At 72.1% G+C, this 56,578-nt stretch carries 51 protein-coding genes (2 of these 51 cut by a window edge); 25 read left to right on the forward strand and 26 right to left on the reverse strand.

What is annotated here, in order from left to right; all coding sequences use genetic code 11:
* From HCJ94_RS01390 to HCJ94_RS01415, 6 genes are all read right to left on the reverse strand, one after another.
* On the reverse strand, window positions 1-13 hold the beginning of the coding sequence (locus tag HCJ94_RS01390; protein WP_167999094.1) for a hypothetical protein. Its footprint begins 290 nt before the window's first position; the window shows 13 of its 303 coding nt (coding positions 1-13); it begins with the start codon at window positions 11-13; its stop codon lies off the left edge, out of view.
* Entirely contained in the window at window positions 13-450 is a 438-nt protein-coding gene (locus tag HCJ94_RS01395; protein WP_167999095.1) for a DUF6197 family protein, read from the reverse strand. The genes HCJ94_RS01390 and HCJ94_RS01395 overlap by 1 nt, the downstream gene beginning before the upstream one ends.
* 86 nt (window positions 451-536) lie before the next feature.
* A complete protein-coding gene (locus tag HCJ94_RS01400) occupies window positions 537-746 on the reverse strand; it encodes a hypothetical protein (RefSeq protein WP_167999096.1) in 210 nt (69 codons plus the stop codon).
* Window positions 743-1,594 carry an FtsK/SpoIIIE domain-containing protein gene (locus tag HCJ94_RS01405; RefSeq protein ID WP_167999097.1) on the reverse strand — a complete coding sequence of 284 codons (852 nt, stop codon included), beginning with the start codon at window positions 1,592-1,594 and terminating at the stop codon, window positions 743-745. The genes HCJ94_RS01400 and HCJ94_RS01405 overlap by 4 nt, the downstream gene beginning before the upstream one ends.
* Window positions 1,595-1,680: 86 nt before the next feature.
* Window positions 1,681-2,616, reverse strand: a complete 936-nt coding sequence (locus tag HCJ94_RS01410) for a hypothetical protein (protein ID WP_309227099.1) — start codon at window positions 2,614-2,616, stop codon at window positions 1,681-1,683.
* 246 nt (window positions 2,617-2,862) lie between these two features.
* Complete coding sequence (locus tag HCJ94_RS01415) at window positions 2,863-3,183, reverse strand: hypothetical protein (protein ID WP_167999098.1); 321 nt, start codon at window positions 3,181-3,183, stop codon at window positions 2,863-2,865.
* Window positions 3,184-3,338: 155 nt separating this feature from the next.
* Between HCJ94_RS01415 and HCJ94_RS01420 the strand changes: the two genes are divergently transcribed.
* Both HCJ94_RS01420 and HCJ94_RS01425 read left to right on the forward strand, forming a co-directional pair.
* Window positions 3,339-4,130, forward strand: a complete 792-nt coding sequence (locus HCJ94_RS01420) for a GntR family transcriptional regulator (protein WP_167999099.1) — start codon at window positions 3,339-3,341, stop codon at window positions 4,128-4,130.
* Window positions 4,127-4,876 (forward strand): glycosyltransferase family 2 protein, encoded by a 750-nt coding sequence (locus HCJ94_RS01425; protein WP_309227100.1) that lies wholly within the window; start codon window positions 4,127-4,129, stop codon window positions 4,874-4,876. The genes HCJ94_RS01420 and HCJ94_RS01425 overlap by 4 nt, the downstream gene beginning before the upstream one ends.
* 503 nt (window positions 4,877-5,379) lie before the next feature.
* Here the strand turns inward: HCJ94_RS01425 and HCJ94_RS01430 are convergent.
* A complete protein-coding gene (locus tag HCJ94_RS01430) occupies window positions 5,380-6,378 on the reverse strand; it encodes an AlbA family DNA-binding domain-containing protein (RefSeq protein ID WP_167999101.1) in 999 nt (332 codons plus the stop codon).
* A 1,670-nt stretch (window positions 6,379-8,048) separates the two neighbouring features.
* Here HCJ94_RS01430 and HCJ94_RS01435 point away from each other — a divergent pair.
* The 3 genes from HCJ94_RS01435 to HCJ94_RS01445 all read left to right on the forward strand — a co-directional run bounded on the left by HCJ94_RS01435 (window position 8,049) and on the right by HCJ94_RS01445 (window position 10,384).
* Window positions 8,049-8,630, forward strand: a complete 582-nt coding sequence (locus HCJ94_RS01435; RefSeq protein ID WP_167999102.1) for a dihydrofolate reductase family protein — start codon at window positions 8,049-8,051, stop codon at window positions 8,628-8,630.
* Between the two features lie 66 nt (window positions 8,631-8,696).
* Window positions 8,697-9,638, forward strand: coding sequence for an ATP-binding cassette domain-containing protein (locus tag HCJ94_RS01440; RefSeq protein WP_167999103.1), 942 nt, complete (start codon window positions 8,697-8,699; stop codon window positions 9,636-9,638).
* Window positions 9,635-10,384: an ABC transporter permease gene (locus HCJ94_RS01445; protein WP_167999104.1), complete on the forward strand. Its 750-nt coding sequence runs from the start codon at window positions 9,635-9,637 to the stop codon at window positions 10,382-10,384. The genes HCJ94_RS01440 and HCJ94_RS01445 overlap by 4 nt, the downstream gene beginning before the upstream one ends.
* Here the strand turns inward: HCJ94_RS01445 and HCJ94_RS01450 are convergent.
* Both HCJ94_RS01450 and HCJ94_RS01455 read right to left on the reverse strand, forming a co-directional pair.
* The gene (locus HCJ94_RS01450) at window positions 10,368-13,505 is read right to left on the reverse strand and encodes an ATP-binding protein (RefSeq protein ID WP_167999105.1); all 3,138 of its coding nucleotides are present in this window, start codon (window positions 13,503-13,505) and stop codon (window positions 10,368-10,370) included. The genes HCJ94_RS01445 and HCJ94_RS01450 overlap by 17 nt on opposite strands.
* 121 nt (window positions 13,506-13,626) lie before the next feature.
* Window positions 13,627-15,594: a cell wall-binding repeat-containing protein gene (locus HCJ94_RS01455; RefSeq protein ID WP_167999106.1), complete on the reverse strand. Its 1,968-nt coding sequence runs from the start codon at window positions 15,592-15,594 to the stop codon at window positions 13,627-13,629.
* 424 nt (window positions 15,595-16,018) lie between these two features.
* On the opposite strand from HCJ94_RS01455, the gene HCJ94_RS01460 reads away from it, so the two are divergent.
* The 3 genes from HCJ94_RS01460 (at window position 16,019) to HCJ94_RS01470 (ending at window position 20,798) form a co-directional block, all read left to right on the forward strand.
* Entirely contained in the window at window positions 16,019-17,974 is a 1,956-nt protein-coding gene (locus HCJ94_RS01460) for a cell wall-binding repeat-containing protein (RefSeq protein WP_167999107.1), read from the forward strand.
* A gap of 144 nt (window positions 17,975-18,118) precedes the next feature.
* Complete coding sequence (locus HCJ94_RS01465) at window positions 18,119-19,756, forward strand: D-glucuronyl C5-epimerase family protein (RefSeq protein WP_167999108.1); 1,638 nt, start codon at window positions 18,119-18,121, stop codon at window positions 19,754-19,756.
* 160 nt (window positions 19,757-19,916) lie between these two features.
* The gene (locus tag HCJ94_RS01470; RefSeq protein WP_167999109.1) at window positions 19,917-20,798 is read left to right on the forward strand and encodes an LLM class flavin-dependent oxidoreductase; all 882 of its coding nucleotides are present in this window, start codon (window positions 19,917-19,919) and stop codon (window positions 20,796-20,798) included.
* 104 nt (window positions 20,799-20,902) lie between these two features.
* Here the strand turns inward: HCJ94_RS01470 and HCJ94_RS01475 are convergent, their stop codons facing one another.
* Together HCJ94_RS01475 and HCJ94_RS01480 are read right to left on the reverse strand one after the other, a co-directional pair.
* On the reverse strand, window positions 20,903-21,334 hold the full coding sequence (locus HCJ94_RS01475; RefSeq protein WP_167999110.1) for an ASCH domain-containing protein: 432 nt from the start codon (window positions 21,332-21,334) through the stop codon (window positions 20,903-20,905).
* 65 nt (window positions 21,335-21,399) lie between these two features.
* Complete coding sequence (locus tag HCJ94_RS01480; protein ID WP_167999111.1) at window positions 21,400-21,951, reverse strand: phosphoribosyltransferase family protein; 552 nt, start codon at window positions 21,949-21,951, stop codon at window positions 21,400-21,402.
* Window positions 21,952-22,137: 186 nt separating this feature from the next.
* Between HCJ94_RS01480 and HCJ94_RS01485 the strand changes: the two genes are divergently transcribed.
* The 4 genes from HCJ94_RS01485 to HCJ94_RS01500 all read left to right on the forward strand — a co-directional run bounded on the left by HCJ94_RS01485 (window position 22,138) and on the right by HCJ94_RS01500 (window position 26,524).
* Window positions 22,138-22,764, forward strand: coding sequence for a septal ring lytic transglycosylase RlpA family protein (locus tag HCJ94_RS01485; protein WP_309227101.1), 627 nt, complete (start codon window positions 22,138-22,140; stop codon window positions 22,762-22,764).
* Window positions 22,765-22,864: 100 nt separating this feature from the next.
* Window positions 22,865-23,992 (forward strand): PP2C family protein-serine/threonine phosphatase, encoded by a 1,128-nt coding sequence (locus HCJ94_RS01490; protein ID WP_167999113.1) that lies wholly within the window; start codon window positions 22,865-22,867, stop codon window positions 23,990-23,992.
* A gap of 166 nt (window positions 23,993-24,158) precedes the next feature.
* Complete coding sequence (locus tag HCJ94_RS01495) at window positions 24,159-26,015, forward strand: acyl-CoA dehydrogenase (RefSeq protein WP_167999114.1); 1,857 nt, start codon at window positions 24,159-24,161, stop codon at window positions 26,013-26,015.
* Window positions 26,016-26,254: 239 nt separating this feature from the next.
* Complete coding sequence (locus HCJ94_RS01500) at window positions 26,255-26,524, forward strand: DUF6458 family protein (protein ID WP_155329506.1); 270 nt, start codon at window positions 26,255-26,257, stop codon at window positions 26,522-26,524.
* A 73-nt stretch (window positions 26,525-26,597) separates the two neighbouring features.
* Here the strand turns inward: HCJ94_RS01500 and HCJ94_RS01505 are convergent, their stop codons facing one another.
* Complete coding sequence (locus tag HCJ94_RS01505; protein ID WP_167999115.1) at window positions 26,598-27,134, reverse strand: SixA phosphatase family protein; 537 nt, start codon at window positions 27,132-27,134, stop codon at window positions 26,598-26,600.
* Between the two features lie 115 nt (window positions 27,135-27,249).
* Here HCJ94_RS01505 and HCJ94_RS01510 point away from each other — a divergent pair, with 115 nt between their 5' ends.
* The gene (locus tag HCJ94_RS01510; protein WP_167999116.1) at window positions 27,250-27,534 is read left to right on the forward strand and encodes a DUF6458 family protein; all 285 of its coding nucleotides are present in this window, start codon (window positions 27,250-27,252) and stop codon (window positions 27,532-27,534) included.
* Window positions 27,535-27,603: 69 nt separating this feature from the next.
* Here HCJ94_RS01510 and trhA read toward each other — a convergent pair whose 3' ends face one another.
* Window positions 27,604-28,281, reverse strand: coding sequence for a PAQR family membrane homeostasis protein TrhA (gene trhA / locus HCJ94_RS01515; RefSeq protein WP_167999117.1), 678 nt, complete (start codon window positions 28,279-28,281; stop codon window positions 27,604-27,606).
* A 109-nt stretch (window positions 28,282-28,390) separates the two neighbouring features.
* Between trhA and HCJ94_RS01520 the strand changes: the two genes are divergently transcribed.
* From HCJ94_RS01520 to HCJ94_RS01530, 3 genes are read left to right on the forward strand one after another with little or no spacing between them, the layout of a single operon-like run.
* Complete coding sequence (locus HCJ94_RS01520; protein WP_167999118.1) at window positions 28,391-29,062, forward strand: 5-oxoprolinase subunit B family protein; 672 nt, start codon at window positions 28,391-28,393, stop codon at window positions 29,060-29,062.
* Window positions 29,059-29,928: a 5-oxoprolinase subunit C family protein gene (locus tag HCJ94_RS01525; protein WP_167999119.1), complete on the forward strand. Its 870-nt coding sequence runs from the start codon at window positions 29,059-29,061 to the stop codon at window positions 29,926-29,928. The genes HCJ94_RS01520 and HCJ94_RS01525 overlap by 4 nt, the downstream gene beginning before the upstream one ends.
* Window positions 29,912-30,661: a LamB/YcsF family protein gene (locus HCJ94_RS01530; RefSeq protein ID WP_167999120.1), complete on the forward strand. Its 750-nt coding sequence runs from the start codon at window positions 29,912-29,914 to the stop codon at window positions 30,659-30,661. The genes HCJ94_RS01525 and HCJ94_RS01530 overlap by 17 nt, the downstream gene beginning before the upstream one ends.
* Window positions 30,662-30,713: 52 nt before the next feature.
* On the opposite strand, the gene HCJ94_RS01535 is transcribed toward HCJ94_RS01530, so the two are convergent.
* The 6 genes from HCJ94_RS01535 to pdhA all read right to left on the reverse strand — a co-directional run bounded on the left by HCJ94_RS01535 (window position 30,714) and on the right by pdhA (window position 39,660).
* Complete coding sequence (locus HCJ94_RS01535; RefSeq protein ID WP_167999121.1) at window positions 30,714-32,546, reverse strand: NHL domain-containing thioredoxin family protein; 1,833 nt, start codon at window positions 32,544-32,546, stop codon at window positions 30,714-30,716.
* A gap of 152 nt (window positions 32,547-32,698) precedes the next feature.
* On the reverse strand, window positions 32,699-35,296 hold the full coding sequence (locus tag HCJ94_RS01540; RefSeq protein WP_167999122.1) for an LppU/SCO3897 family protein: 2,598 nt from the start codon (window positions 35,294-35,296) through the stop codon (window positions 32,699-32,701).
* Window positions 35,297-35,661: 365 nt separating this feature from the next.
* Window positions 35,662-35,799, reverse strand: a complete 138-nt coding sequence (locus HCJ94_RS01545; protein ID WP_167999123.1) for a hypothetical protein — start codon at window positions 35,797-35,799, stop codon at window positions 35,662-35,664.
* 227 nt (window positions 35,800-36,026) lie between these two features.
* Window positions 36,027-37,490, reverse strand: coding sequence for a dihydrolipoamide acetyltransferase family protein (locus HCJ94_RS01550; protein ID WP_167999175.1), 1,464 nt, complete (start codon window positions 37,488-37,490; stop codon window positions 36,027-36,029).
* Window positions 37,491-37,495: 5 nt separating this feature from the next.
* Window positions 37,496-38,485: an alpha-ketoacid dehydrogenase subunit beta gene (locus HCJ94_RS01555; protein ID WP_167999124.1), complete on the reverse strand. Its 990-nt coding sequence runs from the start codon at window positions 38,483-38,485 to the stop codon at window positions 37,496-37,498.
* Window positions 38,485-39,660: a pyruvate dehydrogenase (acetyl-transferring) E1 component subunit alpha gene (pdhA, locus tag HCJ94_RS01560; RefSeq protein WP_167999125.1), complete on the reverse strand. Its 1,176-nt coding sequence runs from the start codon at window positions 39,658-39,660 to the stop codon at window positions 38,485-38,487. The genes HCJ94_RS01555 and pdhA overlap by 1 nt, the downstream gene beginning before the upstream one ends.
* Before the next feature lie 512 nt (window positions 39,661-40,172).
* Here pdhA and HCJ94_RS01565 point away from each other — a divergent pair.
* Window positions 40,173-41,066, forward strand: a complete 894-nt coding sequence (locus HCJ94_RS01565) for a hypothetical protein (protein ID WP_167999126.1) — start codon at window positions 40,173-40,175, stop codon at window positions 41,064-41,066.
* Window positions 41,063-41,734: a phosphatase PAP2 family protein gene (locus HCJ94_RS01570; protein ID WP_373684177.1), complete on the forward strand. Its 672-nt coding sequence runs from the start codon at window positions 41,063-41,065 to the stop codon at window positions 41,732-41,734. Before HCJ94_RS01565 ends, HCJ94_RS01570 begins: the two co-directional genes overlap by 4 nt.
* Window positions 41,735-41,853: 119 nt before the next feature.
* Here HCJ94_RS01570 and HCJ94_RS01575 read toward each other — a convergent pair whose 3' ends face one another.
* From HCJ94_RS01575 to HCJ94_RS01585, 3 genes are all read right to left on the reverse strand, one after another.
* Window positions 41,854-43,074, reverse strand: coding sequence for a hypothetical protein (locus HCJ94_RS01575; RefSeq protein WP_167999127.1), 1,221 nt, complete (start codon window positions 43,072-43,074; stop codon window positions 41,854-41,856).
* A gap of 99 nt (window positions 43,075-43,173) precedes the next feature.
* Complete coding sequence (locus HCJ94_RS01580; RefSeq protein WP_167999177.1) at window positions 43,174-44,835, reverse strand: GTPase; 1,662 nt, start codon at window positions 44,833-44,835, stop codon at window positions 43,174-43,176.
* Between the two features lie 17 nt (window positions 44,836-44,852).
* Window positions 44,853-46,679, reverse strand: coding sequence for a GTPase family protein (locus HCJ94_RS01585; RefSeq protein WP_167999128.1), 1,827 nt, complete (start codon window positions 46,677-46,679; stop codon window positions 44,853-44,855).
* 196 nt (window positions 46,680-46,875) lie between these two features.
* On the opposite strand from HCJ94_RS01585, the gene dnaK reads away from it, so the two are divergent.
* The 5 genes from dnaK (at window position 46,876) to HCJ94_RS01610 (ending at window position 51,626) form a co-directional block, all read left to right on the forward strand.
* Window positions 46,876-48,732, forward strand: a complete 1,857-nt coding sequence (gene dnaK / locus HCJ94_RS01590; protein ID WP_167999129.1) for a molecular chaperone DnaK — start codon at window positions 46,876-46,878, stop codon at window positions 48,730-48,732.
* 47 nt (window positions 48,733-48,779) lie between these two features.
* Window positions 48,780-49,520 (forward strand): nucleotide exchange factor GrpE, encoded by a 741-nt coding sequence (gene grpE / locus HCJ94_RS01595; protein ID WP_167999130.1) that lies wholly within the window; start codon window positions 48,780-48,782, stop codon window positions 49,518-49,520.
* A gap of 86 nt (window positions 49,521-49,606) precedes the next feature.
* Complete coding sequence (dnaJ, locus tag HCJ94_RS01600) at window positions 49,607-50,782, forward strand: molecular chaperone DnaJ (protein ID WP_167999131.1); 1,176 nt, start codon at window positions 49,607-49,609, stop codon at window positions 50,780-50,782.
* Between the two features lie 48 nt (window positions 50,783-50,830).
* Complete coding sequence (locus tag HCJ94_RS01605; protein ID WP_167999132.1) at window positions 50,831-51,271, forward strand: heat shock protein transcriptional repressor HspR; 441 nt, start codon at window positions 50,831-50,833, stop codon at window positions 51,269-51,271.
* A 157-nt stretch (window positions 51,272-51,428) separates the two neighbouring features.
* Entirely contained in the window at window positions 51,429-51,626 is a 198-nt protein-coding gene (locus tag HCJ94_RS01610; RefSeq protein WP_167999133.1) for a hypothetical protein, read from the forward strand.
* 173 nt (window positions 51,627-51,799) lie between these two features.
* Here the strand turns inward: HCJ94_RS01610 and HCJ94_RS01615 are convergent, their stop codons facing one another.
* The 3 genes from HCJ94_RS01615 to HCJ94_RS01625 all read right to left on the reverse strand — a co-directional run bounded on the left by HCJ94_RS01615 (window position 51,800) and on the right by HCJ94_RS01625 (window position 54,123).
* Window positions 51,800-52,231, reverse strand: a complete 432-nt coding sequence (locus tag HCJ94_RS01615; protein WP_167999134.1) for a hypothetical protein — start codon at window positions 52,229-52,231, stop codon at window positions 51,800-51,802.
* 180 nt (window positions 52,232-52,411) lie between these two features.
* Window positions 52,412-53,617, reverse strand: coding sequence for a cation:proton antiporter (locus HCJ94_RS01620; RefSeq protein WP_167999135.1), 1,206 nt, complete (start codon window positions 53,615-53,617; stop codon window positions 52,412-52,414).
* A 5-nt stretch (window positions 53,618-53,622) separates the two neighbouring features.
* On the reverse strand, window positions 53,623-54,123 hold the full coding sequence (locus HCJ94_RS01625) for a cation:proton antiporter regulatory subunit (protein WP_167999136.1): 501 nt from the start codon (window positions 54,121-54,123) through the stop codon (window positions 53,623-53,625).
* A 31-nt stretch (window positions 54,124-54,154) separates the two neighbouring features.
* Here HCJ94_RS01625 and HCJ94_RS01630 point away from each other — a divergent pair, with 31 nt between their 5' ends.
* Window positions 54,155-55,255 carry a WD40/YVTN/BNR-like repeat-containing protein gene (locus tag HCJ94_RS01630; RefSeq protein WP_167999137.1) on the forward strand — a complete coding sequence of 367 codons (1,101 nt, stop codon included), beginning with the start codon at window positions 54,155-54,157 and terminating at the stop codon, window positions 55,253-55,255.
* A 74-nt stretch (window positions 55,256-55,329) separates the two neighbouring features.
* Here HCJ94_RS01630 and HCJ94_RS01635 read toward each other — a convergent pair whose 3' ends face one another.
* The gene (locus HCJ94_RS01635) at window positions 55,330-56,466 is read right to left on the reverse strand and encodes an epoxide hydrolase family protein (RefSeq protein WP_167999138.1); all 1,137 of its coding nucleotides are present in this window, start codon (window positions 56,464-56,466) and stop codon (window positions 55,330-55,332) included.
* 82 nt (window positions 56,467-56,548) lie between these two features.
* Here HCJ94_RS01635 and HCJ94_RS01640 point away from each other — a divergent pair, with 82 nt between their 5' ends.
* A protein-coding gene (locus tag HCJ94_RS01640; protein WP_167999139.1) for a TetR/AcrR family transcriptional regulator crosses the window boundary here: on the forward strand, window positions 56,549-56,578 show its 5' end (the start). Its footprint extends 618 nt past the window's final position; 30 of the gene's 648 nt are visible here — the first part of the coding sequence; it begins with the start codon at window positions 56,549-56,551; the stop codon falls past the right edge of the window.

Genomic DNA, 56,578 nt, shown 5'->3' on the forward strand with positions numbered 1-56,578 from the left:
TGACGGTGAACATCAGTTCTCGCCCCCCGTGGTGTGGAGGCGGTCCCACTCGTCAGCCGCCGCTTCCAGGGCGGTGATGACCTGCTCGGCATTGCGGGCCGGGTCGTCGTTCCAGGAGTAGGGCGAGGTGTGCTCGTCGATCACGAAGCCGTCCTCGTCGACGAGGAACAGCGGGTGGAAGGCGTCGAGGTAGTCGACGAGTGCGCCGAGGGTGGCGAGGTAGTCGGCCAGGGCGTCGGGGTCGAGCTGGGCGAAGTGCTCGACGCGGTGGCCGGCGCAGGCGATGCCGATGGCCCCGGCGGCGCAGGCCGGCGGGGTCAGGGTGTCCGGGGTGGTGTTGTAGTAGGTGCCCTGGTGCCAGCCGTGCCGGCGCAGGTAGAGGGCAGCCATCCGCAGCAGGTCGGCCGGGGTGACCGGCGCGAGGGTGTGCGGTTTGTGGGTAGCCTTCATGGCAGCCACGTCCTTTCGGGAGGGCTTGGTCGAAGGTCGGCAGGACCGGCGTTGCTGCCAGGCGTGGTCCGGTCCTGTCGGCCGCTTCAGGTGGAGCGCAGCCGCAGGTAGCGGCGGTGCCGGGTGTCGTCACCGCCCATGCGTTGCGGGGCGGAGACGAAGACGAGTCGGCCGGTGGCGCTGGCGGCGTGGAGCATCACGGCCAGGTCTTCCGGAGAGCCGACGACCCACATTTCGGTGTACTGGTTGGCGCGCTGGTTGTTCGCGCGCGCTTGGGTACGGTCGCGGGTGGTCATGCCGCCAACCCCAGATCGAGGCGGGCACCGGCGGGGCGGCGGATCCAGGCGGCGTAGTCGGCGATGTTGTAGATGTCGGCGTCGGTCAGATACGCCGCTTTGATGCGGCGGGGAACGCCGCCTTCGGCCAGGAGGTAGGCCGCGCCCTGGTTGGTGGGCGAGATGTCCGAGGCGGTGTAGCCCTGCTCGGCCCAGCCCTGACCCAGGATGATGTTCGAGCTGTTCAGCGAGGTGCAGCGGAACGCAGCCCGGTAGCCGAACAGGTCCCGCAGCGAAGCGGGAATGATGTCCCACGACGGCCGCTGCGTGGCGGCAACCACGGGCATTCCGCAGGCCCGGCCGAGGGAAACCAGGCCGCGCAGGAGGGTCGAGAACTCTTCCTGCTGGGCCTTGGTGCCCAGGACGGTGGAGAACATGGCGAGTTCGTCGATGATGGTGACGATGACCGACAGGCCATCGGTCGGGGCGAGCTTGCGGCGCCGGTGAGCGAGTAGCCAGGCGTAGCGGTTGCTGGCGACGACCAGGAGCCGGCGCAGAACATTGAGGCCATGGTCGATGTCGAGGCCGACGAACTCGTCGGCGATGTCGCGCCAGGGGCCGAGTTCGACAAGCTTCGCGTCGAACAGCACGAGGCGGGTGTTGTCGCACAGGGCGGCGGTACCGGCGATGTTGTTGAGCAGGCCGGACTTCCCTCCGCCCGGTTCTCCGGCGGCGAGGATGTTGCGATAGATGACGTCGAGATAGACGGGCTGGCCGAACTCATCGATCCCGATAAACAGCGGATCGAACATCGACAGGCCAGGACCCACCGGCACCCCGGAAGCGGGGGCGGGAGTCGCGCTGGTCATGGTGTGCCCTCCCTTGGGCGGTTGGTGGGCGCGAGAAGCCACACGAACGAGCCGCAGGGCTCCTCGCGTCCCGGGTTGGGTAGGGATCAGATCCAGTCGGAAACGTCGTCGTCCGGCGCGGACGACGTGTCAGCCGCGGGCGTGCTGCCGTTGGCCGAGTTGGTCGGCTTCTTGGCGGCGGGCTTGCCCTGTGCCGGGAGGGTGATCGTCGGTACGTCGACGTCCGGCAGGTCCAGGGCGGTGGGCACCGTCAGCGGCGATGCCGAGACGGGGGCGGTCGGGTCGATCTGGTCGACCAGGGGCGAGTTCACTCGGGCGTCGAGCACCTCGCGGCGCTTGATGTCGAAGCGCAGATACGCAGCGTTGGTCTCCGATGCGCGCTCGATGAGCACGGTGGAGGCGTGGCAGGTGACCGCGATCTTGTCGAGGCGGCCTTCTAGGTCCTTCGCCGACAGACCCGGGCGCAGGTACACCCAGACCCGCTCACCGACCGGGGTGGGACGTGCCCACAGGATCAGCGGGAGGCTGCCGGACTGGTTGGCGATGATGAACTGCGCGAAGCACACGCGCAGCCGGTGCCGGACGATCAGGCACCACGCCCAGGCTTTGACCTGGCGGCGAACCGGCGGGATGGCGGCGGGGACGCCGACGACCAGGGCGACGACGAGCAGCATCACCACGGTTGAGGTGTGGTTGGCGAGCTGCACCCATGCGGTCAGCAGCAGCACCGCCAGGACGATTTCGGTGGCCCACCACCACAGCCGTTGCAGGACCGGCCAGATGCGGACGAGCAGCCAGGCGGCGGCACCGCAGGGGACACCGATCAGGGCGCCGACGATCAGGGCCACGATCGGGTGCCAGTACGAGGCGGCCACCACGGCGGCGAGTACGCCGACGATGACCGCCGTGAGGATGAACGCCAGCTTCGCGCGGCGTGCCGAGGAACGGTGAACCCTGGCCTCAATGACCGTCACCGTTCCGGTTGACTTGCCGGCGAACCGGCGGGGGCTAGACTTGGACACGACGAGTCCTCCCAATGCCAGTTGGGATCGGATGAGTGGACGGCACCGGGGTCGGCAGATGTAGGAGTCAGTACCGACCCCGGGCCAAATTTCCTTCTGTTGCCGCCACTGCCGGGTGGCGACCGGACCGGGAATGTAGGAGTCAGGAACACTCCCGGAACCGCTTGGGGTTGGGTCAGCGACCGTCAGGCCGCTTCAGCGAGCCACGGACACCAGCGGCTCACACAGCACGACGTGCGAACCGACCTACTTGCCGGCCGACGTGCCAGTCTTCGGCTTCAGCGACACCGCCCGGAACGCGACGCCGTTACGCCCGTTGGTCGCCCACGGAATGGCCTCCAACTGCTCGACCTCGACGAAGTCGCCCACCTTCACCTCCGGCTTCGTCCCCGCCGTGGTGATGGTGATGACCTCGCCGCCCGTCTCGTCGAGCACGAAGACCTGGGTGGACCACATCGGCCGGCCCGTGCCCTTCTCGGACTTCTGCTGACCGTTCTGATCGTTCTTCGGCTCCGGGTCCTTCGACGCCGTCACCTGCTTGCGCGTGGTGTCCACGTACAGCTTCAAAGCCGTCTCCCTGTTTCTTGGGGCACCGCTCCTCGGTGCACTCCGTCATCTTCATGTCTTCATGAAGACGTGCAGACAATGTACGGCCGGCCGTCCGATCGCGTCAAGACTTCATGAAGACCTAAACTGGAAGACGACGTGAAGGAGTATGAAGAATGGCCAAGTGGGAGCGAATCGCGGCAGAATGGCGCGAAAAGATCCATTCGGGCGAAGCCACGCCCGGGACGAAGCTGCCGAACGAGCAGCAGATGAAGGCCGACTACGAGGTCAGCCTGCCCGTTGTTCGGCAAGCGCTGGACACGCTTGAAGCAGAAGGTCTGGTCGATCGCCGCCACGGCCGAGGCACCTTCGTTCGAGCGCCCCGTCAACGAGTGCGCCGCTCTCCCGACCGGTACCAGTGGGAGAAGGACCGAGCCCGACTGCCCGAGTCACAGCGACGCCGCACAGGCGCAACCGAACGAGACACCGGATTGACCATGCAAGACCTTGAGTTCTCGGCTGAATACCGGACCGTCCCGGCAAGCGCTGAGCTGGCTCGGCTCTTCGGCGTTCCGGTCGGGGCGAAGATGCTAGAGCGCGTCTACCGTACGAGTTCGCGCAAAGAACGTGTACCGCTCAGCTTGAACACGTCCTACATGGTCTACGACGTGGTTGCCGAGAACCCCGCACTGCTCGACGCCAACAACGAGCCATGGCCCGGCGGCACCCAGAACCAGCTATTTACCATCGGCATCGAGCTAGACCGGATCGTTGACGAGATCACCGCACGGCCGCCCTCGGCAGACGAAGCCGAAGCCTTGAAGCTGCCTCCGGGAGTTTCAGTGCTCATCCTTCGTAAGGTCTCCATCGACACCAAGGACTGCGTGGTCGAGGTTTCGAACGTCGTACTTCCCGGCGATCGGACCGAGTTCGTCTACACAACGAAGCTCACGCGGTGGTCCGAGTGAAAATCTCCGTCATTACTCCAGTCCACCCGCCGAGCATCCCCTACCTGTCCGACGCCTACGAATCACTCCAATCCCAGGAGCTGCCAGACGGATGGACCTGGGAGTGGCTAGTCCAGGAGGACGGACGTACCGGCAAGGTCGCAGCCTCCCTACCCGATGACCCGCGCATCCTCAGCGGGGAAGGAAAACCGGGCGGTCCCGGAACCGCCCGCAACATGGCCATGGCGCGTAGTGACGGGGATCTGTTGCGAGTCTTGGACGCCGACGACCGGCTCACACCCGGCGCCCTCGCTCGCGACATCGAGATCCTCGCCGGCAGACCCGACGTCGGCTGGACCACATGCAGTGTGCTCGACCTGATGCCGGACGGATCCACGATCGGCTGGCAACACGCCGACCCGCCAGGCGGCACCCTTCACCAGGGCGACGTACTGAACTACTTCCGCAGCAACGGATACCGACTTCCGGTCCACCCAGCGACGCTGTGTATCCGACGTAACCTCGCACTCGCCCTCGGCGGCTGGATGGCCCTGCCCGGAGGGGAAGACACGGGCCTACTGATCGCCGCATCCGTCGTCACCGACGGATACTTCATCCCGGAACCCGGCCTGTTATACCGCAAACACGCCGACCAGATCACCGCCCAGAGCGACTGGACCGCGACCGAGGAGTGGCAGCTCCGCATGCAGCTCATAGAGTCCCGAGCCATCGCGTTGCAGACGCTCTACCGCGCCGCCAGCAGCTGATTCGGAAGCCCGCGGCTCACGCCGGACTTGGACGGAGCCGGCCAGCCGCCGGCAAGGTGGTGAGAACTTTCTGTACGTCTTCAAGGCGGCCCTTGACGGGCCGCACGCGCCGCCGCCTGGGCGCGCGCCGGCCGCTGCCGCTGTCGCTCTGCGGCCGTCACGCCTGATGCCCGGCGGCTGGCGCGGAGAGCGGGAAAGCCCGGAGGGCCGCCGCAGAACTACAGGATCGTTGACCGGGTGATGGTGGGCCGGCAGCCGGCCGCGCCGCGCGGCCACGAGCCCGCGCGGCGTAGGGGAGGGCACGCCGGCCGCGTCGGCGGGCTGGCGGCGGTCGCGGGCTTGCGGTCAGGGCGCCTCCGGCGGGGGCGCTCCGGCTCCAGGATGGCCGGGGCTCCGCCGGCGGGTCGCGGTCCGTGGGTGGTTGCGGTAGGCCATCCCGCCTGCCATCGACCCGGGCGAGCCGAGCAGACCACCGCCCGGCCCGCCAGCGTCCGTACGAGCCGTCAAGGTCCGCTTGACGTGGCGGGCCGGGCGGCGGCCCGCTCCCCAGGAGGGCGGGTCGATGGCAGACGGGATGGCGTAGGAACGCTTGGCTTGCTCTTCTCTGCGTTGCGAAACAGAGCATAACCGGCAGCCATGAATGCATGTATGGATGCAGGGGTCAAATGAATCGTTTCGTCGTTTCGTCGCCTCGGCACACTAATAAGGGCACCCTCAACTTTGCCATCAACAAATGCTCCGGCAACCAGGAAGGGCTTCAGTTCCGCTGCTTGCTTGGGTATCAGACAGTAGATGACCCGATTAGGGGTTGTCCCTACGGGAACAGCCTTAATCACCAATCCGTCGATTGGCGGGTAGATGAATCGGTCCGCGATGCGCCGTGCGCGGCGAACGAAGTTGCCTGCGTCTGGGATGGGATGGAGTGCGGCAATATAGTCCTCGCCCCGACGACGCCTCGTCTCTAATCCGATGACAATCAAGCCATCAGTCTCGCTGTTAGCGATCGCTGCAATGTCTTTCGCGAGGTTGAGCTTTGCGTGCTCCCGGTCCAACTCAAGCGAGCGTTTGCACTCCAAGCTCTGAGACTCGGACAGGCCGAGAAGCGCCTGCGCATGGCCTGACTCCAGTAATCCGACGAAGACGTTGGGCGTTGGGGTTCCATCTATGTATGCGTCAGCGATGGCGGCAGCGTCGGCAGCGAAGGTGGCAGCCTCCTCAACTGTCCGATGCCGCAGAGGCAGGCTGAAGTAGGCCTTCCAGATGTCCGTGTTCCAGAAGTCCCCCTCCAGCCCGACGAGTTCGGTTTTCCGAGCTTTGGCCCAATGCCGTAACAAACCTTCTAGCTCAGGAAAAGGTTCGTAAGGATCGCGCCCTGGTATGGCCAGCATCACCCCTACCAGGAGTTGACGGTCTTCCATGAGGGCCAAGAACGCGTTCTCGGCTAAAGAGTCGTCGTGGTCGAAGTTGCCCGGATCGTCCATTGTCCAATTTACCTGGATCACGACCCTTCCATCTTGGCGCTCTAAGCCGAGCCTGGACGCTTGGCATCCAAGCGACGAACTCGCTGTTACTAACGCAGTTCGGAGAGATGGCAGGCTTGCCCGAGATAATGTTTGATAGGAGCCGAAAAAGCCATCAGATCCCAGATATTCGATCGAGCCAGCGTCGCCAATGCGGAGCCGCTCAAGCGAGGGAACGAACTGCACTGGTAGCCCGGTCTGCCCGTGCCTTGCCCCCATGGCACTCTCCGACTGCTAGCTGGTACACACTCTTGGAGTAGTTCCGTACCAAGCTACGATGCTGTACCAACCTACAAGATGCAGCAGGTCAAGCATCATGGTTGTCGCGCCTAACGTGGAACTCATCCATGGCTGATCGCCGTTCGGGGATAGCGGTCAAGCTCCGCCGGCGAGGTGGCCAACGGAGCTTGACACCGCAACTCACCTAACAGGCGACGACGACGGCCCCCGCCTTGACATGGTCACTCCAGCCCCGGCGCGTCAAGTCGTCCACGACATCGCGCAGTCGCGCGGGATCCGACAAGAGGCGCTTGCACTCGCCGCAGACGTCCGGCCCGCTGCCGGACGCCGATCCGCCGCCCGGCTGGCACCGGAGTTCGTTCGGAACGCCACGCGACACCGGGACGCAAAGGCCCTCCAGCGTCTGCCCGCGGTGGTTGCACCGCAGTCTGACACGCACCCAGTTAGGCTGCATCGTCAACTCCCCCTGGCCATTGGCGGCCTGGTCGTCGCCGAGGCGACCATCACCCCGGCGATGCGCACGCTGACGCCACGCCCAGAGAGAAACGCCACTTCCCCTACACGGGTCGTTGATCCCCCTATAAGGTTCTGGCTGAGAGGCCAATCTCATGCAGAACCCCGGACGGACGTCACCCCGACGTATCCGACGCCGGGGCTTCTGCCTGCTCAGGACACGATACCAGGCGTCCCGTCACTATCCGTATGTCCGGGTCCGCGCTCGCTCCAAAAGTGAGCCCGATCACTCTGCCTACATCTGGTGCTGCCTCCCCCGCCGCCTCCCCACATGTTGGGGAAGCGTCCTTGTCGGACGGTCCCGATATAATGCGCGCCCCCTACTTCGCCCGCTACTGAAGGTAGCGAGAAACGGTAGTGGCTCAGGAAGCGCCGAGGCAGCAGGAGGGGCGCGTTCGCCGCATCGCCGTCATCGATCAGCGTAGGTCCACTGCATCGAGCCGCCTTTGCAACGCAGGGCCGTGAGGCAAGCGAGCCGGCCGGCAGCCGTCGAAGCGCTCGGCGTGCCCGATGCGTGCCCGATGCAGAGGTCAACGCCGGCCAACAAGGGCAGATCAGCACCCGCGATCTGAACGCTCCGTGTTCAGTCGCCCACGAGCACGGCTACTGACGGTACAGATCAACGCGATTCCCAAGCTGACAGTGCGGGTTCGATTCCCGTCACCCGCTCCAAGCGAAGGCCCAGGTCAGGACCGGTTCCCGACCTGGGCCTTGGTCATGTCGGTCACTTCTTCGTCTTTCGTGGCAGGCCAGCCGCAGCCGCGGAGCGCCGCCATGATCATCAGGTGGAGCCCCAGTGGGCTCACGTTCTCGCTGTGCCGTCGATGTGGCCGCGGCCCGTTCGTATGGAGGGTGACCGGTCGGCGCGGTGCCGACCGCGACGCGTAAGGGGCGAGGCCATGCGGAAGCTGATAGTGATCGAGTTCGTGACCCTTGACGGGGTCATGCAGGGGCTGGGGCCGCCGGACGAGGATCGCGACGGCGGTTTCGAGCACGGCGGCTGGGCCGCGCCGTACTTCGACGAAGTGCAGGGAGCGGCAGCGGTCGAAGGGCTGAAGTCGACGACGGCGTACCTCTTCGGGCGCAGGACATACGAGAAGATGGCCGAGTTCTGGCCGAGCCGGCCCGACCAGAACCCGGTGGCCGCGCACCTCAACGTGACGCCGAAGTACGTCATCACGCGGACCCTGACCAGCCTCACCTGGTCAAACTCCGAGGTGTTAGCCGGCGATCCCGGGTCGGCCGTTCGGGATCTGAAGGCACAGGGCGACGGCAACATCGCCTTGCTGGGCAGCGGCATGCTCGTCCAGGACCTCGTCGCGAACGACCTGGTCGACGGCTACCGCTTGTTCGTGCATCCTCTGCTTCTCGGCACCGGCAAGCGGTTGTTCCGGGAGACGGACCGGCCGCGACGGCTGCGGCTCGTCGACTGCACGCCGACCACCACTGGCGTACTCATGCTCACGTACGAACCGGTGTGACCCGTGTCAGTGGCCGTGTCAGCGGCGTGTCAGGGGGGTGACAGGCCGGGCGCCCATGGTGGTCGCATGACAAGTTCAGCGATTGCAGTCTCAGGGCTGCGCAAGGCCTACAAGGACAAGGTCGTGCTCGACGGCATCGACCTGGACGTCCCCGCGGGCACGATCTTCTCCCTACTCGGTCCGAACGGGGCGGGTAAGACGACGACGGTGAACGTGCTGACGACGTTGGTGAAGGCCGACGCGGGGACGGTGCGCGTCGCCGGCCATGATGTCGCGACCCAGGCCAAGGCGGTGCGCGCGGCGATCGGGGTCACCGGTCAGTTCGCGGCGGTCGACGAGCTGCTGACCGGGCAGGAGAACCTGCGGCTGATGGTCGATCTGAGCCCGGTGCCCGCCAGGGACGGCAAGCGGGTCGTCACGGAGCTGCTGGAGCGGTTCGACCTCGTGGAGTCGGCGCAGAAGCCGGTGTCGACCTATTCCGGGGGCATGCGCCGAAAGCTTGATCTGGCGATGACGCTCGTCGGCAACCCGCGGATCATCTTCCTCGACGAGCCGACGACGGGACTGGATCCGCGCAGCCGTCGCACGATGTGGTCGATCATCCGTGACCTGGTGGCCGACGGCGTGACCATCTTCCTCACCACCCAGTACCTCGAGGAAGCCGACCAGCTCGCCGACCGGATCGCCGTACTCGATCAGGGCCGCCTGGTCGCCCAGGGCACTCCCGACGACCTGAAGCGCCAGATCCCCGGGACGCACGTCCGGCTCCGGTTCACCACCGTCGCCGAACTCGACGCGGCCGCGCGGGTCCTCGGCGACTCCACGCGGGACGACGAGGCACTGGCCCTGCGGATTCCCAGCGATGGCGGGACCAGGTCACTGCGGGCCCTGCTGGACCGGCTCGACGAGTACGCGATCAGTGCCGAAGGGCTGTCCGTGCAGACACCGGACCTCGATGACGTTTTCCTCGCCCTGACGGGCCGTACCACGGAGGTGGCCGCGAAATGAGCACCAAGTCCCACTCGATCGTCATGCTGCGTCGCAACTTCAAACACATCGCCCGGAACCCGACCTCGGTGTTCAACGCGGTCCTGATGCCGATCGTGATCATGTTGATGTTCGTGTACATGTTCGGAGACGCGTTCAACGTCGGTGTCGACTACATCGACTACGCGACGCCGGGCCTGATGCTGTTGGCCGTCTGCTACGGGCTGGGGTCCACCGCGACGGCGGTGAACTCCGACATGACGAAGGGCATCATCAACCGGTTCAAGGTCATGCACGTCTCCCGTGGTGCGGTGTTGACCGGTCACGTCATCGCCAGCGTGCTGACCAACCTGGTCGCCATCGCGGCCCTCGTCGGGGTGGCCTTCCTGCTGGGATTCGACCCATCGGCGAGTCTCCTCGACTGGCTCGGCGCGATCGGCGTGATCGTGCTGCTCGGCTTCGCGGCCGGCTGGCTCACGGTCGCGCTGGGACTGTTCGCGAAGTCGCCGGAAACGGCGGGTCTGGCCTCCGTGCCGCTGGTCATGCTGCCGTTCTTCAGCAGCGCGATCGTGCCGGCGGACAAGATGGGGCCCGGACTCCGGGAGTTCGCGGAGTACCAGCCCTTCACGCCGATCATCGAAACCCTCCGCGGGCTCCTCAACGGCGCACCGTCCGCCGGTGACGCGATCCCCGCCCTCGCCTGGTGTGTCGGCATCGCTCTCGTCGGCTACCTGTGGGCGCGTTCCACGTTCACGAAGCGAGCGTGACCGCGACCAACTGACTCCAACCCGTCCGGGTGCCTTCCAGCGCCGCCTCGGCGAACTTCGCTTCGCCGAGGCGGCGCCGCACTGTCTGCTCGATCCGGGCCACGTCCGGGTGGGAACGGTCCGGCAGTCCGCGCACGCCGGTGCTCGCCGCGAGCAGCCGCGCGGCCTGCTCGTACTGGCCGCGGCGTAGGGCCAGGTCCGAGACTCCGACGAGTACCTGCGCGATCGAGGGTGCGTGCCCCGCCTCGGCCGCCGCCTGGCAGGCCGCGGCGCGGTGCCTTCGCGCCTCGCCGAGATCGTCGGTGAGGTAGCCCAGCAGGTCGTGTGTCACGGCGCGGATGTGCGCCTGCTCCGCTTCGTCGCCGAGCAAGGTCGTCGCGACACCGAGTTGCCGGGCCGCCTCGTCGGCCTCGCCGCGCCAGCGAGCGAGTTCCGCCTGCGAGAGGGCCAGCACGGCCAGCGCACCCGGCCACGTGACCCGTTCCGCGCATCGCTGCGCCTCGGCTACGGCGGCCGCGCTGGAGTCCTCATCGCCCAGCAACCAGTACAGCTGAGCCTGTCGCGACCGCATCCGGATGACGTCCTCGATGGCGCCGACCTCGGTGACGACCGCGATCGCCTGTTCGTAGTGCTCGCACGCACCGACGAACTCACCGCGCACGGCGATCAGCTCCGCCAGCTCGGTCAGGGCGAACGAGATCCCGAACCGTTCGCCGAGGGCCCGAAACTCGGCGAGCGCCGTCTCGAGATACGCGTCGACGTCCCGCCCGTCCTGACCGAGCATGATCCGCATCTTGCCGAGGTGCAGCCGGGCCAGTGCGCGTACCCAGGGGTCCTCGTCGTCCAGCAACGGTTCCCATGCGGGCAGGAACGCGCCCGGCGCCTGCAACATGCGTTCCAGCGGGACGACGAGCGCCATCCCCGGGTGGCTGCGTCGACTGCGCCGGCTGAACCGGTACGCCTTGTGGATCCACTCCGCCGCATGGTGTTCGTCGCCCGGCCCGGAGCCCACGAACAGCACGACGAGCGCGTACACGATGGCCCGGATCTCGTCGGTCACCTCGCCGGGCGTCTCGGTGGCCGCGGTGATCAGCTCCATGCCTTCGGTCCGGTGGCCGCCGAGCCACCAGTACCAGCCGGCGCTCGCGGCCAGCCGCATCGCCGCATGCGCCTCGCCGGCCGCGAGCGCACCGCGCATCGCGGATCCGATGTTGTCGTGCTCGGCCTCGAGGGTGGCGAGCCATGTCAGCTGCTCGGCGCGGCGAAGCTGCGGCTCCGCGGTCTCGGCGAGTTCGGTGAAGTAGGCGAGATGCGCGCGGCGCGCCAGCTCCGATTCCCCCGCCTCGGCGAGCCGGTGCGCGGCGTACTCCTTGATCGTGCCGAGCATCCGGTAGCGCGGTGCGCCGTCGCCCTCGGCGACCAGCAGCGACTTCTCGGCCAGCGCGGTGAGCAACTCGAGCACCTCCTCCTGCTCGACCGCGTCGCCGGCGCAGACCCGCTCGGCCGCTTCCAGGCCCGCCCCACCGGAGAACACCGAGAGCCTGCGCAGGACCGCCCGTTCGGCGTCGGTCAGCAGCTCCCAGCTCCAGTCGACCATCGCGCGCAGCGTTCTGTGCCGGGGCAACGCGGTACGGCTGCCGCCGGTCAGCAGGCGGAACCGGTCGTCGAGCCGCTCGGCGAGCTGATCGATGGACATGGTGCGCAACCTGGCGGCGGCCAGTTCGATCGCCAGCGGCATCCCGTCCAGCGCCCGGCAGACGCGCGCCATCGTCGACAACGTGTGGGCGTCGACCGCGAGATCCCTGCGCACCGCGCTCGCCCGGTCGCGCAGCAACCGGACGGCGGGAGAGGACTCGATGTCGCCAGGGCCGGCGTCCCGGTCCGGCAACGCCAGCGGCGCGACGGGCCACAGCACCTCACCGGTGATGCCGAGCGGTTCCCTGCTCGTCGCCAGGATCCGCAGCCGCCGGCACTCCCCGAGCAGTCGGTGGGCGAACGCCGCCGCCGACTCGATCACGTGCTCGCAGTTGTCCAGGATCAGCAGCGCCTCGCGCTCGCGGATCGCCGCGATGAGCCGGTCGATCAGCTCCATGTTCGGTGCCTCGCCGAGCAGAGCGTCCCGGAGGCCGAGCCCGGCGAGCGTCGCCCGCACCACGTCACCGTCGGCGCCGATGGCGGCGAGCTCCACCAGCCAGGCGCCGTCCGGCAGCTCGTCGAGCAGCCTGCGTGCCGTTTCCGTGGCCAGCCTGGTCTTCCCCGAGCCGCCCGGCCCGATCAGGTTGGTGAGCCGGTGTTCGGCAACGAGTGCGGCGACCGCGGCGACGTCGGCGTCCTTGCCGATGAAGCTGCTCAGCTCGGCACGTAGGTTGGTCTTCCGGTTCTCCTCCCGCCGTCCCACCTCGCCCCGCAGCAGGGCGACGTGCAGTGCGGACAGCTCCGGTGAGGGGTCGACGCCCAGCGCGTCGGCCAGGGCTTCGCTCGTGCGCTGGTACACGAGCAGCGCCTCGGTGCCGCGACCGGCCGCGGCGAGGGCACGCATCAGCGCGATGACAAGCCGTTCGCGCACCGGGTGCGCGGCCACCAGGTCGGTCAGCTCGGGGATCAGTTCGGCACCGTGGCCGAGGTTGATCTCCGCGTCGAACCGATCCTCCATCGCGGTCAGGCGTAGCCTCTCGAGCCGGGTGACCGCCGCGTCGAGCGCCGCGCTGTCGGGCAGGCCGACGTCCTGCATGGCCCCACCGCGCCACAGGGCGAGAGCCTCGCGGAGCCGCCGTACCCGCTGCGGATCCTCGTCATCGCGAGCCTGGCCGACGAGGCGTTCGAACCGTACGGCGTCGACGGCGTCGGGTTCCACCGTCAACCGGTAGCCGTCCGGCTGCCCTTCGACCGACCCTGCCGGCAGCGCCTTCCGCAGCCGGGAGACCAGGCGCTGCAACGCGTTCGCCGCGTCGGAGGGTGGGTGTTCACCCCAGATCCAGTCGACGAGCGTCGCCTTGGGGACCACGCGATTCGGGTTGAGCGCGAGGGCGATCAACAGCCCGCGCAGCCGGGCGCCGGGCACGTCGGCGGGGACGCCGTCGGCCATGCGAACCTCGAAGGGTCCGAGCATCCCGATCTGCACCTAGCAGATCTTGCCACGGGCGATTGACCGGCCTCCGACTGCCGACGCGGCGCAGAAGGCTCGCACGAACGTGACGGGGCCCGGCCGAAAACGGCCGGGCCCCGTGCGTGTCGGGTCGGTCCTACCGCTCGGCGAGCCGCTCCTTGCCGGCCTTGACGGCGGCGGCGACGTCGGCGCCGTCACGCGGGGCGGAGGCCCGAGCCGTGGCGGTGCTTGTGCCGTCCGTCGTCCGGAGCACGTCGGTCGCGTTCGTCACTGGGGTGTACCCGGCGGGACCGCTGATGTGGAAGCCCAGCCCGTTGCGCTGCACGTCGTTCATGACCGCGGCGGAGCCGAAGACCAGGCCCGTGTGAACCGAGCCCGCCATCTCTTCACCCAGGTACCAGATCTCGTCCCCGACCTGACCGGCGGTGCCGGGGGCGAGGATCAGCGGCGCGTCGAGCGACCCCATCAGGGCGCCGCCGGCGAGCGCGTCCGGCCAGTTGGCCCCGGTGGCCACCCCGATGTGCTGATAGCCACCGAAGAAGGCATAGGCGACGTACAGCGCCGTCTCGTAGCGGGTCGACCCGGAGACCGGGATCCCGCCGTACGGCCGGGTGGCGATGTCCCCCCAGAGGCCGATGCCGTAGATCTCCGTGCTGGCGGGCAGCGCGTCGAAGTAGCTCAGGGTGGCCGGGGTGAGGGTGCTGTCCTTGGTGAGGATCACGACGGCCGAGGTGCCCTTGCCGGGCAGGTTCTGGGCGCCGGCGGCCGCACCCGCGGCGAGGGCGTCCGGGAAGTTCGCGCCGGTGGCGGCGAGCACCTTGTCCGGCGTCGGGTCGATGGCGTTGGCGATCGCGATCGAGGTGGCGTAACGGTCGGTGCCGGCGAGCCGGACGGGCGTGAAGCCCAGCGAGCGAACCTGGTTCTCCACGGTGGTGGAGAGCGCACCGGCCGCGCTGCCGAGCAGGTAGACGGTGCTGCCCGGCTTGAGGACCCGGGTCAGCTCGGTGGCGACCGCCGGCGCGAGCGTGGTGGTCGGGGTCATCAGCAGGGGCCCGTTCTTCGCCGCCGCCAGGGCGGACCCGCCGAGCGCGTCGGCGAAGGTGTCGGACCGCGACAGGACCGCGACCGTGGCCTTGGCGCGCGGGTCGGAGGCGTTGCTGTGGCTCGCCCAGTGCGACTGGGAGATGGCCGAGGCGGTGCCGTAGCGGTCGCTGCCGGCGAGGCGGACCACCCGGTCCTTCTTCGCCGGACGGTAGTCCGGCACGCCGGGGAGGTACGGGATGGTGGTCACCGGGGCGCCGGCGGTGGTGGGGGCCGTCCCGACGGTCGTGCCCCCCTGCGCGAAGGCGACCGTCTTGCCGTCAGCGTTGAGCACCGGGTCGGCCTTGGCCGTCCCGCCGATCGTGACCTGGACCTCGGCGGCGCCTGCGGCGGTGCCCCGCACCCAGATCTGCTCGCCACGCACGAAGGCGACCTTCGAGCCGTCGGCCGAGATGGTGGGACTCGCGGCGTCCGTGGCGATGCGCGTGTACGTGCTGCCGTCGAGGAAGCCGATCTCCGGTGTGCCGACGGCGTTGCCGGCGCTGTCGGCGGCCTGCCGCTGCACCACGAGACGTGAGCTGCCGTTGGTGTCCGGCTCCGAGTAGTGGTTGCCGTCGTCCGGCGAGCGGCGCACCACGTCGAAGCCGACGGCGCTGACGGATCCCTCGATCCGCCACGGGCTGCCGGCCTCCTTGGCGGCCCAGACCACGGTCGACCCGTCGCCGACCCACTCCGGCGTGGCACGGGTGACGTCGGTCTGCGCCTCGGCGATCGGGTAGACCTCCATGCTGTCGCCGATTGTCGCGATGTCGCCGTAGCCGGTGACGAACACGGCCCGGCTACCGTCCGGCGACCAGGCGGCGTCGGTGATTGTGTAGTCCGCCGAGCCGATGCCCACACCATCGCCGGTGACCAGGGTGTGCGTGCCATCGCTGGAGGTCAGCTCGCCGCTGGGGCCGTGGGTGGCGTGCGCGGTGCCGGCACCGCCGAACAGGGTGGTCGCGCCGATGGCGAGCACGATGGCGCCCGCTCCCGAGCGGCGCCGAAGGGAAGGTCGAAGCAAGGAAGCTCCTCGGAAGACGATTGCGCCGGTTGCGGGGTCGGCGGCCGGGCCGGCCGGTGTGGCGCGGGCTTCACTGTAGAGGACGGCCGCCGCCGGCGCAGTCCCGCGACGTACCCGTGCGGGCACGCTGAGTGAGCAGTCAGGGCCGGCGCGTACGGCGTGAGCTGCTTCCGGCCTGCCTGGTCCACCCGTTGCCTCAGCCGTTCGGTCAGAGAATCGCGTCGGCGGCGATCCGGGGCAGCGGTCGAGCAAAGGATCTTCTAAGGTTCTGACCATCTGCGCCGCCCCGTGCCGGACTGGCCGGCAGACGGGTGCCTCTTCACGGCGCGTCTCATTTCAGCGGGGAGTTCCCTTGCCTCCATCTTCCCTTCGCAGGTCCGCAGCCGTCGCCTCGGCCCTCGCGCTCGGTTCCACCACCCTCGTCGTGTCCGCGCCCGCCGCCCAGGCGAGCCTCGCCGGCTCCGGCAGCGTGCTCACGACCACCAACAGCGGCTCCACCGTCATGCAGGTGTACGGGGACGCGTCCCGTACGCAGATCGCCAACATCGAGAAGATGCGCGACGCGGCGTGGTCGCCGGACGGCAGCCGCTTCGCGTACATCGGCCCAGACGTGGACGGCGGCGGCATCACGTCGATGCGGTTCAACGCCGAGGCCCCGGACTGGTACATCGCGCTACCAAACGAGAGCGTCACCCGTCGCGGCCTGTCCTGGCGGGGTGGCGGCAGCAGTGTCGTCTGGGGAGAGCAGCGGAAGGACCCGGGTTCCAAGTGGGTCATCCGGGGGGCCGCGAGCTCGTCGGGCTGGGAGCCCGGGCAGCTCACGCCGAACGACGGCATGCACTACCAGAACCCGGACGGCGGGCCCAGCGGCAAGGTCGTGTTCCAGCGGATGGCCGACAACGGGTCCGGGTCGCCGACCGGCACCCCGGCCGTGGTGCTCTATGACCCGGCCAAGCCCGCCGACCAGCGGATCACCGTCGTCGACGCGGACGGCTCCAACCCGTCGATCTCGCCGGACGGCACGAAGGTCGCGTTCGTCCGCGGTGGCCAGATCATCGTCTCCGACCTGGCCGGCGAGAACGAGGTCGTGGTGGCGGACAACGCCAGCGCCAACGACCACCCGACCTGGTCGCCCAACGGCGCGACCATCGCGTTCACCCGGGGTGCCACGGTGTCGAGCGCGCCGTCCAACGGTTCGGCCGCGGCCAACCCGACCAAGGTCTCGGACACCGTCGGCGTGCCGGCGTACCAGCCGCGCAACAAGGACCGGGTGGTCCGGCTCTCCGGCCAGAACCGGTACACGACGGCGATCGCCGTCGCCCAGTCGCACTGGGCCACCCACACGGACAGCGCGGACAAGCGCGAGCGGGCCAACACCGTCGTGCTGTCCCGGTCGGACATGTTCGCCGACGCGCTCAGCGGCTCGGCGCTGGCGGCCGTCAAGGGCGGCCCCCTGCTGCTGACTCCGCCGAACGGCCTGGACGCCCGGACCGCCGCCGAGATGCAGCGGGTCCTGGCCCCGGGTGGCACGGTCTACCTGCTGGGCAGCGAGGGTGCGCTCGCCGCCGCCGTCGCCGACCAGGCCGCGGCGCTCGGCTACACCGTCAAGCGGCTGGCCGGCCCCGACCGGTACGCCACCTCGGTGGAGATCGCCAAGGAGATCGACCCGACGCCGGACCTGGTCCTGCTCGCCACCGGCACCAACTTCCCGGACGCGCTCGCGGCCGGCGCTGCGGCCGGCTCGTACCAGGGGGAGGGCGTCCCGACCGCGGTCGTTCTGCTCACCAAGGACACGGTGATCACGCCAGCCACCAAGGCGTTCCTCGACACGCTGCCGCAGAGCGAGCGCACCCTCTTCGGGGTCGGCCGGTACGCCGCTGCCGCCGGGCTCGCGTACGACCCGACCACCGTCGAGGTGTGGGGTGAGAACCGGTACGAGACTGCGCTGTACACCGCCTGGACGTTCTTCGGGGGGCAGCGGTACGCGGGCGTCGCCACCGGCTACGACTGGCCGGACGCGCTCGCTGGTGGTGCCCTGATGGGTCGCCTCAACGGCCCGCTGCTGATCACCCCGGGCACCGGGGCCAACCTCGCGTTCGAGACTCAGCTGCTGCTGGACGAGGCCAGCGGCTCCATCCACACCGGCCTGGTCTTCGGCTCGGCCGCGGTGGTCACCGACGCGCAGCGGAGCCAGATCGGCACCTGGATCGCCGGCCCGCTCGGCTCCAGCCTGCTGAGCAACACCACCGACGTCATCGGCGAGCGGAGCCAGACGACGACGCTGCGGACGCAGGCCGTCAGCGGTGAGGGCGACATGCGGACGGTCGAGCAGGCCGTCGCCGCCGCCAAGCAGGCCCGCGAGCGTCTCGCCGGCCGCTGAGCGAGAACGGATGACAGAGGGGCCCGGTCGCAACCGACCGGGCCCCTCTGTCGTGTTAGGAGGACGCGTGAGCGCGTCCCGTCCCATGCGGGGGCACGCGACCGGCCGTCAAGCCAGGGCCGGACGTGGTGAAGGGAGACAGTGATGGCAGAGAAAGACACTGGCGCCGGGTCCTGGTCCCGCCGGCAGGTCCTGACGGTGGTGGGGGCGGCCGGCGTGGCGCCGCTGGTGGCGGCGGGCGCGGCCGAGGCGGCTCCCGTGACACCCACGGCGACCGGGCGGTGGGTCGGGCCCGGGGGCCCGGGAGTCATCGACCCGGCGTACGAGATCAGCCCCCCGCAGCCGGCGTCCGCGGTCGCGGAGGCGCCCCGCCTGTCCGCGAAGCAGGGCCGGCAGTTCGCCAGCGGTCCCTCCGACGCGGCACGCACGCTGAGCAGCGACGCGGCCGCGGCGGAGGTGCCGTTCACGTTCCGTTACGACCCATTCGACATCCGGGACCTGCCGGAGACCCTGCGGCCGTACCACAGCAACGTCCGGCTGCCGATGGTCGACGCGGGCCCGCACGACGAGCACGGCGTCCGCATGGCGCTGCTCGGCGGGACGCTCTACGACCATCCCGTCAACCAGGCCCAGTACGGCCTCAACCTGCTGGAGAGTTACCGCGTCACCGGCTACCAGTGGTACCTCCAGCGGGCGATGGCGCAGGCGCAGCGCCTGATCGACCGGCGGGTCGTCCATGAGGGGGGCTGGTTCTACCCGTACACCTTCCGGCACGCCATGCACCGCTCCGCCGACATCTACGAGACGCCGTGGTACTCGATGATGGCCCAGGGCCAGGCGATGAGCCTCTTCGTCCGGCTGGCGCAGATCCTGGGCAGGGGCAGCCGCTGGCGCGAGGCGGCCGACGCGACGTTCGCGTCCTACCTGGTCCCGCCGGTGGCCGGCAAGCCGTGGGGGGTGTACGTCAAGGACGGGCTGCTCTGGCTGGAGGAGTACGCGCACCCCACGGAGGTGCGGGGCGACCTGACCTACAACGGGCACATCTTCTCGGCCTTCGGCCTCTGGGACTACTGGAGCATGAGCCGCGACGCCCGGGCCAAGCTGATCCTCCAGGGCGCGATCACCACCGCCCGCGACGTCCACCACCTCATCCGGACCCGCCAGTGGCGGAGCAAGTACTGCCTCACCCACCAGAAGGACGCGGGCAACTACCACACCACGCACATCGGTCAGCACTCCGTGCTGCACGCCATCACCGGCGACTCCATCTTCGCCCAGATCATGGACCTGTACTACTCCGACCACCCGCCGCGCGGAGTGGCCGGGACGATCATGCTCGCCGCCGGGGAGCACGTCGGCTACAAGTTCGACGCGGCCGGCACGGTCCTGGCGACGAAGCGGCTCACCCTGACGCGGCGCAGCAACGCGCCGTCGTCGGAACGGCACAAGGTGATGCGCCAGACCGGCATCTGGTACGCCATCAGCGGCGGATCCCTGAGCGGTTACCTGGTCAAGGAGATCCCCGGCAAGTCGTACCAGATCGGGAGGGCGGCGGCGATCGGCTACCGCATCCCGCGGCCGGCCGTGGTCGCCGCCGCGCCGGTCAAGGCGTACACCATCGACTCGGCCGGGCAGATGACCTCGGTCGTCACCGACCTCGCCGTCGGTGACAACGTGAGCGTCGACATGCGGGCCGTCCTCAACGGTGTCCAGCACTACCGGCTGGCCTCCGGCACGTACGCCGGCCGCTGGGTGGGCCTCACCACCCTGACCGGCAGGTGACCGTCGCGCACCTCCGCCCGACGCAACCACCAACGGGCAGTCTCGTGTCCGTCCTCTCACCACGAGGGTTGCTGGAGCGGGCCCGGACCGGGCCCGCTCTCCGGCGCCGCGGTACGGCGGTACCGGACCGCCGGGGCGGCCGGCCGATACGCTGGCGATCATGCGCATCGGCATCGTGATCCTCCCCGACCAGCGCTGGTCGGATTCCCAGCGTCGCTGGCAGCAGGCGGACGAGTGGGGCTTCGACCACGCCTGGACGTACGACCACCTCGGCTGGCGGGACCTGGTCGACGGGCCGTGGTTCGACTCGATGACCACCCTCACCGCGGCGGCGACGGTGACCCGCCGGATCCGCCTCGGCACCCTGGTCGCCTCGCCGAACTTCCGGCACCCGGCGGCCTTCGCCCGGCAGATCACCGCCCTCGACGACGTGTCCGGCGGGCGGGTCCTGCTCGGCGTCGGCGCGGGCGGCATCGGGTTCGACTCCGCCGTGCTGGGCGGGGAGACCCTGCCGCCCCGACAGCGGGTGGACCGGTTCGCCGAGTTCCTGGAGCTGCTCGACCTGGTGCTGCGCGAGGACGGTACGACCTGGCGCGGCGACTGGTTCACCGCCGTGGACGCGCGCAACAACCCCGGGTGCGTGCAGATCCCGCGGGTGCCGTTCGTGGTGGCCGCCAACGGGCCCCGCTCCATGCGACTCGTCGCGCGCTTCGGTCAGGGCTGGGTCACCACCGGTTCCGGCGGCGACGACCTGGCCGCCTGGTGGGACGGCGTCGCCGAGCTGGTGGCGCGGATGGACAAGACGCTCGCTGCCGAGGGGCGCGATCCGGCCTCGCTGGACCGGTACCTCTCGCTCGACTCGGCGCCGGAGTTCTCCCTCCGCGGTGCCGACTTCTTCGCCGAACAGGTGGGGCGTGCCGCCACGCTCGGCTTCACCGACGTGGTCACCCACTGGCCCCGCGCCAGCAGCTGGTACGCGGGCGACGAGGAGGTCCTGGTGGACGTCGCCACCCGCCTCCTGCCCGAGCTGCGCCGCGCCTGAGCCCGGGGTGCCGCGACGCCGGCCTGGCCACGCGCGGGAGACGCTGCCCGCCGTGGCGTACGCCGCCGGATGAACGGTCGGCGTCCGGCAGCCGTCCGCGTGCCTCAGGTGCCGAGGTCGCCGGTGGTGATGCCGCCGTCGCCGGCCGAGACCAGCCGGAAGCGGACGCACACGATGGGGCTGTCGTCCTCGACGGGCGTACCGGCCCGGGCCCAGAACGCCGCGTGGCCGGCACGCCACTCCTCGATCGACCGGTCACCCTCACCCTCCGAGCGGGCGAAGTCCCAGGAGACCCCGGTGAAGGGGACCACCTCGACGCCGGTGACCTCCACGACGGCGACGAGTCCGTCGTGGTCGTCGACGAGCGCGAGCCGCTCGCCCACGTGCTCCGGTTCCTCGCCCTCCTGCTCGTACTCGCTGAGGAGGCCGGCGGTGGCCTGCTTCACCCCGGCGAGCACGAGGGTGTTCAGGTTCGTCCGCATCTCCCCGGGCGTCCCGAGGTCAAGGGTGCGCAGTCCGCCGATCCGAGGCCACATCCTGCCGACGCTACCGCCGCCGCCCGCGCGCCGAGGTCGCCTGTTGTGGGCGGGGCGCTCCGGCATCACGGTGCGAGGTCGGCACCGGTGAGCAGGCTCCGGACACGCAGTTCGGCCGCGACCTCCGGTGGGCAGTCGGCCACCACCGCGGCCGTGCCGACCGCCTGCGCGTCGCGCGCCGCGCAGATCTCGTAGAGGGCGCGTACCTGGGCCCCGGTGGCCACCCAGTCGTCCACCACCAGCACCCGGTCGCCCGGCCCGAGGTGCCGGTCGCGGACGGCCAGGTCGACCTGGCGACCGCGGAAGTCCGGTGGGCTCTGCGCCCAGGTCAGCGTGCCGGCGGGCAGGCGCCCGTCGCCCGGCTTGTGCGCGGCGACGAAGCCGACGCCGAGCGCGGTGGCGGCGAGGGGCCCGAGCAGGTATCCGGTGACGGCCGGGGAGACGACCACGGTCGGCCGGGCGGACCGGAACGGCTCCACCAGGGCCGGCCCGAGATCGGCGAGCACCGACGGGTCGCGCCACCAGCCGGAGACGTCGCTGACCAGGTGGCTGGCACCGGGGCCGGGATCGATCCAGCGGATCAGCTCGGTAAGGCGTCTGCTCAGCTCAGCGGGCACGTACTCCATCCTGCGGCATCGATCGCGCGGCCGCGGGCCGTGGTCGGGCGGGCCACCCCGGGTCGGATGATCGGCTACACGTTTCACCGCAATTAGGGCCATACCCCTATGATCACGTTGACTTCGGAAGTGCTTCTCTCGTTACGGTCCGACCCGGTTTGTTCCGAAGACGAAAGGACCGGGCTGGTGGCTGGCAGGCACTCGCGTCCCCGTAGGTTCTCCTCCCCGACCGGCATCGCGGCCACCGCGGCGCTCGGTGTGATCCTCGCGGTCGGAGGCACCGTCGGCGCCGTGCAGTTGACCTCCGGCGCGGAGGCCGAGCGGCCGGCCGCCGTCGACCTGGCACCCACCGGCGTGCCGACCAGCGCCGCCCCCACCTCGCCGACGGCGTCGCCGAGCACCAGCAGCTCCCCGAGCCCGACGGCGAGCCCGAAGGCCACCCGCTCGACGCAGGCCCCGTCGCGGAGCAAGCCGCGCACCGCCACGCCGAAGCCGACCGCCACGAGGACCAGCACCGCCCGTCCCGTCGTCGACACCGGCTCCTGCGGCGCCTCCTTCTACTCCGACGGGCAGCTCACGGCCAACGGCGAGACGTTCGACCCGTCGGCGATGACCGCCGCGCACAAGACCCTGCCGTTCGACACGAAGGTGCGGGTCACCAACCCTGCGACCGGCAAGTCGGTGACCGTCCGGATCAACGACCGCGGCCCGTTCATCGAGGGACGTTGCCTGGATCTGTCCCGCGCGGCGTTCGCGGCGATCGCCTCCCTGGACGCGGGCCACGTCGAGGTCCGGTACGAGGTCCTGGGCTGAGCGGGTGCGGGACGGCGATCGGGTCGGCGACGGGGTCCGCCCGGCCAGATCCACCTCGGACGTCGGGCCAGGTTCATTCACCGTTTCACGTCGATCAGGCATGCTGTCCCTCGTACGCACGCACGCCTTCCAGTCGGGCCGCGGCCCGCTGAGCCCCGGATCCCGCGCCGGCCTCGGCGCGGCCCTCGGCCTGCTCGCACTCGTGTCCGCGGTGGAGTTGGCGGACGGGCGGGGCGCGAACTACATCGCCCTGATGGTCGCCGCGCCGTTCCTCGCCGCGGCCCTGGCCTCGTGGCGGGTCGTGCTGGGCGTGGGCGCGGCCGCGACCGTCCTCGGCGCGAGCTTCGCGCTGGGCGAGGAGACCGTCTCGCTCTCCACGTCGGTCGCGGTCGCCGGTATCGCGCTGGGCACGGCGCTCGCCGCGGCCACGGCGGCGGTACGCCAGCGGCAGGCCGAGCAGATCGCGGAGCTGTCGAAGCTCGCCGCGGTGGCCCAGCAGGCGGTGCTCCGCCCGCTCGGCCCGCAGGTGGGGTCCCTCGCGGTCGCCGCCCGCTACATCTCGTCCACGGCCACGGCGGAGATCGGCGGTGACCTGTACGAGGCGCTCGACACCCCGTACGGCGTACGCATGATCATCGGCGACGTCCGGGGGAAGGGCCTGGACGCGGTCCGACTGGCGAGCATCGTCCTGGGTTCGTACCGGCACGTGGCGTACGAGCGGGCCGACCTGCGGGCCGTCGTCGCCGACCTGGACCGGGCGGTGGCCCGCAGCGTGGGCGACGAGGACTTCGTGACCGCCGCCCTGGTCGAGGAGCGCGGTGGCACACTGACGATCGTCAACTGCGGGCACCCGCCTCCGCTGCTGCTGCGTCACGGCGCGGTCATCCCCCTCGAACCGCCGGCGCCGGCGCCGCCGCTCGGGTTCATGCCGGTGGTCCGGCCCCGGGTCGAGCGGCTGGAGCCCGGGGACCGGTTGTTGCTGTTCACCGACGGGCTGGGCGAGGCCCGGAGGGACGGTGAGTTCTTCCCGACGGCCGACCGGGCCTGGCGGCTCCTCGGTCACGGGACGGTCGCCGACGGGCTGGCGTCCCTGGAGACCGCCCTGGTGGAGTGGGTCCACGGCCGGCTCGACGACGACATCGCGCTGGTGCTGATGGAGTACACGGGTGCCCGGAGCGGGGTCACCGCCGCCGTGCCGAGCTGGGAGGTCGGGGCGGCCGAGGGCTGAGTTCGCCGTGGCGTTTCCACCCTGTTGCGGTCCGTGCCTGCGTACCTGAACGGGAAGTGTGTAATCGCTGTCACTTCGCCGATCGGCTTGTCGCTGCCTACCCGTGAGTAATACAGTCGGGGTTACTGATCGGTAACACACCTGTCCGGAAGCGGGGCCAGCGAGCATGACCCACTACAAGAGCAACCTTCGGGACCTCGAGTTCAACCTGTTCGAGGTCTTCGGGGCGGACCGGACGTTCGGCCAGGCGCCGTACACGGAGCTGGACGTCGACACCGCCCGCAGCTTCCTCTCCGAGGTCGACCGCCTGGCCCGCGAGGACCTCGCGGCCAGCTACACGGACAGCGACCGCAACCCGCCGGTGTTCGACCCGGCGACGCACACCGCGCCGCTGCCGGAGTCGTTCAAGAAGTCGTACAAGGCCTTCATGGACTCCGAGTTCTGGCGGCTGGACCTGCCCGAGGCGCTGGACGGCTCGAACGCCCCCCGCGCGCTCTGGTGGTCTCTCGCCGAGCTGGTGCTGGGCGCCAACGCCCCGATCTGGATGTACGCGTCCGGCCCGTCCTTCGCGCACGTCCTGCACGTCGAGGGCACCGAGCAGCAGAAGAAGTGGGCCAAGCTCTTCATCGAGAAGCAGTGGGGCTCGACGATGGTGCTGACCGAGCCGGACGCCGGCTCGGACGTCGGCGCCGGCCGCACCCGCGCCATCCCGCAGCCGGACGGCTCGTGGCACATCGAGGGCGTCAAGCGCTTCATCACCTCGGGTGAGCACGACCTCTCCGACAACATCGTCCACTACGTGCTGGCCCGCCCGGTCGGCGTCGAGGGCGTCGGCGGTGCCGGCACCAAGGGGCTCTCGCTCTTCGTCGTCCCGAAGTACCACTTCGACGAGGAGACCGGCGAGCTGGGCGAGCGCAACGGCGTCTACGCCACCAACGTCGAGCACAAGATGGGCCTGAAGGTCTCCAACACCTGCGAGGTGACCTTCGGCGAGCACGGCGTGCCGGCCAAGGGCTGGCTGCTGGGTGAGAAGCACGACGGCATCCGGCAGATGTTCATGATCATCGAGTACGCCCGGATGATGGTCGGCACGAAGGCGATCGCCACGCTCTCGACCGGTTACCTGAACGCGCTCGAGTACGCCAAGAACCGGGTGCAGGGCGCCGACCTGACCCAGATGACCGACAAGACCGCGCCGCGGGTCACCATCACCCACCACCCGGACGTGCGCCGCTCGCTGCTGCTGCAGAAGTCGTACGCCGAGGGTCTGCGCGCGCTGGTCTGCTACACCGCCAGCTGGCAGGACAAGGTCGCCATCGCCGAGGCGGCCGGCGACGAGAAGGCCACCAAGCTGGCCAAGCGGGTCAACGACCTGCTGCTCCCGCTGGTGAAGGGCGTCGGCTCGGAGCGGGCGTACGAGCTGCTCGGCCACGAGTCGCTCCAGACCTTCGGCGGTTCCGGCTTCCTCCAGGACTACCCGCTGGAGCAGTACGTCCGGGACGCCAAGATCGACACCCTGTACGAGGGCACCACCGCGATCCAGAGCCTCGACCTGATCTTCCGGAAGATCGTCCGGGACAACGGCAAGGCCCTGATGGCGGTCGCCGGCGAGATCCAGGAGTTCATCGCCACCGAGGGCGGCAACGGCCAGCTCAAGGAGGAGCGGCAGGCGCTCGGCAAGGCGCTCGCCGAGATCCAGACCATCCTCGGCGTGATGACCGGTTGGCTGGGCGAGGCGCAGGGCGGCGACGCCCGGGCCCTGTACAAGGTCGGCCTGAGCAGCCGCCGGTTCCTGCTGGCGGTGGGTGACCTGGTCGTGGGCTGGCTGCTCCAGAAGCAGGCCGACGTCGCCCTGAAGGCGCTCGGCGGTGAGGTGTCCGCGTCCGACAAGGCGTTCTACACCGGCAAGGTGGCCGCTGCCCGGTTCTTCGCCCGCGAGGTGCTGCCGCGCATCGGTGCCGACCGGCGGATCATCGAGAACGCCGACCTGGACGTCATGGACCTCCCGGAGGAGGCCTTCTGAGTCACGCCACGCCGCTCAAGGGTGTGGTGAGCCCGGGCCCGACCCGGGAGTGAGCTGGTCACGACGGCCGGCGGGTGCCGACCCGCCGGCCGTCGTGTTGCTCCGGGGAGGGTGCCGTCCGGGCGGGCGGCGGCCCATGTTTTCGGGTGTCGTGCGGGTAGCCGCAGCTCACGACGGGTATCCACCGCGGACCACGGCAGAGAACGCCCAGAGCCACCGCACGGGGGAGTGCAGCGCACATGGGCATTGGTAGCGGCATCTTCCTGATCGCTGTCGGAGCGATCCTCACCTTCGCCATCCGGGCCAACGTCTGGTGGCTCGATCTACGCGCGGTCGGCTGGGTGTTCATCCTGGCCGGACTCGCCGTCCTGCTCACCACGCTCTGGTTCTGGCAGGACCGTCGCAAGCGGGCACGAACGCTGATCGTGGAGGAGAACCGGCTGTCGCACCCCACCGCGATGATGCCGCCGCCTCCCGACCCGCCGCCGCCCACCGCGCCACCGTCCTGATCTCCACGACGACCACGCCCTGAGCCACGCACCCCACCGGTGCCGCGCTCAGGGCGTGTGTCGGCGTCGAGGGTTAACCGCGTGCCGTGTGCCGCGCTGTGATGACGCTTCCCGCCCTGCCCAGCTCCGCCCACTCAGCCGCCGTCCGGTGCACCTCGATGTCGCTGGTGCGTAACCCCTCCTGGTCCGCCCGCTCCGGGTCGAGAAGTGCCGACAAGAGCGAGATTCCGGGATTGTGGGCGATGAGCAGCGCTGTCCGGGCGGCCGGATCGACCCGCCGCACCAGGGCCAACAGGTCCTCCGGGTGCGCCTCGTACGCGTCCGCCGCGTAGTGGACGGCGGGTGCCGGCCCGGCCGACCCGCCCTCCGGCGGTGTCCCGGTCATGCCCAACGCCACACCGTGCCAGGTCTCCCGGGTGCGCCGGGAGGTCGAGCAGATCACCACGTCGGGCAGTAACGCGTGCTTGGCGAGCCACGCGCCGGCCGCCGCCGCGTCGGCACGACCCCGCGCCGCCAGCGGGCGCTCCACGTCCGGTCCGTCGTCGGGTGGCTCCGCCTTCGAGTGCCGGAGCAGCACCAGCGTGCGGGCCTGGGCGTACGGGTCCGTCATGTCCTCAAGCTTGCCCGATTGGCGATCTCACCGCCTGGGTAAGTCGATGCCTGCCGCAACCTCACCGATGGCCGCGGCGACCGGAACGCCAGGTGACAGCCGAGGAGGCGACGAGATGGGCATTGGTGGCAGTATCTTCTTGATCGCGCTGGGCGCGATCTTCGCGTTCGCCGTCGAGGCGAATCTGGGATGGCTCGACCTGGCCGTGGTCGGCTGGGTGCTGATGCTCGCCGGTGTGGCGGGCCTGCTGGTCACCCTCTACTTCTGGAACTCCCGGCGCCGGACGGTGGTCACCCGGCCGGTTCGCGAGGAGCGCGTCGTGGCCGACCCCGTCGTGCCGGCGCAGGACCGGGTCGTGCAGGAGTACCGCGAGGTGCGCCGGCCGGGCCCGACCGTCTGACGGTTCCCCTGCCGAGGAAGGGCCCCTTCCACCGCCGCTTGGCGTCGGGAAGGGGCCCTTCCTTTCGCCTCAGACGAAGAGGGCGAAGTAGATCGCGATGTGGTGACAGATCGCGGCCACCAGGGTGCAGGCGTGGAAGAACTCGTGGTGGCCGAAGACGGTCGGCCAGGGGTTGGGCCGCCGCAGCGCGTAGAAGACGGCGCCGACGCTGTAGATGGCGCCACCGACGATCAGCAGGACCAGGGCGGTCACGCCGCCGACCCGGAGGATGTCCGGCAGCATCGCCACCGAGACCCAGCCGAGCGCGAGGTAGAGCGGCGCGGAGACCCACCGCGGGGCGTGGGGCCAGACGAGCTTGAGCGCCACCCCACCCAGAGCGCCACCCCACACCAGCGACAGCATCACCGTCGCGGGCCGGGGCTCCAGCAGGAGGACACAGAACGGCGTGTACGTCCCGGCGATGAACACGAAGATCATCGAATGGTCCATCCGGCGCATGATCTGGTAGCCCCGCTCCGACCACACGCGACGGTGGTAGAGGGCGCTGGTGCCGAACAGGCCACAGACCGTGAGGCTGTAGACGAGACAGCTGATCAGCGGCGACCAGCCGGGCCGGGCGGCGGCGATGGAGCACAGCACGATGCCGCAGACGAGTGCGGCGAAGAAGGCGTACGTGTGGAGCCAGCCGCGCATCCGCGGCTTGCCGATGTCGACCGGCTTGAGGCGAAGCGGTGCGGAGGTGGTCACGCCAACAGGCTACGACACCGTAGGTTACTTGCAAGTAGTGTGTCCGGTCACGCCCGATGAACGCGTGCCGGGGAAACGGCGACGCGGCTCCGTCCGGAAGGATGGCGGAATGCGGATCCGACCGGTCGGGGCCCACGCCCTGCTGCTCGACTGCGCCGGCGAGACCGACGTGGGCACCGCGGACGCCGGGGGTGACATGACCGGGCCGGACGAAGCCGTCGCGGCGCGGGTGGAGGCGTGGCGGGCGGAGCTGTGGCGCCGGCGGGAACGCGGTGAGCTGGACGCCGTCGAGATCGTCCCGGCCGCGGCCACCGTGCTGCTCGACGGCGTACGCGACCCGGAGCGCACTACGGCGCTCCTCGCCGGCTGGACCCCGGCACCGGTCGCCACCGTCGCCCCGCCAGCCACGGCGGAGGTGCCGGTGACCTATGACGGAGAGGACCTGCCCACCGTCGCCGGCCACTGGGGCGTCGACGTGTCGGCCGTCGTACGTCGGCTGACCACCACGGAGTTCCGGGTGGCCTTCTGCGGCTTCGCGCCCGGGTTCGCGTACCTCACCGGGCTCCCCGCCGCGTTGTCCGTGCCCCGGCTGGCGAGCCCCCGCCCCCGGGTGCCCGCCGGCTCGGTCGCCCTGGCCGGCCCGTACGCCGGGATCTACCCGACCGCCTCCCCCGGCGGTTGGCTGCTCGTCGGGCGGACCGAACTGCCCCTGTTCGACGTGCACGCCGACCCGCCGGCCCGGCTCGCCCCCGGCACCCGCGTCCGGCTGGTGCCGGCGTGACCGCGCCGACCAGCGGCACGGTCGAGGTGCTGCGGGCGGGCGCCCTCACCACGGTGCAGGACCTCGGCCGGCCCGGCTGGGCGCACCTCGGCGTGCCGCGCTCCGGCGCCCTCGACCCGGCCGCCCTCCGGCTGGCCAACCGGCTGGTCGGCAACCCCGAGCCCGCCGCCGGTCTGGAGATCACGCTGACCGGGTGCGCGCTGCGGTTCACCCGCGCCACCGCGGTGGCGCTCGCCGGGGCGGACGCCGACGTCCGGGTCGGCACCCGTCCCGGTGACGTCGGCCGGCCGCTCGCCGTACCGGCCGGCGCGGTGGTCCGGATCGGTCCACCCCGCACCGGCCTGCGGTCGTGGCTCGCGGTCGCCGGAGGGATCGCCGTGGAGCCGGTGCTCGGCAGCCGCGCCACGGACACCCTCTCCGGGCTGGGTCCGCCCCCGCTGCGCGACGGCGACCGGCTCCCCCTGGGTACGCCGACCGGCCCGCCCGCCCCGGTGGACGTCACCGTCACCGCGCCACCCCCGGCCGAGCTGCGGCTGACGCTGCGCCTCGGCCCGCGCGACGACTGGTTCACGCCGCTCGCGCTCGACCGGCTGCTCGGCAGCGCGTACACCGTCTCGCCGGTGAGCAACCGGGTCGGCGCGCGACTGACCGGCGCGGCGCTACCCCGCGCGGTGGCCGGGGAACTGCCCAGCGAGGGGCTCGTGCTCGGCGCGGTGCAGGTGCCGTCGGACGGCCAGCCGCTGGTGTTCCTCGCCGACCACCCGACGACCGGCGGGTACCCCGTCATCGGGGTGGTGGCCGACGTGACCCCGCTCGCACAGGCCCGACCAGGGACTACGGTGACGTTCCATGGACCTCAACGCTGACCTCGGGGAGGGCTTCGGCATCTGGCGGCTCGGCGACGACGCGGCGCTGCTCGACCTGGTCACCTCGGCCAACGTCGCCTGCGGCTTCCACGCCGGGGACGCCCCCACCATGCGGCGGGTGTGCGCCCGCGCGGTCGAGCGCGGGGTCGCGGTGGGTGCGCAGGTCGGCTACCGCGACCTCACCGGCTTCGGGCGGCGGCACATCGCCTACGATTTCGCCGAGCTGCGGGACGAGGTCCTCTACCAGCTCGGTGCCCTGGACGCGTTCTGCCGGGTCGCCGGCACCCGGGTCCGTTACCTCAAGCCGCACGGCGCCCTGTACCACGCCGCCGCCTGCGACGAGTCTCAGGCGGCGGCGCTGGTCGCCGCGGTCGGCGAGTACGACGACCAGCTACCGCTGCTCTGCCCGCCCGGCTCGGTGCTCGCCCAGCTCGCGACCGGTGCCGGGCTGCGGGCGGTCGCCGAGGGCTTCGCCGACCGGGGCTACCTGCCCAACGGGCGGCTGGTGCCCCGGGGCGCCCCGAACGCTCTCGTCACCGACCCGGAACAGGTGGCGCAGCGGGCAGTTCTCATGGCCACCGAGCGGAACGTGGTCGCGGTGGACGGCACGGTGATCCCCTGCCCGGTGGAGTCGATCTGCCTGCACGGCGACACACCGGGCTCGGTGCGCTGCGCCGAGCTGGTCCGCGCCGCGCTCATCGACGCGGGGGTCCCGCTCACTCCGTTCGCGTGAGCGGTCGCGTGGTCCGGCAATGTGCTGCCGGACCACGCGACGGGCCTGCCCGTCAGGCGTCCAGGCCGCGCAGCACCAGCGGGAGGCGGGTGACGGCGCCGTCGACCACCCGGACCGGGACGCCCCAGTCCTGCCGGGTCAGGTGGCAGGCCGCGTGCTCCACGTCGGCGTCGCAGGTCGCGGCCTGCGCGGTCACCTGGAGCACGCCCTCCTCCACCGCGCCGTTGACCACCAGCCGCCGGGACAGGTCGGTGCCGGTGCCCGCACCCTCCACCAGCAGCTCCGGCGGCGACGCCGAGACCACCAGCCGGGTCGACGGGCCGTACGTCTCGTCGAGCTTCTGCCCTGGTGCCGGGGTGAAGATGACGTCCAGGGTGACCTCGCCGGCCGCCAGGTCGGTCGGCTTCCGCTCGGTGCGGTGCCGGGGACCGTCGACGGTGCTGGCGCCCGCGGCGGTGAGCGCGCCGGGCGCGAGCCGGGTCAGCCGGTGGGCGGCCGACTCCACGACCAGCACGTCGCCGTCCGGCGTGACCACCAGGTCGCTCGGCTCGGCGAGCCCGTCGGCGACCGTGCCGACCGCGTCGGTCTCCGGGTCGTAGCGGCGGACCGCGCCGTTGTACGTGTCGGCGATCAGCACCGAGCCGTCGGGCAGCGCGCACACCCCCAACGGGTGCTGGAGCAGCGCCTCCGCCGCCGGCCCGTCGACGTGTCCGAAGTCGAAGAGCCCCTGGCCGACGGCGGTGCCCATGACCCCGTTCTCCACGTACCGGACGGCGCTGGTCTCGCTGTCGGCCACCCACAGCCGGGAGCCGTCGGCCGACACCGACAGGCCGGAGGGCTGGGCCATCCACGCCTCGGGCAGCGGGCCGTCCTTCAGCGCCTCCACCGTGGTGCCCGCGTACATGCCGGCCGTGCGCTTCACCGGATCGAACCACCAGAGCTGGTGGATACCCGCCATCGCGATCACCACCTTGTCGTCGTACCAGGCCAGGTCCCAGGGGGAGGACAGGTCGACGGAGAGGGCGTCGTGCGCGTGGTCGTCGACCGTGGAGCGCCACTGCCGGCCGGTGCCGGCGACGGTCACCACCTCGCCGGTCGCCAGGCGGACGCCGCGCAGCAGATGGTTGACCGTGTCGGCGACCACCAGGTCGTAGCCGGCGACCTCGGCGACGTGCGCGGGCAGCAGGCAGAGCCCCTGTGGCTCGGAGAAGGTGGCCGCGGCGGCGGGCCCGTCGGCCCGGCCGCGCTCGCCGGTGCCGATCCGCCGGAGCAGCGTCTCGCCGTCGGGTGCCAGCTCGGCGAGCGAGTGCTGGGCCGAGTCCGACACCAGCAGGTTCCCGTCGTCGAGTACGACGGCCTTGCCGGGGAAGCGCAGCGTGGTCTCCGGCTCGGCGGGCGGCACGTACGGGCCCTCGCCCCGGTGCAGCGTGCCCTTGGCCTCGTGGGTGGCGATCAGGTCGTCGATCAGCCGGGACAGTCCCTCGGCGTGACCCTCGCCGGCCATCGTGGCCACCACGTAACCCTCGGGGTCGATCACCGCCAGGGTCGGCCAGGCACGGGCGGCGTACTGCTGCCACATGTCGAGCTCGGGGTCGTCGAGCACTGGATGGTGCACCCCGTACCGCTCGACGGCGGCGGCCAGGGCGTCCGCGTCCTTCTCGTGCTCGAACTTCGGCGAGTGCACGCCGATGACGACGAGCACGTCGCCGTACTTCTGCTCCAGCGGGCGCAGCTCGTCGAGCACGTGCAGACAGTTGATGCAGCAGAACGTCCAAAAATCCGCAATCACGATCTTTCCGCGCAGATCGGACAGCGTCAGGTCCCGCCCACCGGTGTTCAGCCAGCCCCGGCCGCGCAGCTCGGGGGCTCGTACTCGTGCGCTCATGACCCCATCGTGCCCGACCACCGGCTCCGGACCGGCCCGAGGGGGCGGACGATCTCCGTGGCGCGCGTCATCCCGGCGACCGCCGACCCCGGCCGGACGGACGACGGCGGGGCCACGGATCGACCGTGGCCCCGCCGTTTCGTCGCGTCGGGTCAGGCTGCCGGCTTGAGGCAGAGCACCCGGTTCGTGCCCTCGCCCGGGAGCACGACGTGCGGCTGCGCCGGGTCGGCGCACTTCGCCGGGGCGTCCACCTTCGACACGACGGTGAACGCACCCGCCTCCCCGCATTCGGCGGCGGTCGCGCCGCTGCCGGCCTGCTTGACGCAACTGCCCACCGGCGGGTCGAAGGCCGGGGCCTCGTCGCCGCCGATCTTCCCGAGCAGCTTGAGCAGGCCCAGCGGGATCGCCAGGATCAGCACGGCGGCGACCAGCACGGCGGCCAGCACCCGTCCGTTGCGGACCTTCGGGACGGGCGCGTCGGCGGCCGGCTCGGCGATCGGCTTGAACGAGTCGAAGCGGCCCTGGTCCGCCTCCTGGCCGGTCGGGCCCCCCTGGTCCCATGACGGCGCGGCCTGCTGCGGCACCGTCGGGAACGCGGGCGAGAAGGCCGGCTCGGGCGGAGGCGGGAAGCCGGAGCCGTTGACAGAGGCGGCACCGGCGGCCGGAGCACCGAACTGGTCCGCGGGCCGGTCCCCGCCGTGGGGCCGTACGCCGTTCATCGGCCGGTCGTGGGCCGGCGCGTCGGCGAAGGTCGGCATGCCCGGCGGGAACGGCGGCGGCGGTGCCGGCGAGGCCGGGACGGCCGGTGCGGCGCCCGCGAAGGCGGCCGGACCGACGGGCCGGTCCCGGTCGTCGGCGCCGCGCCCGAAGCCGTTGTCCGGGCCGTAACCGTTGTCGGGGCCGAAGCCGTTGTCGGGGCCGTAACCGTTGTTTGGGCCGAAGCCGTTGTCCGGGCCGTGCTCGGGCCGGGCCTCCGGCCCGAATCGGTGCGGGACCTGGTCAGCCTGGTGGCCGTTCACCGGCTCCGCGTCCTCGGTGGACTCCGGGCGGGCCGGACGGCCGTACACGCGAGGCTGCGGCGCGGGCGTCGTCGGACGCAGGGCCTGGTCCGTCGGGGGCATGACGCGGCTGGCCAGCGGCACCGAGGCGCTCCCCGACACGGCCCCGCTGGCACCGCCGGTCGGCACCGAGGCCGAGGCGCGGCCCGTGGACTCGGGGGACGTACGCGGGGCGGGAACCACCGGGGCGGCCGCCGACTCGTCATGCCGGGCGGCCGGAGCCCAGTCCTGCTGCTCGCCCTCGTACGCCGGGGTCCCGGCGTCCCGGCCGGACTGCTCCGGAGCGAACTGTGGAGCCGCGTAGTCGGCCGGCGGGGCGGCGGCCAGGCTGGCGCCGGGCACGCGCTGCTCCTGCGGGGGCAGCGGGACGGCGTTCGCCGGCGAGATCCCCGGCCCGGGGGCGGGCTGGTAGGCCGGCGGCTCGTCCGCCCGCGCCGGCTCCCGCACGTCGAGCTCGGAGCGGCCCCACGCCTCGCCCGGTGACCACGGCTCGACCTCCGGAGCGGCGGGCCGCTGCGCGGGCACCCAGGGCTGCGGCGCACCCTCGGCGGACACCGAGGCGCTGGCCCGCGCCGGGGGCGTCGAGGTCGGCTCGGCCGGCTGCCAGCCGGCGTCGGCGGCGGCCGGCGCGGCGGCACGCGCCGCCCAGCCGCCCGACGACTGCTCGTCGTGACCCGCCCAGGCGTCGCTCGGACGCGGCTCACCCGACGTGTCCCGGTCACCGGCGGCCGCCCAGTCGGTCTGCGGCCGGTCGTCCTGGGTGCTGGCCGTCCAGCCGCCGGACCGGACGGGGTCGTCCTCCTGGTGCCGCCGGTCGTCCGGCGCCGCCACGTCGGCGGCCCAGCCGCCGGAGTACGTGGCGTCCTGCTGTGCGGCCGGCCAGCCGGACGCGTCCGGAGTGGACTGCCCCGCCGCGTCGGCGGGGCGGTCGGGCTCTGGCCAGGACTGTGGCGCGGCGGGCACCTGCGCTGCGCCGCGCGCTGCGGGGGCCCAGGCCGGTGCCGCCGGGTCCGCCGCCCAGGCGGGCTGCTCCGGCTGCGTGCCGGTGGCGTCGGCCTGCGGCGCACCCCATTCGGGCTGCTGCGGCCGGTCGTCCTGGGTGGCGGTGCCGGTCGCCCATCCACCGGAGGAGAACTGGTCGGGCTGGGTGCCGGGGTGCCAGCCGCCCGATCGGGCCGGGTCGGGGTGGGCGGTGCCGGTGCTCCAGCCGGTGGCCGCCTCGGGCTGGCCGGGCACCGGGTGGGCCGGGGCGTCCTGGGCGGGCCAGGCCTGCGGCACCTGCGCCGCGCCGCGGGCCGCCGGGTTGGGCTGCCCCCAGGCGGGTGCGGGCGGCTCGGCCTGGGCCCACGCCGGTGCCTCGGGGGTCTCGGGCCGGGTGGCCTGGTCGGTCTGTGCGCGCCACTGGGGAGCACCGCCGTCGGGTGCCCACGCGCCCGGGGTGGACTGTTCGCTCTGCTGCGGTACCTGGGCGGCGGCGGCCCAGGCGGGGGTCGGCGGTGCCTCGTTCGGCCAGGCGGACGCCGCCGGATTCGGCTGCGCGGGCGGCGGGGGCGCCCACCCGAGGTCGGGGTTGCCGACGGCGTACCCGTTGTCCTGCTGCGCCGGCCGGTCGCCGTACGGCGTCGGTCCACCAGCGCCCGGCGACGCCTCGTCCGGCTGCTGGCCGGGGTGGTGCGTGCCCTCGGACGTCATGCGTGCGCCTCCTCCATCACCTGTCGGCCGCCGGCGCCGCGTGCGCGGCACGGCGACCGGCGTCGCCGGTGGGTACCGGCCGTGCCGGCTCCCCGCACCGTATCCGGTCGCCCTGAAGGGGGCATCGGGGAGCACTGGCCGTCACTCCGCGTCGCTGGACCGTGTCGATCGGCTTCTATCGGAACCGACCTGCCCGACGGGCGGGCGACGACCGGACCCCACCGTACCGGGCGCCGGGGTGATGGGGGAATCCCGGTGCCAGCCGGTGTGCGGAGGCCGACCGGCGGGCCCGCGCGAACGTCGACGGCCCGCCCGGGTGAACCGGGCGGGCCGTCGGCTGAGGAGGCGAGGAACGTCGGGGAGCGTCAGTGCATGTGACGCTGGGCGATGGCGAGGATCTCGTCGCGGACCGCGGGCGAGTTGGCCGAGCGCAGCGCGCGCTCGATGGCGCGGGCGCGGCGGTTGGCGTCGCGGCGGGTGCGGATTCGCTCGATCATGCTCATGGGTCTCTCCATCCTGGCTATTCGGTTGTTGGCCCCTGGTGACTCCTATTGAACCCCTTCGTGCCCAAGATTTCCATCGATTAGTAGGTGAGCTGAGACACTTGCCTAACAATCGAAGGCAAGAACCCGGTTGACACCGACGTTCCGTCGTCCAACGGAAACGGCCGGTGTGCCGGGCGTTCACCCGTGGCACACCGGCCGTCCATCGGTCAGCCGAAGCGGACCGGTCAGGTCCAGGCGAGCAGCGCCGCCTCCGGATCGGCGAGGAAGTCTCCGATGTCCCGGAGGAACTTCGACCCGAGCTCCCCGTCGATGATCCGGTGGTCGAACGACAGGCCGAGCGTGGTGACCTGGCGCGGACGCACCTTGCCCTTGTGCACCCACGGCATCTCGCGCACCGCACCGAACGCCAGGATCGCCGACTCGCCCGGCGGCAGGATCGGCGTACCGGTGTCCACCCCGAACACACCGACGTTGGTGATGGTCAGGGTGCCGCCGGACATGTCCGCCGGGGAGGTCTTCCCCGCCTTGGCCGTCTGCACGAGGTCGGTCAGCGCGTCCGCCAGCTCCCGCAGGGTGAGCCGACCGGCGTCCTTGATGTTCGGCACGATCAGGCCGCGCTCGGTGGCCGCCGCGATGCCCAGGTTGACGTACTCCTTGACCACGATCTCGTCGCCGGCCCAGGTCGAGTTGACCATCGGGTGGCGCTTGACCGCCAGCAGCACGGCCTTGGCGACCAGCAGCAGCGGCGAGACGCGGACGTCGCGCCACTCCCGCCGGCTGCGGAGCCGGTCCAGCGCCTTCATGGCCCGGGTGACGTCGACGGTCAGGAACTCCGTCACGTGCGGCGCGGTGAACGCCGAGCGGGACATGTTCTCCGCCGTCAGCTTCCGGACCCCCTTGACCGGGATCCGCTGCTCGCGGTCGGCGCCGAAGCTCGCCGCCGCGGTCGCCGTCGCCGCCACCGTCAGCGGCTCGGCCGCCGTGGTGCCGCTCGCCGCCCGCTGGACGTCCTCCCGGGTGATCGAGCCGAGCGGGCCCGAGCCGGTCAGCGTCGACAGGTCGACACCGAGGTCCTTGGCGAGCTTGCGTACCGGGGGCTTGGCCAGCACCGGACCACCGGGGGTCGCGGCGCCGTGCCCGTTGCGGTCGGCCGCCGGCGGCGTGACCACCGGCGCGGGGGCCGGGGCCGGCCGGACCGGCGCCGCCTGGGCCTGCGCCGGGACCTCGCCCTTGCGCGGGCGGCGCTTCGCGGCGGTGGTACGCGGGCCGTAGCCCACGAGCACCGCCGTCCGGCCACCCGGAGCGGGGCCACCGATCAGGCCCGGCTCGACCGCGCCCTCGGCGGGGGCCACCTCGACCGCCGCCAGCGACGCCGCCGACGGGGTGGGCAGGTCGCCACCCGGCGCGCCGCTGGTGGACGGCGTGTCCACCGGGCCGGCGCCCGGGTCGGTGTCGATCGCGATGATCGGCGTACCGACCTCGACGGTCGTGCCCTCCCCGTGGAAGATCGCCTGCACCTTGCCGGCCCACTTCGCCGGGATCTCGACGGCCGCCTTGGCGGTCTCGACCTCGACGATCGGCTGGTTCAGCTCGATCGTGTCGCCGACCTTGACCAGCCAGGTGAGAATCTCGCCCTCGGTCAGGCCCTCGCCCAGGTCGGGAAGATTGAACTCCTTGATCCGCGACATGCCGCTCACCAGCCGAAGGTGCGGTCGACGGCGTCGAGCACCCGGTCGAGGTCCGGCAGGTACTCCTCCTCCACCCGGGCGGCCGGGTAGGGGGTGTCGAAGCCGGTCACCCGCAGCACCGGGGACTCCAGGGAGTAGAAGCACTCCTCGGTGATCCGGGCCGCGAGCTCGGCGCCCATGCCCAGGTTGCCCGGGGCCTCGTGCACCACGACGGCGCGGCCGGTGCGCTTCACCGACTCGTAGACCACGCCGAGGTCGAGCGGCGAGAGCGTACGCAGGTCGATGACCTCCAGCTCCCGGCCGTCCTCGGCGGCGGCGGTCGCCGCGTCCAGGCAGGTACGCACCATCGGCCCGTACGCCAGCAGGGTGACGTCGGTGCCGGGCCGCGCCACCCGGGCGGCGTGCAGCGGGTACGCGTCGGCGAGCGGCGCGTCGACGTCGACCGGCCCCTTCTCCCAGTAGCGGCGCTTGGGCTCCAGGAACACGATCGGGTCGTCGGAGGCGACGGCCTGCTGGATCATCACGTACGCGTCCTGCGGGTTGGCGCAGGAGACGACCTTGAGGCCGGCGGTGTGCGCGAAGTACGCCTCCGGCGACTCGGAGTGGTGCTCGACCGCGCCGATGCCGCCGCCGAACGGGATGCGGATCACCATCGGGATCCGCAGCTTGCCGCGCGAGCGGTAGTGCATCTTCGCCACCTGCGACACGATCTGGTCGTACGCCGGGTAGACGAAGCCGTCGAACTGGATCTCGCAGACCGGCCGGTAGCCCCGGATGGCCAGGCCGATCGCGGTGCCGATGATGCCGGACTCGGCGAGCGGGGTGTCGATCACCCGCTGGTCGCCGAAGTCCTTCTGCAGCCCGTCGGTGATCCGGAAGACGCCGCCGAGCTTGCCGACGTCCTCGCCCATGATGACGACCTTCGGGTCGTTCTCCAGGGCCTTGCGCAGGCCGACGTTGAGGGCCTTGCCGAGGGTGAGCGTCTCCGTGGCCATCAGTGCGCGCTCCCCTCGAACGACTCCAGGTACTTGCTGAACTGCTCCCGCTGCTCGTCGAGGAGCGGGGACCCGTTGGGGTAGACGTGGTCGAACAGGGTGGTCGGCTCCGGGTTCGGCATCGCGAGCACCCGCTCCCGCAGGTGCACCGACTCGCGGCGGGCCTGCTCGTCGACCTCGGCGAAGAAGTCGGCGCCGGCGATCTGCTGCTTGTCCAGGAAGGCCTTCATCCGCGCGATCGGGTCCTTGGCCTGCCACGCCTCGACCTCGCTGGCGATCCGGTAGCGGGTCGGGTCGTCGGAGGTGGTGTGCGCCCCCATCCGGTACGTGTACGCCTCGATCAGGCTCGGGCCCTGCCCGTGCCGGGCGTTGTCCAGCGCGTGCCGGGTCACCGCGTAGGTGGCGAGCACGTCGTTGCCGTCCACCCGGACGCCGGGGAAGCCGAAGCCGGCGGCCCGCTGGTAGAGCGGGATGCGGGTCTGCCGCTCCAGCGGCTCCGAGATGGCGTACTGGTTGTTCTGGCAGAAGAAGACGAGCGGCGCGTTGAAGACGCCGGCCCAGACGAACGACTCGTTCACGTCACCCTGGCTGGTGGCGCCGTCGCCGAAGTAGGCGATCACCGCCTCGCCGTCGTCGGTGCCCGTCTTGCCGTCCATGGCGACACCCATGGCGTACCCGGTCGCGTGCAGGGTCTGCGCCCCGATCACGATCGTGTACATGTTGAACTTGAACTCGTTCGGGTCCCAGCCGCCCTGGTCGACGCCGCGGAACAGGCCCAGCGGCATGATCGGGTCGATGCCCCGGCAGTAGAGGACGCCGTGCTCCCGGTAGGTCGGGAAGGCCATGTCCTGCGTACGCAGCGCCCGGCCGGACCCGACCTGCGCCGCCTCCTGGCCGAGGAGGCTCGCCCAGATGCCCAGCTCGCCCTGCCGCTGCAGGGCGGTCGCCTCGGCGTCCAGCTTCCGCACCAGCACCAGGTCGCGGTAGAGGCCGCGGTACTCCTCGTCGGTGAAGTCCACGCGGTACTCGGTGCCGTCCGGCCCGGTCACGCTGTCGATGCGCTCACCCTCCGGGGTGAGCAGCTGTACCAGCTCGGGGTCGCCGGTCGCGCCTTTCCTGGACCGGGGTGCGGCCCGTCGGCCGCCTCTGGTGACCCCGGGGTCGCCCTTTGCCATCCGTCTCTCCCTGTCGTGTCTGCGTCGGCACCGGGGGGTCACCCGGCAACGCGCAACTCCTGCGCCTGTCCGGCTGGTGCCGGACCGGTTCCTGGCGGCCGCGCCTAGCCCCGGTGGGGGTTGCCACGCGGCGTGAGCCGGATCCAGGGGAGTGGATCCGGTTCGGGAGCGCCGGCGCCCAGCCATGCCGTCCGCGGGGGTGCGCGGCGGCCCCGGCTGCGTTGCCGTCGTGGTCCATATTCGCATCACACGTGAGCGCGCCCACAGTCCGGCCGGCCCGCACCTCACCCCCGGTCCGCTTCGTTACACGGATTGCCGAGTGTCTGCTCCATCGACGCACCGCCTTTCCGGTGATGGTTTGTCACCGTTCAGGCACATACGCGTGTCGACACGCTGTAACGGGTTGGCTAACTGAGCGTGACTGAGCCAGGGTGGGGGACGCGGGATCGCCGCGCCGCTCCCGGGTGGCCGCGGTCGCCCGCCGGCTGAGGGGACGACGAGGAGGATGTGCGGTGTCCGAGCCAGGTGACGCTCCAGGGCCGCCGGTCTACGGCCGGCGCCGCTCGGGTACGGGCTACCGCCCGATCGTCGGTGCCCACCGAGCGCCCGCCGGTGGAGGGCCGTCCCGGGGCTACCTGTTCACCGTGGCACTGCTCGCCGGCACCGCCTCCATGCCGATCCTCGCCGCGATCAGCACCGGCTCGGCCACCGTCGGCAGCACCGCCCTGCCCGACGCCGGCACCCCGTTCATCCCCACCCCGTCCGTGGGTCCGGTGGTGATCCCGCTGCCGGCGGCCAGCCAGCCCGGCGTCGTGCCACCACCCACCCCGACGCCCGCCGTGGACGTCCCGAACGCCCCGACCTGGCGTTCCGTCAAGGCCCCGGGGCGCCGTCCCGCCCCGCGGCCCGCCCAGGGTGGTCTCGCCGGCCCCGTACCGGCCCCCGCACCGCCACCCCCGCCGGGCACGACACCGTCCCCGGCTCCGCCGTCGCCGACCCCCACGCCGAGCCCGACGCCCGGTCCGACGGAGAGCCCGACACCGACCGACAGTCCGACCGCGTCGGTGGGAGCGACGAACAGCCGGCCACCGTCGGAGCCGACGCCCAGCGACGAACCGGCCGAGCCCACCGCGACCGGTGAACCCCCGGAGCCCGAGCCGACGGGCGAGCCGTCCGGACCGCTGGCCACCGGTCGGCCGGAGCCGACGGCCGTCCCGACCCCGACGGGTGCTCCCCCGGCGGATCCCGCCGGCACGTCGTCACCCACCGCCCCGGCGCTGACCAGCGCGCCGCCGCCGGTCCCGGTCGACACGACCCCGCCGGGCGCCGGCTCGACCGCCGTACCCGAGCCGGGCAGGTCGTCGCGGTCGCCGGCCGGCACGACGGCGACCACCGAGGGCCGGTGAACCCGGGCCGCCGACGTGCCGACCGGGCGCGGGACGGCAGCGGCGCCGCCCCGGGCGGCGCGGGCCGCACCGGCCCGGCCGGGGCGACCCGAGGGATCCGGCTGGCGCGGGCGGTCACCGAGCTGACCGCGCCCGCGGTCCTGGTCTCGGTCCTCACCGTCGTGGTCGCCTGGCACGGCGCCCGGGGCGGGGTCGACGGCCTGGCGTGGGGTCTGCTCGCCACCGTGTTCGTCAGCGGCATCCCGTTCGCGTACATCGTCGGCGGGGTTCGCCGGGGCCGGCTCACCGACCACCACGTCGGGGTCCGGGAGCAGCGCCGGGTCCCGCTGCTGTTCGGGCTCGGCTCGGTGGCCGCGGGCCTCCCCCTGCTCGCGGTGCTCGGTGCGCCGCGCCCGGTGCTCGGCCTGGCCGCCGCCGGGCTGGTCGGGCTGGTGATCGCGGTGTCGGTCAGCCACTGGTGGAAGATGTCCATCCACTCGGCCGTCGCCGCCGGCGCGGTGGTCGTCCTGGTGCTCACCTTCGGGACGCGGATGCTGGTCACCGCACCGCTGCCGGCTCTGGTCGGCTGGTCCCGGGTGCGGCTGCGGGACCACACCGTGCCGCAGGTGGTCGCCGGCGGCGCGCTCGGGGCCCTGGTGGCGGGCCTGGTGTACGGCACCCTCGGTTGACCCGCTCACGCCTGGCAGGGTCTTGATCCACTCCGTGCCGCCGGCATGGCGGCATCGCTGCCGGCCGGATGCCACCATGCCCGCGGCATCGAGTTGATCTCCGGGACTCAGGACAGACCCTAGGCGCCGTCGTCGGTCAGGTGGTGGCGGTTGGCCTCGATCCAGGCGTCCAGCGCGGCCGGGTCGTCCGGGTCGACGCCGTCGGCCAGCAACTGGGCGACCGCCGCGGTCGCCGGGCTGCGCCGCTCACCCGTGGTGTAGAGGCGGGCGAACTCCGGCACCATCTCCTCGATCGCGGCGTCCGTCCGGGCCGCCGCGGTCTCCGGCAGCCCCTTCTTCCGGGCGGCGTACGCGGCCCAGCCGCGCAGCACCCGGGGCAGCAGCGCCGCGTCGTCCATGTCCAGCACGGCCCGCCGGTGCACCCAGTCCAGCAGGAACAGCCCGGCCACCGTCGGGCTCCACCGCAGCGGGTCGGGATCGGTGAAGGTTGCCGCGTGGTCGAGCAGCAGGCCGAGGCAGAAGTGCAGGGACGCGAGCTGCGCACCGTCGACGGTGTCCAGCCCGAACCGGGCGGCCTCCGGTGCGGCGAGGAAGCGCCGGACGAGGTCCGTACGCTCCGCGGCGGTGAGCGGCTCCACCACCCGGACGGGTGCCGGTCGGCCCACCGGCAGCAGCGCCAGCCGGGCACCGACCAGCGCCCGGTCGGTGGCCAGCGACCCCTCGCCGGGCAGCTCGCTCAGGTCGTCGGTGACGGACAGGTGCCGGGTCACCTCGGTGTGCATGCGCGCCGGCTCCTCGTCGCGGAACCAGGTCAGCTCGTCACCGGCGCACATCTGGCGGATCTGGTCCAGGACGCGGGAGGGCGGGCCGCCCACGAAGACGTCCTTGGTGATCCCGATGTTGTGGTCGACGAGCGCCACGAGGGCGTGCTCCGGCCCGCCCGCCGGGTCGTCGTACGCGAACGTCGCCAGGTACGAGGTCTGATCGCCGTACACGTCCCCGTACGACCAGCAGCCGGTCAGGTGGACCCGGCCGAGCTGCCCCGACCAGGCGGGGGCGGCGGCGCCGGGGCGGACCCGGTCGGCTCCCGCCGCGTCCGGCACCAGGGCGGCGAAGACCGACCGGATGGTGGTCGCCGCCGCCGCGCGCCGGCGGGAGGTGGCGGCGAGGAAGTCGCCGACGAACTCGCGGACGGCGTCGTCGCGCCGGGTCTCGGCGACGGCGTACACGCTGCCGAGCAACGCGGCGCCGAGCATCTCGGCGTCCAGGGCGTTGTCGAGCTTGGCCACGTCGCGGGCCGCGTGCAGCACCGCGTCGTAAGGGGTCTGCGGAGTTCCCATCCACCGACCCTACGCCGCGACCGGCTTCCAGGCTGGCCGGAGCGGCGTGGGTACTCCGCGGGTCGGACGCGGCGGTCGCCGGCCCCGGCCCGCGCCCGGTCAGTAGCGGGCGGCCTCCGCCAGAGCCCGACGGGCCTCGGCGTACGACGCCAGCACGGCGCGCACCGGCGTGAGCACGTACGCCGCCCCGACGTCCGCCACCGCGGCGGTGAGCCGCTGCTCGGCGCGCCGCCGTGCCCGCCGTGCCGCCCACCGGAGCGCCGGCCGGGTCAACGCCGCCACCAGCAGCCCGGCGAGCAGGCCGCCGAGCAGCAGCAGGGTGGGCAGGGGCACCACGCCGACGGACGGGTTGTCCAGCTCCGGCAGCCCGAGGGCGCGCAGCGCGTACCCCAGGGCGAGCCAGCCCAGCCCGACCACCGCCGCGGCCGTGACCAGCCACTGGAGGCCTCCGACGAGCCGCCACCACAGCGGCCGGCTCCCCATGCCGAGGTCGGTGCGGGCGATGGCGCCGTCCAGCGCGTCGGGCAGGTCGGCGAGCCGGGAGCGGGCCGCGGCGGTCACCGCGGCCGGCCAGGACGCCGGCAGGCCCGCGCCGGCTCGGTCGGCCACCGACCGGATGGCCAGCCCGAGCGCCGAACGCTGCGCGGCGGTCGGGTCGGGCACCGAGGTCGCGGCGACCAGGCTCTCCGCCGGGTCCTTGGCGTCGCCGGGAGCGCCCGGCAGGTGCAGGCGGCGCAGCGGATCGGGCCGAAGCCGGCGCCAGCCCCGGACCAGCGGCCAGCCGGTCGCCGCCGCGCCCCGGTGCCGGTACGCCGCCTCGACGGCCTCGGCGACGGCGGCCACCCCGGCGGCGCCGGCGAGGGCCCGGTGCAGCGCGGCGACCGTGGAGTCGTTCAGCCCGGCCGGCTCGCCCGCGTCGACCAGTTCGGTCAGGTCGGTCACCACCGCGTCCAGGTCGCCGCGCAGCCGCCGCAGCGCGGCCTGCCGCTCGGCGACCGTCCGCTCCAACGCCTCCCGTAGCCCGGCGATGCCCTCCGGGTCCACGGCGGCGGTGGCCAGCAGCGGTACGCCGTCGAGGCCGTCCGCGTCGAGCAGTCGGCGCAGGTCGGCGACGACGCGGGGCAGCTCGGCCGGGGGCAGCCGGTCGGCCTGGTTGAGCACGACGAGGGTGACGTCCCGGTGCCGGTGGAACTCGCGCAGGTAGCTCGTGTGGATCACGCGGTCGGCGTACTTCTGCGGGTCGACCACCCAGACGACCAGGTCGACGAGGCCGAGCAGCCGGTCGACCTCGAGCTGGTGGGACCGCTGCACCGAGTCGAAGTCGGGCAGGTCGAGCAGGATGAGCCCGTGCAGGGTCGACTCGTCGTCGCCGTCGAGCACGCTCTCCCGGACGAACCGGTGCCGGGGCAGCACGCCGACCCAGTCCAGCAGCCGGGTGGCGTCGTCGAGCGGCCCCCAGACGCAGGCGTGGGTGACACCGGTGGTCGGCCGGCGCACGCCGACGGGCGACAGCTCCATCCGGGCGAGGGCGTTGAACAGGCTCGACTTGCCGCTGCCGGTGGCACCGGCCAGGGCCACCACGGTGTGGTCGCGGGAGAGCGCGAGCCGGGTGCCGGCCCGCTCGACCAGGGTGTGCGCGGCGACGAGCTGCTTGTCCGGCAGGTGACCGTCGACGAGCGCGAGGAACCGGCTGACCGCCTCCAGCCGGGCGACCAGGGCACCGGCGTCCACCCGCTGCTGACCGCGGAACGCCTCGCGCATCCGCCCGACGATGTTGCTCACCGCGGCCCGTCCTCCTCGGCCGGCGCGTCGGCGGCGAGGCCGCTGCGGCGCCGGGCCAGCTCCACCCGCTCCGCGGCCCGGCGTAGCGTCTCGGCGGTCTCCGGGGCGGGCCGCGCGGCCGCCGTCCGGGTGAGGTAGCGCGCGGCCTCCTCGTCCAGCAGCGTCCGCACCCGCGCGAGCAGGTCCGTCCGGGCCTTGTTGGCCAGCGTACGCACCGCCTGGTCCCCGAAGATGGCCTGGAGCACGGCCTGACCGGCGACCGTCGTGCCGGCGCCGGTGGCGACCTCCAGCCCGGTGGGGATGAAGGCGGTCGACGCGAACACGGCGATCATGACGGCGAGCCCGGTGGCGTTCACCGCGTACGCGGCCGTCCGGGCCACGAAGCGCTTGTCGCCCCCCTCGGCCCGCACCAGCTCCAGCACGCCGCGCTGCCACTCGCGGACCAGCCGTTCGGCGCGCTCCGGCAGGTCGGGTGACGGGTGGGCGAGCTCCGGGTCGAGCAGCGCCGCCCCGGCGGGATGGGCCCGCCACGCGGTGTGCGCGGTCTCCGCCGCGTCCGAGGTGACCCCGCGAAGCAGCGTGACCAGCTGGGACTCGATCGCGACCCGCAGCTCGGCGGCGGGGGCGGGGCGGCCGGTCACCGCGGCGACGATGCGGTCCCGCAGGCGCCCGATGCGTGCTTCGAGCGTGCGGAAGAGCTCGCCGGTGCCCACGAACTCCTGCCAGCGGGCCAGCACCTCGCCGCGCAGCAGCCGCCCGTCGGAGAGCCCCTGCTCCACCGTGCGGTGGGCGTTCCGGTAGGCGGCGGCGACCCGCTCGTCGAGCGCGTCGGCGGTGGCCAGCTGCTCCTCGGCGGCCTCGGCGAGCCCGTCGACGGTCGGGTGGAGTGTCGCGAGCGCGCCGTCGAGGGTCTGCCGGACGACGGCGGCCCGGGCGTCGGCGTCGGCGGCGAGCCGGGCGAACCAGTCGGCGAGCGGCGCGGTGACCTGCTCGGGGAGCAGACCCTGCCCGTCCACCCAGGTCTCCGGGAGGACGAACAGCGGCGCGGAGCCGAGGCCCTGATCGGCGAGCATCTCCGACAGGTGGGCGGCCACCTCGTCGCCCGCCTCCGGCGGCACCCGGTCGAGCACCATGGCGATGACCGTGCCCCGGGCCTGGGCGGTGCGCAGCAGGTCCCAGGGGACGGCGTCGGCGTACCGGGCGGCGGTGGTGACGAAGAGCCAGAGGTCGGCGGCGGCGAGGAGCTGGCCGGCGAGGGCTCGGTTGGCGTCGACCACCGAGTCGATGTCGGGAGCGTCGAGGAAGGCCAGCCCGGGCGGCAGTGCCGGTGCGGTGACCAGGTGCAGGGTGCGAGGGTCCTCGCTGGGGGCGCCGGTGCGGATCAGGCCGGGCAGCAGCTCGCCCTGGCGGAACCAGCTCGAGTCGGCCGGGTTGCACACCAGCACCGGGGAGCGGGTCGTGGGGCGGAGCACCCCGGCGGCGCTCACCCGGGCCTTGACCAGGCTGTTGACCAGGGTCGACTTGCCGGCGCCGGTGGATCCGCCCACCACCACGAGCAGCGGGGCGTCGAGCCGGCGGAGCCGGGGCAGCAGGTAGTCGTCGAGCTGGTCGGTGAGTGCCCGGCCGACCCGGGTGGCAGCCTCGGCCGAGGGCAGCGCGAGCGGGAAGCGCGCCGTACCGATCGCGGCGCGCAGGCCGGTCAGCGCGGCGGGCAGGGTTTCGTCCCCGGTGGTGGCCGGGGCCTCCCCGGCGTCGGTGGAGCCGGTGCGGGCAGCGACGGCGGGCGCGGCGGACTGGGTGGCGGGATCGCCGTGCGTCGTCACCGCTAAAGCGTGCCCGACCGATGCAATGGAAAACAACCGGACGGTAATAACGGGTGGGTTGCGTCGGGTCGGCTCAACCTCGACTTGACGATCAGCGACGGCGTGGCACTATTGAGTCAAGTTCACTCAACTTGTGGCGGGTGTGCTGCGGGCGGTGCCCGTCACCTGCTCAAACGAACGAAGCGAGGAAGCGAAGATGGCACGTGCGGTCGGTATCGACCTCGGCACGACGAACTCCTGCGTCAGCGTCCTGGAGGGCGGTGAGCCCACCGTCATCGCCAACGCGGAGGGCTCGCGGACGACCCCGTCGATCGTCGCGTTCGCCCGTAACGGCGAGGTGCTCGTCGGTGAGGTCGCCAAGCGCCAGGCGGTGACCAACCCGGACCGGACGATCCGCTCGGTCAAGCGGGAGATCGGCACCAACTGGTCCGTCGACATCGACGGCAAGAAGTACACGCCGCAGGAGATCTCGGCCCGCACCCTGATGAAGCTCAAGCGGGACGCCGAGGCGTACCTGGGCGAGCAGATCACCGACGCGGTGATCACCGTTCCGGCGTACTTCAACGACGGCCAGCGTCAGGCCACCAAGGAGGCCGGTGAGATCGCCGGCTTCAACGTGCTGCGGATCGTCAACGAGCCGACCGCGGCCGCCCTGGCGTACGGGCTGGACAAGGGCTCCAAGGAGCAGACCGTCCTGGTCTTCGACCTCGGTGGCGGCACCTTCGACGTGTCGCTGCTGGAGCTGGCCGAGGGCGTCGTCGAGGTCAAGTCGACCAGCGGTGACAACCAGCTCGGCGGCGACGACTGGGACCAGCGGATCATCGACCACCTGGTGAAGACCTTCCGGGGCGAGCACGGCATCGACCTGTCCCAGGACAAGATGGCGATGCAGCGCCTCAAGGAGGCGGCCGAGAAGGCGAAGATCGAGCTGTCCGCCGCCACCACCACCAACATCAACCTGCCGTACATCACCGCCGGCGCCGCCGGCCCGTTGCACCTCGACGTGACCCTCAGCCGGGCCGAGTTCCAGCGGATGACGCAGGACCTGCTGGACCGCTGCAAGGGCCCGTTCGAGCAGGCCGTCAAGGACGCCGGGATCAAGGTCGCCGACGTCGACCACGTCATCCTGGTCGGCGGCTCGACCCGTATGCCGGCCGTGACCGACCTGGTCAAGCAGCTCACCGGCAAGGAGCCCAACAAGGGCGTCAACCCGGACGAGGTCGTGGCCGTCGGCGCCGCGCTCCAGGCCGGTGTGCTCAAGGGCGAGGTCAAGGACGTCCTGCTGCTCGACGTGACCCCGCTGAGCCTGGGCATCGAGACCAAGGGCGGCATCTTCACCAAGCTGATCGAGCGCAACACCACCATCCCGACCAAGCGCTCCGAGGTCTTCACCACGGCGGACGACAACCAGCCGTCGGTGCTGATCCAGGTCTTCCAGGGCGAGCGCGAGATCGCGGCGTACAACAAGAAGCTCGGCACCTTCGAGCTGACCGGCCTGCCGCCGGCGCCGCGTGGCGTGCCGCAGATCGAGGTCACCTTCGACATCGACGCGAACGGCATCGTGAACGTCCACGCGAAGGACCTCGGCACCGGCAAGGAGCAGAAGATGACGATCACCGGCGGCTCCTCGCTGCCGAAGGACGACATCGAGCGGATGCGCCGGGACGCTGAGGAGCACGCCGAGGAGGACAAGCGGCGTCGCGACGAGGCCGAGACCCGCAACCTGGCCGAGGCGCTCCAGTGGCAGACCGAGAAGTTCCTCGCCGAGAGCGGCGACAAGCTGCCGACCGAGTCCCGGGACCAGATCAACGACGCGCTCGGCGAGCTGCGCAGCGCGCTCGGCGGTCAGGACATCGAGAAGATCAAGGCGGCGCACGAGAAGCTGGCCCAGGTCTCCCAGCAGGCCGGGTCCCTGCTCTACAGCCAGCAGCAGGGCGAGCAGGCGGGCCAGGCGGGCGCCGGTGCGACCGGTGGTGCCCAGGCCGGCGGTGCGCAGGCCGGCGGCGCCGACGACGTGGTCGACGCGGAGATCGTGGACGAGGACAAGAAGTGACCGTCCTCCTCGGACACGCACTCCATGCACAGGGATGAGGTAGCCGCATGACGGACAAGCCACGAGCCGCCGACCCGGAGAGCACCGGGTCGGCGCCGGGTGGCTCCGCGTCCGCCGGCAAGGCCGGCGAGGAGCCGCGAGTCGTCATCCGCAACAAGCGCAAGATCACCGAGACCGCGCGACCGGACGCGGCCGCCGCCGACGCCGGGACGGACGTCCCGGCGGAGGGGCTGGTCGAGGAGGCCGAGGTGGTGGTCGACGAGATCCAGGTCGAGGCCGCCGAGGCGGAGGCCGGTCCGCCGGTCGTGGACGCCCCGGCCGAGCCGGTCGACGCCGCAGCCGCGACGTCGCTCGGAGCCGAGCTGGAGGCGCTGCGCGCCGAGCTCGACGAACGGACCCGGGATCTCCAGCGGGTGTCGGCGGAGTACGCCAACTACCGCAAGCGGGTCGACCGGGACCGGGGCCTCGTCACCGAGCAGGCGACCGGGGCGGTGCTCGCCGCGCTGCTGCCGATCCTCGACGACCTGGACCGGGCGCGGGAGCACGGCGACCTGGTGGGGCCGTTCGGCGCGGTGGCGGAGCAGCTCACCACCGCGCTCGGCAAGTTCGGGCTGACCCCGTTCGGGGAGAAGGGCGACCCGTTCGACCCGACCCTCCACGAGGCGGTGGCGCACCAGACCTCGGCCGACGTCACCGAGCCGACCTGCGTGCAGGTGATGCGACGGGGTTACCAGATCGGCGAGCGGCTGCTGCGGCCCGCGCTGGTCGCGGTGGCCGATCCCGAGTAAGTGGCGCGACACGATGACCGGATCGTCCCGCCCGCCCGCTCCGGGCGGGCGGGACGGCGGTCTCGCAGTGGGAAGGGGGTGGACCGGTGAGTTCCAAGGACTGGATCGAGAAGGACTACTACGCCGTCCTGGGCGTGCCGAAGGCCGCCTCCGCTGACGACATCAAGAAGTCGTACCGGAAGCTGGCGCGCGAGTCGCACCCGGATCACAACCCCGGCGACCCCAGGGCCGAGGAGCGCTTCAAGGCGGTCTCCGAGGCGTACGCGGTGCTCGGCGACGAGGCCAAGCGCCGCGAGTACGACGAGATGCGCTCTCTGTTCGGCTCGGGCGCGTTCCGCCGCGGCGCCCGCGGTGGGGGGCAGCCCGGCGGCATGCCGTTCGACGTCTCCGACCTCTTCGGCGGCGGCGCGGCGGGCGCCGACCGGCGCTTCGGCGGCGCCGGCTTCCAGGACCTGTTCAGTTCGATCTTCTCGGGCGGTGGCGGCGCCGCGCCCCGGGGTCCGTCCCGGGGGCGGGACGTCGAGGCCGAGGTAGCGCTCGACTTCGACGACGCCGTACGCGGGGTGACCCTCCCGCTGACGCTGCGCGCTCCCGGCGTGTGCGACACCTGCCACGGGAGCGGGGCGAAGCCGGGCACCCAGCCGCGCGCGTGCCCGGTCTGCCACGGCGCCGGCGTGACCACCCGCAACCAGGGGTCGTTCAGCTTCTCCGAGCCGTGCCGCAACTGCCAGGGCGTCGGCACGATCGTCGAGGAGAAGTGCCCGGAGTGCCAGGGCACCGGCGGGGTCACCAAGACCCGGACGCTCAACGTCCGGTTCCCGGCCGGTGTGGCCGACGGTCAGCGGATTCGGCTGGCCGGGCGGGGCGAGCCCGGTGAGCGCGGCGGACCGGCCGGCGACCTGTACGTCCACGTCAAGGTGCGCCCGGACGACGTGTTCGGGCGGTCCGGTGACGACCTCACCCTGACCGTGCCGATCACCTTCGCCGAGGCCGTGCTCGGCACCGATCTGCGGGTACCCACGCTCGACGGCGCGGTGATCCTGCGGGTGCCGCCCGGTACGCCGAGCGGGCGCGTCCTGCGCGCGCGGGGCAAGGGGGTGGTCCGCAAGGACGGCCGGGCCGGGGACCTGCTGGTCACCCTGGACGTGGCGGTCCCGGCGACGCTGTCGGACGAGGCCCGTGCGGCGTTGGAGACGTTCGCCGCGCAGACCCCGCCGGCCGCCCGGGAACATCTCGACGCGCGGGTACGTCGAGTCAGTTGACGTGGTGTTTCAGTGGGCCCTGTGCAGTACGTGCGGAGGTGAGCGGGGATGTCGGACAAGTTCGTCGGCGTGGATGACCCTGCCTACGAGGCCAAGGTACTGATGATCTCGGTGGCGGCGCGGATGGCGGGCATGCACCCGCAGACGCTCCGCCAGTACGACCGGCTCGGCCTGGTGCAGGCCGGTCGGGCGGCCGGGGGCGGTCGCCGGTACAGCGTCCGGGACGTGGTGCTGCTGCGCGAGGTGCAGCGGCTCAGCCAGGACGACGGCATCAACCTGGCCGGCGTCAAGCGGATCATCGGGCTGGAGCGGCTGCTGGAGCAGGCGCAGCAGCGGGTGGCCCGGCTGGAGGCGGAGCTGGACGCCGCGTACCGCCGGATCGCCGAGCTGGAGGCGATCGCCCGCTTCCCCGGCAGCGACCTGGTGCCCACCAACCGCACCTCGACCGCGCTGGTGGTCTGGCGTCCCCGCCGGAACCCCGAACGCTGACGGTTCGCCTCGCCGATCGCGCCGAACGGCGGTGTCCCTCGCCCGGGACGCCGCCGTTCGCCGTGTCGCGGGTTTCTCCGCGCCGCGCATGGGTGGTCCGCTAGCCTCTGAATCAGGTTCAACCAACTCAATCCGGACTCCGATGGCAGGGGGAGCCATGGCGGAATCGGCGAAGAAGGTTGCCCAGCAGACGGAAGACCGGCTTGAGCAGGTGGCCGAGAGCGTCCGGAGGAAGTTCGACAAGGTCACCGAGGGGACGTTCGGCGACAAGATCAAGGAGGGGCGGTTCGCCGACGCCGTCGATCACGGGATCGACCAGGGGCGCCGCGAGAGCCGCAACCCGAAGACGGGCTGACCGACCGACGTCAGCCGACGTGCGGGCCGGGACCCACGGGGGGTCCCGGCCCGTTCGCACACCCGCACCCCGGCTCGGGTTGATCATGGAGTTGGCGGGCGATTTAGAGATCAACTCGCCCGCCAACTCCATGATCAACCAGGAACAAGCAGGGGGTGGGTGGGGTGGGTGGGTTACGCCAGGCGGCGGTTTTCCCGGACCAGGCCGCCTTCGCACCAGTCGCGGTAGACGAACAGGTCCGGCCGGGCCAGCAGCACCCGGCTGTTGTGCGCCCACGTGCGCATCAGGTCGTCGCCGTCCCGCTCGGCCTGCTCCACCAGCTTGCGGAAGCGGCGCTTCGGGTGGGCGCGGAAGTTCGTCCGGATCCCGTCCGCCGCGTAGATGTAAAGGCAGTGCAGCGCGAAGCGGCGGGCCGGGCAGGCCGGGTCCATGGCGAGGTCGAAGAGGGTCAGCACCAGCCGGTCACCGGAGACCAGCAGGTCCCAGTCCGGCGGCATGGAGGTCAGCGGCACCGAGTCGGGGTGGTACGCCCACGCCCGCAACTCCGCCGGCGACGGGTCGACAGGGTTGGCGAAGCCGTGGAACGTCGATTCCTGCACGCTCACCGGCCAACCTTCCCGCTTTTTCGGCGCGGGGCGACGTACACCCGCGAACCCATGGCTGCTGGGGCGAAACGGTAACGCGGAGGGGCGACCAGCGGTAGACCCTGCCGGAAGCAATTCGGCAACCGTTGGCCGGCCGGCTCCGAGCGTACGGGTCGAAACCGGCCGGGACGACGGAAACCGTCAGTCGGCGACGGGCACCGGCTTGGCCCGCTGCGCCGCCGCCCGGCGCCGCAGCCAGCCCTTGAACCAGCCGAGGTCGGGCACCCGTGCCAACATCGGCCCGGTCACGACCGTGATCAACACGTACGCCGTGGCGAGTGCGGCCAACCGCGGCTCGACGCTCCCGGCCGCCACCGCAAGACCGGCGATGACGATGGAGAACTCCCCGCGCGGCACCAGGGCGAGGCCGGCACGCCAGCGGCCGGGCTCGGCGATGCCGACCCGCCGGGCGGCGAGGTAGCCGGTCAGCGTCTTCGTCCCCATCGTGATCACGGCCAGCGCGAGCGCCGGCAGCAGCACCGGCGGGATGTCCCGCGGGTCGGTCACCAGCCCGAAGAAGAGGAAGAACACCGCAGCGAACAGGTCCCGCAGCGGGGTCAGCAGCTCAGTGGCGTGGTGCGCCACCGGCCCGGAGATCGCGATGCCGACCAGGAACGCGCCGACGGCGGCCGACACCTGGAGCTTCGCGGCCACCCCGGCGACCAGCAGGGTCAGGCCGAGCACGCCCAGCAGCAGCGCCTCCGGGTCGCGCGCCGACATGACGTTCGAGATGACCCTGCCGTACCGGATCGCCACCACCAGCACGACCAGCACCGTCGCGACCGCGACGCCGAGCGCGATCCCGCCCGCGATCAGCCCGGTCCCGGCCAGGACGGCGGTGACTAGGGGCAGGTAGAAGGCCATCGCCAGGTCCTCGATGACCAGCACCGACAGCACCACCGGGGTCTCCCGGTTACCGAGCCGGCCCAGGTCGGCGAGCACCTTCGCGATGACCCCGGACGACGAGACCCAGGTGATGCCGCCGAGCACGACGGCGGCCACCCAGTCCCAGCCGAGCAGCAGCGCGAAGGCGGCGCCCGGCAGCGCGTTCAGCGCCCCGTCGATGAGCCCGGCCGGGGCGGCGGCCCGCAGGTTGCCGACCAGTTCGCCGGCCGAGTACTCCAGGCCGAGCATGACCAGCAGCAGGATCACGCCGATCTCGGCGCCGACCGCGAAGAACTCCTCGCTGGCTTTGAACTCGAACACGCCGCCGTGCCCGAAGACCAGGCCGGCGAGCAGGTAGAGCGGGATGGGGGAGAGGCCGATCCGTCGGCTGAGCCGGCCGAGCAGGCCGAGCAGGAACAGCAGCGCGCCGACCTCGATGAGCAGCGATGTGGTCTCGTGCATCCGCCTCAGCCGTCCGGCTCACCGTCGGCGAAGATGGCGGTCACGCCGTCGAGACCCTGCCGGGTCCCGACCACGACCACCACGTCACCGGCCGCGAAGCGGAACGAGGGATCCGGGGAGACGATCACCTCGCCGTGGCGCAGCACCGCCACGATCGAGGCCCCCGTGCGGGTGCGCGCCTTGGTGTCCCCCAGCTTCCGGCCGACGAACGCCGAGCCCGCCGGGATGGCGATCTGCTCGGTGAGCAGGCCGGCGGCCTGCTCCCGCAGGCCCGACAGCTGGCCGAGCATCAGCGACGCGCCGAGGATGTCGGCCAGCGCCTCCGCCTCGTCGTCGGTCAGCGGGATGTCGTGCTGGCAGGAGTCGGGATCGTCCGGGTCGTACAGGACGAGGTCGCGACGGCCGTTGCGGTGGGTGACAACCCCCAGCCGGCGTCCGGATTCCGTCACCAGGTCATGACGTACGCCGATCCCCGGTAGGGCAGTCTGTTCGACACGTACTCGCACCCGGCAAGGCTAGCGCGTCACGGAGGTCGTCATGATCGAGCGGCGTCTGCCCTGGCTGGCCGTGCTCCTGCCGCTCCTGACCGCCTGCTCGGTCGGGGACATCCGCCGCGATCCGCCCGCCCGGACGGTCCCCGCCGGGCCGTCCGCCGCCGTCTCGCAGACCCCCGGGCCTCCGCCCACCGCGGTCGCCGTCGCGGAGACGCGTCGCGTGCAGGTCGCGGTCCCCAAGGGGTACGACCACCCGTACGTCGAGTTCGTCGACGCCTCCCACGGCTACGCCCTCTTCGCCTCCTGCGGCGACCGGCCGCCGGGCGGGGACTGCCCCGCGCTGCTCTACGCCACAACGGACGGCGGCCGCTCGTGGCGGAAGCTCCGGCACCCGCGACCCGTCGCCGACAACCAGCAGGTGTACGTCGCCACCGGCGTGCTGACGCTGCTCAGCGAACCGTACGGCTGGTGGACCTCCACCGACGGCGGCCGGACCTTCCGGCACACCGCCGGCGAGGCGGGGCCGGCCGAGTGGCGGGCCGCCCAGGGGCGCTTCCAGATCGTCGAGACCGAGGGCGGCGTGGGCCGCTGGGACGGCGACGGTCTGGACCGGCTTCCGGCGCAGCCGAGGGTACGGGGGTTGAACACGGTCGATGAGAGCAGAGGGTTGCTCGTCGCGGCCGGGGCGGCCGGCGGCCTCCCGTACGCGGCGGTCTCCACCGACGAGGGGCGGAGCTGGCGGGCGACCCCGGTGCCGGCACCGGCATCCGGCGACGTGGGCATCACGCGGGTCGAGGCGGCGCCGGACGGGGAGCTGTGGCTGATCGGCGAGCGGCCGGACCGCACGGGATTCCCGGCGCTGTGGCGCTGGGCCGGCTCCTGGCAGCCGGTACGCGCCGAGGGGCATCCGGAGCGGGCGTCCCTGCCGGCACTGCTGGGCGGCGGGCGAGCGGCGGTGGTCAGCTCACGCGGGGCGGGCGTGGTGGCCGGCGGTCGCTACACCGACGTGCCCTGGCCGGTGAGCCCCGAGCACTACCTCCGCGTCCTCGACGACGGCACCCTTACGGCGGCCGCCCCCCACGAACTGCTGCTGGCCCGACCCCCGTTCACCACCTGGACGAGGGTGGTGCTGGAGACGGCCTAGGTTTTCGGGATCGTGAGGACTTCGGCCCGCGCCCGCCGCCGGCAACGTCGCCGGGGCGGGCGCGGTCACGCGAGTCAGCTCAGGCTGGCGAAGAAGGCGCGGATGTCAGCGACCAGCACGTCGGTGGCCTCGTGTGCGGCGTAGTGGCCGCCGACGTCGCCGCGCCCGTCGACGTCCGCCGCGTACGCCGTCCAGCGCACGATGTTGGCGTGGTCGCGCTCGGCGAAGCGGCGGATCGACTGGAAGTCGCCGGGGAACATGGCCAGCGCGGTCGGCACCGTGGTCGGGCCGTCGGGCTGCTCGCCGGAGTGCGCGTCCTCCCAGTAGAACCGCATGGCCGAGGCGGCGGTGGCGGTGAGCCAGTAGAGCGCCACGTTGGCCACCACGAACTCGTCGTCGAGGCTCTCGTCGAAGAGTTGGGCGTTCCAGGCGAGCAGCCCGACCGGCGAGTCGGCCAGTGCGAACGCCAGGGTCTGCGGCTGCTGGCTGTGCACCTGGTTGAAGGAGAACTTGTTCTCGTAGAACCACTTGAGGTGCTTCAGCGCCGCCTGGTCGGCCTCGGAGAGGCCGGCGAACTCGGCCGGGTCGCCGGACGGGAACGAGAAGATCTGGGTTACGTGCACGCCGAGCACGTGTTCCGGGTGGATCCGGCCGAGCTCGGGTGAGATGAGCGAGCCGCCGTCGTTGCCGACCGCGCCGTAGCGCTCGTACCCCAGCCGGCTCATCAGCTCGGCCCAGGCGCGGGCGGTGCGGTAGCGGTTCCACCCGGCCTCGCCGGTCGGGCCGGAGAAGCCGAAACCCGGGATCGACGGGATGACCAGGTGGAACGCCGGCTCCGCGGGGTCGGCCGGCTCGGTGAGCGGGCCGATCACGTCCAGGTACTCCAGCACCGACCCGGGCCAACCGTGGGTGAGCACCAGCGGGGTGGCGTCCGGCCGGGACGACCGGACGTGCAGGAAGTGCACCCGCTGGCCGTCGATCTCGGTGACGAACTGCGGGTGGGCGTTCAGCCGCGCCTCGACCGCCCGCCAGTCGAACGTCTCCAGCCAGTAGGTGGCGAGGCCGCGGACCCGGTCGGTGGTCATCCCGTACGCGCCGCCCACGCCGGGCAGCTCGCCGGGCCAGCTGGTTCGGCGCAGCCGGTCGGCCAGGTCGTCCAGCGCGGCCTGCGGGATCTCGACGCGGAACGGGCGGATGTCGGTGCCGGTCATGGCTTCTCCTTCGGAACGGAATGCTTCGTTCCGTTCGAAGATAGCAGAGCGGAACGATCCGTTCCACTGCTAATCTGGATCCATGCCGAGCCCGACCGGAACGACCGCCGCG

It is taken from the genome of Micromonospora thermarum, from assembly GCF_012034245.1.
GTDB lineage: Bacteria > Actinomycetota > Actinomycetes > Mycobacteriales > Micromonosporaceae > Micromonospora > Micromonospora thermarum.

Excerpts from the sequence above, each read along its gene's own strand:
- grpE (WP_167999130.1), top strand. The coding sequence starts at position 48,780 with ATGACGGACAAGCCACGAGCCGCCGACCCGGAGAGCACCGGGTCGGCG.
- HCJ94_RS01630 (WP_167999137.1), top strand. The coding sequence starts at position 54,155 with ATGATCGAGCGGCGTCTGCCCTGGCTGGCCGTGCTCCTGCCGCTCCTG.
- HCJ94_RS01465 (WP_167999108.1), top strand. The coding sequence starts at position 18,119 with ATGGCAGAGAAAGACACTGGCGCCGGGTCCTGGTCCCGCCGGCAGGTC.
- HCJ94_RS01540 (WP_167999122.1), bottom strand. The coding sequence starts at position 35,296 with ATGACGTCCGAGGGCACGCACCACCCCGGCCAGCAGCCGGACGAGGCG.
- HCJ94_RS01530 (WP_167999120.1), top strand. The coding sequence starts at position 29,912 with ATGGACCTCAACGCTGACCTCGGGGAGGGCTTCGGCATCTGGCGGCTC.
- HCJ94_RS01605 (WP_167999132.1), top strand. The coding sequence starts at position 50,831 with ATGTCGGACAAGTTCGTCGGCGTGGATGACCCTGCCTACGAGGCCAAG.
- HCJ94_RS01500 (WP_155329506.1), top strand. The coding sequence starts at position 26,255 with ATGGGCATTGGTAGCGGCATCTTCCTGATCGCTGTCGGAGCGATCCTC.
- HCJ94_RS01395 (WP_167999095.1), bottom strand. The coding sequence starts at position 450 with ATGAAGGCTACCCACAAACCGCACACCCTCGCGCCGGTCACCCCGGCC.
- HCJ94_RS01545 (WP_167999123.1), bottom strand. The coding sequence starts at position 35,799 with ATGAGCATGATCGAGCGAATCCGCACCCGCCGCGACGCCAACCGCCGC.
- HCJ94_RS01535 (WP_167999121.1), bottom strand. The coding sequence starts at position 32,546 with ATGAGCGCACGAGTACGAGCCCCCGAGCTGCGCGGCCGGGGCTGGCTG.
- HCJ94_RS01490 (WP_167999113.1), top strand. The coding sequence starts at position 22,865 with ATGCTGTCCCTCGTACGCACGCACGCCTTCCAGTCGGGCCGCGGCCCG.
- HCJ94_RS01575 (WP_167999127.1), bottom strand. The coding sequence starts at position 43,074 with ATGGGAACTCCGCAGACCCCTTACGACGCGGTGCTGCACGCGGCCCGC.
- HCJ94_RS01555 (WP_167999124.1), bottom strand. The coding sequence starts at position 38,485 with ATGGCCACGGAGACGCTCACCCTCGGCAAGGCCCTCAACGTCGGCCTG.
- HCJ94_RS01520 (WP_167999118.1), top strand. The coding sequence starts at position 28,391 with ATGCGGATCCGACCGGTCGGGGCCCACGCCCTGCTGCTCGACTGCGCC.
- HCJ94_RS01420 (WP_167999099.1), top strand. The coding sequence starts at position 3,339 with ATGGCCAAGTGGGAGCGAATCGCGGCAGAATGGCGCGAAAAGATCCAT.
- pdhA (WP_167999125.1), bottom strand. The coding sequence starts at position 39,660 with ATGGCAAAGGGCGACCCCGGGGTCACCAGAGGCGGCCGACGGGCCGCA.
- HCJ94_RS01400 (WP_167999096.1), bottom strand. The coding sequence starts at position 746 with ATGACCACCCGCGACCGTACCCAAGCGCGCGCGAACAACCAGCGCGCC.
- HCJ94_RS01445 (WP_167999104.1), top strand. The coding sequence starts at position 9,635 with ATGAGCACCAAGTCCCACTCGATCGTCATGCTGCGTCGCAACTTCAAA.
- HCJ94_RS01620 (WP_167999135.1), bottom strand. The coding sequence starts at position 53,617 with ATGCACGAGACCACATCGCTGCTCATCGAGGTCGGCGCGCTGCTGTTC.
- HCJ94_RS01405 (WP_167999097.1), bottom strand. The coding sequence starts at position 1,594 with ATGACCAGCGCGACTCCCGCCCCCGCTTCCGGGGTGCCGGTGGGTCCT.
- HCJ94_RS01635 (WP_167999138.1), bottom strand. The coding sequence starts at position 56,466 with ATGACCGGCACCGACATCCGCCCGTTCCGCGTCGAGATCCCGCAGGCC.
- HCJ94_RS01580 (WP_167999177.1), bottom strand. The coding sequence starts at position 44,835 with ATGCGCGAGGCGTTCCGCGGTCAGCAGCGGGTGGACGCCGGTGCCCTG.
- HCJ94_RS01440 (WP_167999103.1), top strand. The coding sequence starts at position 8,697 with ATGACAAGTTCAGCGATTGCAGTCTCAGGGCTGCGCAAGGCCTACAAG.
- HCJ94_RS01550 (WP_167999175.1), bottom strand. The coding sequence starts at position 37,490 with ATGTCGCGGATCAAGGAGTTCAATCTTCCCGACCTGGGCGAGGGCCTG.
- HCJ94_RS01510 (WP_167999116.1), top strand. The coding sequence starts at position 27,250 with ATGGGCATTGGTGGCAGTATCTTCTTGATCGCGCTGGGCGCGATCTTC.
- dnaK (WP_167999129.1), top strand. The coding sequence starts at position 46,876 with ATGGCACGTGCGGTCGGTATCGACCTCGGCACGACGAACTCCTGCGTC.
- HCJ94_RS01610 (WP_167999133.1), top strand. The coding sequence starts at position 51,429 with ATGGCGGAATCGGCGAAGAAGGTTGCCCAGCAGACGGAAGACCGGCTT.
- HCJ94_RS01475 (WP_167999110.1), bottom strand. The coding sequence starts at position 21,334 with ATGTGGCCTCGGATCGGCGGACTGCGCACCCTTGACCTCGGGACGCCC.
- HCJ94_RS01505 (WP_167999115.1), bottom strand. The coding sequence starts at position 27,134 with ATGACGGACCCGTACGCCCAGGCCCGCACGCTGGTGCTGCTCCGGCAC.
- HCJ94_RS01495 (WP_167999114.1), top strand. The coding sequence starts at position 24,159 with ATGACCCACTACAAGAGCAACCTTCGGGACCTCGAGTTCAACCTGTTC.
- HCJ94_RS01435 (WP_167999102.1), top strand. The coding sequence starts at position 8,049 with ATGCGGAAGCTGATAGTGATCGAGTTCGTGACCCTTGACGGGGTCATG.
- HCJ94_RS01470 (WP_167999109.1), top strand. The coding sequence starts at position 19,917 with ATGCGCATCGGCATCGTGATCCTCCCCGACCAGCGCTGGTCGGATTCC.